Genomic DNA, 55,525 nt, shown 5'->3' on the forward strand with positions numbered 1-55,525 from the left:
AGGCGGTGGGGGGCTGGCCCCCCATACCTTCATCGCGCCTACAGTCTCCATCGCACGCACTGCGCTGGACCAACGCCCGAAACACACCTAATCGAGTCCCCATGGATCAACCCGCCCACACCTACCCGCAACACATCCGCGCCGCGCTGAAACTTGCGCTGCCGCTGACGCTGTCGAACGTGGCGCAATTTGCGATCCACATGACTGATACGCTGATGCTGGGGTGGTACAACGTGACTGCTCTGGCTGCGGCGACGCTGGCAAGTAGCCTTTATTTCGTGATCTTCATCGTGGGCGCGGGCTTTGCGCAGGCGGTGACGCCTGTGGTCGCCTCTGCGGCAGAGGCGGGGGATATCACAACCGCCCGGCGCGCCACCCGCATGGCGGTGTGGCTGTCCATCATCTACGGCGTGATCGTCATGATCCCGTTTTTTGTGGCAGAGCCGATCTTGCTGGCCATGGGGCAAACACCTGCTGTTGCGGCAGAGGGGGCGGATTACCTCTGGATCATCGCGCTGGGCATGATCCCGGCGCTGATCGTCATGGTGCTCAAATCCTTCCTTGTCGCGCTGGAAATGACCGCGATGATCCTGTGGTCGACGGTAGTTGCTGCCGTGCTGAATATCGGGCTGAACTATGTGCTGATCTTCGGCAACTTTGGTGCGCCAGAGCTGGGGATTCAAGGCGCGGCCATTGCCTCTGTCACCATGCAAGTCGCCACCGTTCTGGTGCTGGGGGCTTACGTCCTGCGCCGCTTGCCCGACTATCAATTGATGCGCAATCCGCTGCGGCCTGACCCGCAGATCATGGGCCGCGTGTTCCGCCTTGGGGTGCCGATTGGCCTGACGTCATTGGCCGAGGGCGGGCTGTTCACCGCCTCTGCCATCATGATGGGCTGGATCGGAGAGATCCCGCTGGCGTCCCATGGCATTGCTCTGCAAATCACCAGCCTGACCTTCATGGTGCACATCGGTCTAAGCCAAGCTGCCACGGTGCGGGCCGGGCGCGCTGTTGGCCGCTCGGACGAAACAGCGCTGCGGCGCGGCGGGATTGCCGTGACCACGCTGTCGGGCATTTTCGTGGCCCTGACGATTGCCGTCTTTCTGACTGTGCCAGAGCCGCTGATCGCGATCTTTGTGGATGCGGATTCGCCTGTGCGGGCCGAAGTCATTACCCTCGGCGTCAGCCTTCTGGCCTTTGCGGCGTTGTTTCAGCTGGTCGATGCGGCGCAGGTTATGGCGCTGGGCCTGCTGCGCGGTATCCAAGATACTGCAATCCCGATGATCATTGCGGCTGTTAGCTATTGGGTCATCGGTATTCCGACGGGATACTTGCTGGCCTTTACGCTGGGCTGGGGCCCGCAGGGGCTGTGGCTGGGGCTTGTTGTCGGTCTGGCGTTTGCAGCCGTGGCGCTGACGTCGCGGTTCTGGCGCAGGCGGTTCAAGCATCCGATGACTAGTGGAACCGCTACCCCTTAGGGTGTGTTGAGTTGCATGTTTGATTTCATCACCAACCTGATCGACACGATGGGCGCTTTTGGCGTCGGTATCGTGATGTTTTTGGAAAACGTGTTTCCGCCGATCCCGTCGGAACTGGTCATGCCGCTGGCAGGCTTTAACGCGGCGCAGGGAGGCGTATCGCTGCTGGCGGTGTTTGTCTGGGGCACCATCGGCACCGTGCTGGGCGCGTGGCTGTGGTACGAGGTGGGCCGCCGCCTTGGCCGTCCGCGGTTGCAGCGTTTCATCGGCAAATACGGCATCTGGCTGACGTTGAGCCAGGACGACGTGCAAAACGCAATCGAGTGGTTCGACCGTCACGACAAGGGGGCCACCTTTTTCGGGCGGATGATCCCGGGCGTGCGCACGATGATTTCTGTGCCTGCGGGGCTGGCGGAAATGTCGTTGCCCCGTTTCATGCTCTACACAACCGCAGGCAGTGCGTTGTGGAATCTGGCGCTGATTGCTGCGGGATATTTGTTGCAGTCACAATATGACCGTGTGGTGGATTACCTGAACCCCGTCACGAACCTAATCCTTGCCGCTATCGCCGTCACCTATCTGTACCGCGTCGCGCGGCAGCTGATGCAGCGCCGCAAGGCTTAATCGTCGCCTGATTTTTTTTCATCTTCCGCCAACATGCGGTCCGCTTTTTTGCGTATCAGAACGGTGCGCAGGTCGTGCATCGCCAGCAGCAGGGCGTCGGTGACATCCTCTAGCTGGTCGTCAGAGGCCTTGGCCTGCACCCATTGCGTCGTGATGTTCAGATAATCGACAGCCCGGTGGATATCGTCGATATCGCGCTGGGCCAGTAGGGCGACACGGTTGTTGAGCCACTCTTGAATGGCTTCGATATCCGCATCGGTCAGACTGCGGTCGCCTTGCGGCTTCACCTCTCCGTTGCGGACGTTTACGACGGCGATCTGGTCCATCTCGATCCGGCGCTGACGGTTTTCCGTGTCCACGCGGAACACGGCGGCCCCGTTTTCACGAATCCGAAAGTAATAGTCTGGAAGATCAGCGCCCATGCACGGTTGCCCCTTTTTGCGTCACGATAGCGGACCGCCCGGGGCGATCAAGCCCGCAGGCGGCGGCCACCATCAGGTCAGGCCCGCGCAGAACGTCTTGATCCGCCCGCAGGCATCCGCCAGCGCGCTATCGGCGGTGGCATAGCTGACGCGGAAATGCGGGGACAGGCCAAAGGCCGCGCCAAAGACGACAGCCACGCCGGTTTCATCCAGCAGGGCGGTGGCAAAGGCCTCGTCCGTGTCGATCAAGGTGCCACCAGCGCTGGTCTTGCCGATGCAGTCCTTGATGGACGGATAGACATAAAACGCACCCTCTGGCCGGGGGCAGGTGATGCCCTCGCACGCGTTCAGCGCATCAACCACCAGATCGCGGCGGCGAATGAACATGTCGTTGTTGGGCTTCAGGAACTCTTGGGTGCCGTTCAGCGCCTCGACCGCGGCCCATTGGCTGATGGTGCAGGGGTTGGACGTGGACTGCGACTGCACCTTGCGCATCGCTTTGATCAAGGCTTCTGGCCCGGCGGCATAGCCGATGCGCCAGCCGGTCATGGCATAGGCTTTGCTGACGCCGTTGACCGTCAGGGTGCGGTCATACAAGCCCGGCTCGACCTCTGCCGGGGTGCAAAAGGTGAAAGCGCCGTAAGCCAGATGTTCATACATATCATCCGTCATCACCCAGACATGGGGATGCTTGAGCAGCACGTCGGTCAGCGCCTTTAGCTCGTCCCAGCTATAGCCTGCGCCAGTCGGGTTGGACGGTGAGTTGAACAGGAACCACTTGGTGCGCGGGGTGATCGCGGCCTCTAGCTGGTCTGCGGTAATTTTGTAGCCGCGCGACATTTCGCCTTCGATAAACACAGGCGTGCCACCGCCCAGCAAAACCATATCGGGATAGCTGACCCAATAGGGGGCGGGAATGATGACTTCGTCGCCGGGGTTCAGCGTCGCCATAAAGGCGTTATACAGCACCTGCTTGCCCCCCGTTCCGACGCTGACCTGCGCGGGGGCATAGGACAGGTTGTTGTCGCGCTTGAACTTGGCGCAGATCGCCTGCTTTAGCTCTGGGATGCCATCGACAGCGGTGTATTTCGTCTTGCCGTCTTTGATCGCCTGCGTCGCGGCGGCCTTGATGTTGGCGGGCGTATCGAAATCCGGCTCTCCTGCGCCAAGGCCGATGATATCGCGGCCCTGCGCCTTTAGTTCTGCAGCGCGGGTGGTGACGGCGATAGTGGGGGATGGTTTGACGCGGTCTAGGGTCGCAGACAGAAAGGTCATCAGGGGCATCCTGTGGTCAAGTGGCGTTGTCTGTGTCATAGGATGATGACCTAAGTTCACGCAAGCGATCAGAAGGTTTATATGCCCGATTCAGATTGGTACAGCGACGAAGCAGCAACCTTTGGCGACCGCCTGACAGCGGCGCGCGAAGCTGCAGATTTAACCGTTGACGGTTTGGCCACGCGGCTGGGCGTCAAGGTGTCCACCCTTGCAGGGTGGGAACAGGACGTCAAAGAACCCCGCGCCAACAGGCTGCAAATGCTGGCAGGTATGCTGGGCGTCAGCCTGACATGGCTGCTGACAGGGCAGGGCGACGGTCTACTGCCGCCGAGCGATGACACGCCGGCAGATACGGATGCCCGCGCCTTGCTGGCTGAACTGCGCGATCTGCGCCTGTCGATGGCTGCTAGCGCGGACCGGCTGGCGCGGCTAGAAAAGCGGCTGCGAGAAAAGCTAAAGGACGACAAATGACCGAGACTGTTGAAATTGCGCGCAAGCGCCTGATCATGCGGTCCATGCGCCGCGGCATCAAGGAAATGGACCTGATCCTGTCTGATTTCGCGAGCCGCGCGCTACGCGGTTATGACGCGGATCAGCTGGCCTTGTACGAGGCGTTGCTGGATGAAAGCGATCTAGACATCTATCACTGGGTCAGCGGCCAAAGCGGCGCGCCTGCCAGATTTGCACCGCTGGTTAGCGAAATTTCAGCTGGTGCAACTGGGTTGACACGACCGCACGCAACTTAACGAAATTTTTGATAATTTGGTGCAGGCTCCGTTTCAGACAGCTGGAACGGAGACTGCAATGACCTTGCACGCCAAACTGAACACGAAAACCGATGACAGCACGATGTCACCGGCCAACGCGGCCTTTATGGCGACCTATCTGGATTCGCTTTTGTTGGTTGAACGCCTGCACCGCTTACTGCTGGACGTGATCAAGGACGAATTTGAACGGATGGGGGTGCTGGAAATCAACCCTGTGCAGGCGCTGCTGCTGTTCAACGTCGGCGAAAACGAGGTGACGGCCGGGGAATTGAAATCCCGCGGTTATTACCAAGGCAGCAATGTCAGCTATAACCTCAAGAAGCTCGTCGATAACGGCTATTTGCATCACGAACGGTCCGAAATTGACCGACGATCTGTGCGTGTGCGCCTGACCCAAAAAGGGCGGGAAATCCGGCAGATTGTATCGACCCTATTTGCGACCCATGCCGAAGGGCTGTTGTCGCGCGGGGTCGTGGATCAGCAAGGGATCGAAGATATCACCGGATCGCTGCGCCGGGTGGAACGGTATTGGACCGAACAGATCCGCTATATCTATTGACGGGCATCCGACAGCGCGAGGCTTTGCAGCTCTCGTAGCAGTTTGCGTTCCATCGCGGCGGCGTAGTTGTCAAAGCCAAGCGCCGTTTCGACAAAAGCGCCCGGTCCGCGAATGACGTAGGCGCGGAAATACGCGGATAGTTCTGTGATATCCGCAATACTGTCGTCTTGGCCGGGCTGTTGGTTTGGTGCGATGGTCAATCCATTCACCGTCACACCCTGCGGCGTGCGGCTGGCGGGGATGTCTTGTGGACGCGGCCCGGTATTTGCAATGCCGTCGCCGGACAGATCCAGCGTACGGGTCCAGCAATCTGCCTGCGTGTCCAGCATGGCAAATCCCGTCAGCAGGGCAGAGCCAAGTGCGGTGGTCTGGTCCTGAATACTGCGCGGGGCGGCCCGGATGCGCTGCCGGGCTGCGGTCAGGTCATCGGCATTCGCAATTGTCGTCCACGGCAGAATGACAGTCTGGGCGGTTGGACCGCTCCATTCAAACACGGTCAGCCGGATGGGTGCGCTGGACTGTTGCAGGATGGCGCGGGCGACGTCATCGGTGCCCAAGGCCTGCGCCAGACCCTGCCGTTGTAGATCATATTCGCGCGTATCGACCGAGCCTGAGATATCAAGCCCTAGCGCCAAGGCCTGACGGCAAGCAGCATTCGCTGCCGGCGCAGTCAGCAAAAGGGCAGCGACTACACCCGCAAGGCTGATCACTGCGCGGTGAATACGGCTGCCCCTGTGATAAAAAATATCAGCTTGGGCTGGCAGGCCTGTGACAACGACGCCGCACGCGCCATCGTCTTCAGACCTGCCAGCCCGCGCCATGACTTACCAGTGACCGGTGTTTTGCATGCTCGCCCAAGGTTCAGCCGGGGCCAATGCATCGCCTTTTTGCAGCAGCTCGACCGAGATATTATCGGGAGAGCGCACAAACGCCATGTTGCCGTCGCGCGGCGGGCGGTTGATCGTGATGCCGTTGTCCATCAGGTGCTGGCAAAGCGCGTAAATGTCGTCGGTTTCATAGGCGAGGTGGCCAAAGTGGCGGCTGTCAGACGGCAGCGCATCGTCGCCGTCCCAGTTATACGTCAGCTCGACCGGGCAATCCTCGTCACCCTCGGCCGCCATGAAAATCAGCGAAAAGCGACCGCCTTCGTCGTCGCGGCGCTTGGTTTCTTTCAGACCCAGCAGGTTAAAGAACGCCATCGTCTTTTCCAGGTCTTTCACGCGGACCATGGTGTGCAGATATTTCAAGGACATTGCTGTCATTCCTTTTTCGAGGTGTATCTGCGCCCAGACCTAGCATGCAGGGCGCCGCCGCCAAGTCGCAATCAGAACGCAGAGCGCAGATCCATTCCGACGGTGGCATATTCCGTGTCAAACCGCTCTGCCGCAGAGAAGGTGCGGCCAACGCCCAAGGTTACGACCGGGCTGAAACCATAGTATTCGACGTTGTCAAACTGTGCCGCCACCTGTGCATTCACACTGCGATCGCGCCGGGTCCCGTCGACATAAATGGATTCGCCGTAGTTGCGTTCTTCTAGCTGTAGGCCAAAGCCGAATTTCACGTCCATGATCGGCTTAGCCAGATCAAGTCCTGCGCTGACCCGCCACGCCGTAAAATCATTTTCGGCGCTGTCGGAACTGCTGATACGGCGCGCAACGCCAAGGCTGACAAGATTGCCAGAGGGCTGCAGGGTCGAATAATTGATTCCCGCGCCGTAATTCAAGATGTCTGGATCAACAATTGGGCTGCCGAAAGCGTCTGTCCGGTCCCCGCGCGCTGACTGATTTTTACGTCCAAATCCATCCAGACGCACCTGATCCGTCTGGCTTAGACTAAAGGTATGCGAAATGGACGGGGCAATGAACCGCTGATATGGATCGCCGCCATACCACGATTTTCCGACCTGCAACGTGACTGTCGTCGGACGCGCGCCGGCCTTCAAAATCCGTTTTTGAATGAGGCTGAACGACGCCTCTGTATAGGAAAAATCGCTACCGCTGCGGGGCAGGTCGCTGGGGTCGGTAAAGCTTGCGTCGATATCGCGCTGCAAGGCGTCCTTGGCCGACTGACCAAGGGCATAGGTCGTGGTGCGCAAATCAAATCCAAGGGACAATTGCGCACGCTCTGTTTCAAGCGTGCGATAACGCGCGGACACGGCAGCATCGAACTGGACGCCGGACAGCGGCTTGGCCGACTCGCTCAGCACGGTCACGAAGGGGCCGATCGTCGCGGTGTCAGAGCGAGAGCCGTTATTGATGTTATTCGACGGGGACGCGCTGAATTCTAGGTTGAACGACAGCGGATTGCGATTGCGCAAAAATGCGTAGTCTTGCGCAACCGACTGTGCGCCGGACGCAGATGGCGCGGCCTGCCGGGCGCGGCGCAGCCAGAACTGCGCGCGCGTGTCGTGCCCTTGGCTCGCATGGGCCCGCGCCGCAAGCCGCGCTGCAACATAGCGCGATGTGTCGTCACCAGCAGCGCGGTATCCGCGCTGCGCCAAACCTGTCGCCTGTGCCGGCTGCCCTTGATCCAAGGCAGCCTGCGCGCCAAGAATCAGGGCGGCGGGGTCGCTGGGATCTCGATCAAGTAAGGCGTTTAAGACCTGCGCCGCATCCGACGCTCGCCCAGCGTTTAGAAGCTGCTGCGCCAAAACGCGCATATCCTCGGCCGATAGTGCGGTTGCGCCCTGCACCAGCGCTGCGGGCGCTGGTCCGGATTGCGACGCAGCAGGGGACGCCCCAAAGCTGAACGCTGCAAGGGCCGCCGTAGCTAGGTGCAAACGGATCATCGGTACAGGATCACGCCGCCAGTTTCCTGAACATCCACATCAGTATACCGGGGATCTGTCGATTCCAGAACAATGACGCCAACGATCTCTCCACCTGGAAGGGTCGTTGTGTCGCCTGAGACGAGACCATTAAACGTGCCGGTCTCATAAACCTCAATCCCGCCGTCTCCATTGGAAATATATGACCCCATTTCGGTCGTAATCTCGCCGTTAGAATCGATGGATGGGCTGCCTTCTTGAATTGAAATGGTAACATCGGGCAATTGCAGGTCTGTATCGCCGGTCCCAAGTGTGATTTCGTTGCCAAATTGGTCAATTGCAATACGGTTCGTCAGGCGACCTTTTACTGCGTCGTTAGCGTTGAAATCCTCAAAGTCGATTTGCATCGACATGTCGCCAGTTGTGTATTCAAGCCCACCACGGTTGTCAAAAACCCGAATACCGGAATAGTCGCCGCTAAAGTTCGCCTGACCGCTAGTTGGTAGCGTCACGCCGCCTTCGCGCTGATACACAAAACCGCCATAGCCATAAGGAACGTAGCCGCCTGTCCGAACGATAGCATAGCTTGTGTTCGGCTCTCCGTCCGTTTGGTTTTTGCTGACGGCGTAAAGGGCGCGATAAGGGGTGACCTGATCAACGGGAGTCCCTGTCAGCGGATCATTGACCGAAGAGCTTGCACCGAAGACCCGAGCTGTGCCTACAGTGCCGAGCGTGCCGGGGAGGCGCGTATAGACGTTTGCTCCGTCAAAACCGATACCGTCTACCATGAAGGTGTCGGTTGCGCTGTCGTATGCAACTTCCTCGACAAGGCCGCCGCCATCGACGGCTTCTTCAAAACGGAAGATACCGGTTTCAGCGCTGGCCGTCGTGGTGCCAGGCAAAACAGTGACTGCACCGTCATTTGTGATTCCACCATCTTCATCAGTTGTGTCGGTCGTATCCGTTGTATCTGTATCTGTATCAGCGTCATCAAATAAGGGCTGTCCATCGCCGCAGGCTGTAAGCAAAGCAAGCAGAGAGCTCGCGAGAGTTAAACGGATCATGGAATCGTCCTTTGGAATGGCTTTAATTTGAACTTTACTGTCCGGGGCTGACAGCGCTGAGTCAATGCGCGCCGCCATATCGCCGCCGGTTTGTTCACCACTTATGGAGGTTTTGCCACGCCCCGCCTAAAGTGCAGCGATTCGCGATAAAAGGACGATCCCCATGCCCGTGACCCCGGACCAACAGGCCGAAATCGATGCCCTGCGCGCCAGCCCCCGCCAGACGTTGCGGGCCGTGTCCGACGGCGCGGAAAAGCATTTGTACACAGCGCACCCCGTGCTGGATCACGGTTTTGTCCGGCTGATCGACTATATGGGCGACGATGCCGCGATCTGTCAGGCCGCCCGTGTGTCATACGGCAAAGGCACCAAATCCGTGCAGAACGACGAAGGGCTGATCCGCTATTTGATGCGGCACTGGCACAGCACACCGTTCGAGATGTGCGAGATTAAGCTGCACGTCAAACTGCCCGTCTTTGTCGCGCGCCAGTGGATCCGTCACCGGACGGCGAATGTGAACGAATATTCTGCGCGGTATTCGATTCTTGATCGTGAATTCTACATGCCTGATCCGTCCCAATTGGCGGCGCAAAGCACCATCAACAATCAGGGTAGGGGCGCCAGCCTAACACCCGATGAATCCGCGCGGGTGCTGGACATCCTCAAGGGGGACGCCGCGCAAACCTATGATCACTATGCGGAAATGATCGCCGAAGAAGGTCCCGACGGCACCCCAAAGCAGGGCCTTGCCCGCGAGCTTGCACGCATGAACCTGCCCGCGAACATCTATACTCAGTGGTACTGGAAGGTGGACTTGCACAACCTGTTCCACTTTTTGCGCCTGCGCGCCGACGCCCACGCTCAATATGAAATCCGCGTTTATGCCGACGTGATTTGCAACATCGTCGCCGACTGGGTCCCCGCCGCTTACGGTGCCTTTGCAGACTACCGTCTGGGCGGGGCCGTGCTGTCTGCCAAGGGACTAGCCTGTCTGCAGCGCATGCTGAAGGGCGAGGAGGTCACGCAAGAGACCTCTGGCATGAGCAAGGGCGAATGGCGGGAGTTTCAGGGCGTCTTGGCGTAATCTCAGCGCTTCGATCCTCTTGATCGCCTGACCTTCGGTCGGTGCTATCGTCGACGACACTCGTTTGAACTGCGCTTTGCTGATGCCGCATGCCGGGAATTTCCGGCATGCGACCTGTGGCGCAGAGGACTAACCCCTTTAAGTTGTCCGGAATCGGTCGAATCGAGACGATTCTGGCAGGGGAATTTGGCTGCGCACGCGTGCTGGACTTTGATCGTTTGAGGCAAAAAATAGCCTTAATTGTGCAACGATATCTGGTTAATGACGCTACGTCCGAACGGTGTCTTGGCGTGTTTGAGCGCTGATATAAAACGATTTTTCAGGAAATTAACATTTTTCGGGGAAATCTTGCCCCGTGTTCCCATAGTGCGCTTTGCCCGTATCCGATAATTTTGCCTTAGAAATGACAAACGCCTTGGGGGTCAAAATGCACGCTACAAAATGTTCGACCGCAACTTCTAGTTTTCCGGAAATCCAGATGGCTATTCTGGACCGTCTGTCTCAGCAAGCCGACCGGTTGGCGGCACCGCCACAGAAGACGAAAGCAAATATTTTGCACCGCTGGACGCGTTTGCTGTCTTGGTAATGTGATGATGCGCACCCAACTCCGGTTTTGAACCGTCGAGTTTGGGATGGTCTGCCAACCTAGCGCAAATCACCACCCGTTGTTTACGATTAGCCAGTTTTCAGAGTGCTTTAAAGCCCGCACGGCATCCGCCGGAGCGGGCTTTATCGTGCGAATTGAGCCCTTGGCGCTCGCGGCAGGCCGCGCGGCAAGTGGCTCTTGATTATTCTCGTGCTATGTCAAATGTCACGCGCGTCAGTCTTGTTTTGTCAAAGCCATAAGGTGTTACCCACTATGAAGGTTTTCAGCCTCAAATCCTGCGATACCTGCAAAAAAGCGATCAAAGCGCTGCGGGATGCGGGCCATGATCCGCAGATCATCGACGTGCGCGCCGACGGGCTGACGGATGCTGACCGCGCGGCGATCATCGGTCAGTTCGGTGATGCGGCGATTAACAAATCGTCAACCACGTGGCGGAACCTAGAGGAGGGGGAGAAGGCGCAGCCTGTGGCCAGTCTGCTGACCCTGTATCCGACGCTAATGAAGCGTCCGGTGATCCAGAACGGCGATGTTTGGACAATTGGCTGGAAGGCAGACGCGCAAGCCGCGCATCTGTAAGGCGGCCCACCTTTCGGCAGGCCGCCCAAGTGTTTAGCGCAGGTCCGGCGCGGTCGCGGACAACGCCAGCTCTGCCACGATCTCGTCCAGCGCCATGACTTTCGTCTGCTGTTCGCCCAAGCGGCGGACAGAGGCGGTGCGCTCTTCAACCTCGCGGCCGCCCAGCGCCAGAATGATCGGCACCTTACCGACAGAGTGTTCGCGGACCTTGTAGTTGATCTTTTCGTTGCGGGTGTCCGCCTCGGCGCGGATGCCTTTGGCGCGCAGGGCCGCGACGACTTCCATGGCATAGTCGTCGGCATCGGACACGATGGTGGCCACGACAACCTGACGTGGGGCCAGCCAGAATGGCAGCTTGCCGGCGTGTTCCTCGATCAAGATGCCGATGAAACGTTCAAAGCTGCCCAGCACGGCGCGGTGCAGCATCACAGGGCGATGCTTGTCGCCGTCGGCGGCGACATAGTTGGCGTCCAGACGTTCGGGCAAGTTGGGGTCGACCTGCAAAGTGCCGCACTGCCATTCACGGCCAATCGCGTCGGTCAGCGTGAATTCCAGCTTGGGGCCATAGAATGCACCTTCGCCGGGCAGCAGTTCAAACCCGTAGCCAGCGGCCTTGCAGGCGTCGCCCAGCGCAGCCTCGACCCGGTCCCAGCTTTCGTCGCTGCCGATCCGCTTTTCAGGGCGGGTGGACAGTTTGATCGTCCAGTTCGTAAACCCAAGGTCGGCGTAGACCGAGGCGAGCAGTTTGATGAACTTTTCGGTTTCCGCCACGATCTGGTCGTCGGTGCAAAAGATGTGGGCGTCGTCCTGCGTAAAGCCGCGCACGCGCATGATGCCGTGCAGCGCGCCCGACGGCTCGTAACGGTTGCACGATCCGAATTCGGCCATGCGCAGCGGTAGGTCGCGGTAGGATTTCAGGCCTTGGTTAAAGATCTGCACGTGGCAAGGGCAGTTCATCGGCTTAAGCGCGTTGACTGTCTTTTCGCGGGCGTGATCCTCGTCGACTTCGACGATGAACATGTGGTCCTGATAGTTGTCCCAGTGGCCGGATTTTTCCCACAGCACGCGGTTCACGACCTGCGGGGTGTTGACCTCGACGTAGCCGTCAGCGCGCTGCTTGCGGCGCATGTAGTCCTGCAGTTCGGTGTAGATCGTCCAGCCGTTCGGGTGCCAGAACACCTGACCGGGGGCCTCTTCCTGCATGTGATACAGGTCCATCTCGCGGCCAAGCTTGCGGTGGTCGCGCTTTGCGGCTTCCTCCAGCATATGCAGGTGGGCCTTCAGGTCCTCTTTGTTGGTGAAGGCGGTGCCGTAGATGCGTTGCAGCATGGCGCGGTCACTGTCGCCGCGCCAATAGGCACCGGCGATGGACATCAGCTTAAAGCAGTCGCCGGGGACTTGGCCGGTGTTCTGCAGGTGCGGGCCGCGGCACAGGTCCTGCCAGTCGCCGTGCCAATACATGCGCAGCGGCTCGTCGCCGGGAATGCTCTCGATCAGCTCGACCTTATAAGGTTCGCCGCGGTCTTGGTAATACTGGATCGCCTTGGGGCGGTCCCAGATTTCCGTGCGCACATCATCACGCTTGTTGATGATTTCCTTCATCTTTTTCTCGATGGTCGCAAGGTCTTCTGGTGTGAAGGGCTCCTTGCGGTCAAAGTCGTAATACCAGCCATCCTTGATCACCGGGCCGATGGTGACCTGCGTGTCAGGCCAGATTTCCTGCACGGCGCGGGCCATGATGTGGGCCAGGTCATGGCGTACCAGTTCCAGCGCGGGAACGGCGTCTTTCATTGTGTTGATGGCGATAGAGCTGTCGGCGTCAATGGGCCACTGCAGGTCATAGTGCTGACCGTTCACAGTCGCGGAAATTGCCTTTTTGCGCAGGGACGACGAAATGTCCGCCGCGACATCGCCAGCGGTGACGCCAGCATCATAGCTGCGCGCATTGCCATCGGGAAAAGTAAGGGTGATCTGGGCCATTATACTGGCTCCTCATCGGTTTGGCGCCCACGGAACGCCCGGTTGCGGGATATGTGTGGCGCTTAGATGCCGTTTGGTGCGCGCGGGGTCAAGAGGCTGGCGTATGCGCGGTTTGCGGTTAAGTTTGCGGCGCCAAAGCAGGGAAGCGTCATGCCGCAAGATTTTGCCAAAACTGTCTTTAACCGCGTAACGCGGGATGCAGGTGCCAGCGGTGGTTTGGACAAGGACGCGCAGCAGGCCGAGCCGGGCAATTTTCTGCGTCATATCGCGGCGCTGTCGGGCAGCAAGCTGGCAGACGGGTTGATCGACCCCAAGCTGGTGCTGTCATGGCTGCTGACACATCTGGGGGCGGGATCGTTCTGGGTTGGCCTGCTGGTACCTGTGCGCGAAAGCGGCGCGTTGCTGCCGCAGCTTTTTACGACGCCCTATATTGCAGCCTCGCCCTATCGCAAATGGTTCTGGGCGGGCGGATCGGCGGTGCAGGGCGTTTGCGCGGGCGGGATCGCGGTAGCGGGGCTCACGCTGCAAGGCGCAGTCGCCGGGGCGGTGATCGTCACGCTGCTGGGCGTGCTCGCGCTGGCGCGGTCGGTCTGTTCGGCCAGCTACAAGGACGTGCTGGGCAAGACGGTCGGCAAGTCCCGGCGGGGCACGGCCACGGGTTTTGCCAGCTCTGCCGCCGCCGTTGGCGTTATCGCCTTTGCAATGGTGTTGCTGCTGGACCTTGGCGATCGCGCGGTCATCGTGATCGCCGCGCTGCTACTGGCGGCGGCGTTCTGGCTGATTGCCGCGGCGGTGATGGCGGGGCTCAAAGAGCCGCATTCCCAGCCAGAGGATGCAAGTGGCATCGGGTTGCGCCAGTTCCGTCTGCTGCGCACCGATCCACAGCTGTTGCGTTTTATCGCAGTGCGCAGCCTGTTGGTCGGCACCGCGCTTGCGCCGCCGTATTTCCTGCTGCTGCGCCCTGATAGCGCGCTGAACCAACTTGGGGCGCTGGTCCTGGCCTCGGCCACCGCGGCGCTGGTGTCGAGCTATGTTTGGGGGCGCTTGTCTGACCAGTCGTCGCGCAAGGTGTTGATGTATGCGGGGATTGCGGGCGGGGCGGTGCTGTCGGCGGTTGTCGCACTGACGCAGGTAGGGTGGATCGCCGCGCCGGGCGTGATCCCCGTGGCGCTGTTCGGCCTGATGATCGCCTACCAAGGCGTCAGGATCGGCCGGTCCACGCATCTGGTCGACATGGCGGATGAAGGCGACCGCGCGCCCTATACTGCGCTGTCGAATACCATCGTCGGGCTGGTTCTGCTGGTCGCGGGCGGTCTGTTCGCGGCTGTGGGGGCGGCGTCGGTGCCCCTTGTCATTGCCCTGTTCGCCGTGATGTGTTGGGGCGCGGCGGGACTGGCCGCAGGATTGAAAGAGGTGCAGGCCGATGCCTAACATGTTGAAAACACCGCAGGGGCGGCAGATCGCTTATCACCACACGACCGGGCAGGGACCGACGATTGTGTTTCTTGGCGGGTTCAAATCCGACATGGGCGGCACCAAGGCTGTGCATCTAGAGGCATGGGCGCAGGCACAAGGCCGCGCGTTCTTGCGGTTCGACTATTCCGGCCACGGCGAAAGCAGCGAAGCCTTTACCGACGGGGCCATCGGCGATTGGTTCGCAGATGCCCGCGCCGCGCTGGACATGGTCAAGGGGCCGCTGGTGCTGGTCGGCTCCAGCATGGGCGGCTGGATTTCCCTGCTTTGCGCAAGGGCGATGCCGGAACGGATCGCGGGGCTGGTCACCATCGCCGCAGCCCCTGATTTCACCGAGGACAGCATGTGGGCCAGCTTTGACGCCAGCCAGCGGGATGCCCTTTTGCGCGACGGCCAGATCGCGCTGCCGTCAGAGTATGGCGATCCTTATATCATCACCCGCCGCCTGATCGAGGATGGCCGCGATCAACTGGTCTTGCGCAGCCCGCTGGACCTGCCGTTCCCGGTGCGGTTTCTGCAGGGGACAGCCGATCTGGACGTGGATGTCAGCGTCGCGCTGCGGCTGATGGATCATGTCACGGGGGACGATGTGCGGCTGACTCTGGTCAAAGGCGCAGACCACCGTTTTTCCGACCTAGACTGTCTGGACATGATAACAGCTGCGGTGACGCAGGTGCTGGACCGCGCCGCTGACTGATCTGCCGCAACGTCTTGCTTTGGATCGGGCTGCGCCGCCACTAGCGTCCGCTGGAACAAGGGGTGGCATATGGCACTAACACGCGGGCAAATGGCGGGCTGGGGCTTGGCAGACATGGGCGTGAACGTCTTTGTCGTGGTCAAGCAGCTGCTGGTTTTCACGTTTCTGACGACGCATCTGGGCGTGCCACCAGCGGCCGCGGGCCTTGTTACCTTTGCGGTGCTGGCCTTCGATGTCGTGACTGATCCGATCGTCGGCTATCTGTCTGATCGCAGCCAAAGCCGCTGGGGCCGCCGCGCCCCGTGGATCGCCGTCGGTGCGGTCATCTTGGCGACCTCCATCGTGTTGATGTTCGCGGTGCCTGCGGGGCTGCCTTGGCAAAGCAATGCCTTATGGGTCACGCTGTTTTTCGGCTTGGCCTCTGTCGGGTTCACCTTCGTTGCGATCCCCTATGGCGCAATGGCGGGGGAAATGACGCAAGACCCGGCCGAACGCTCTGCGATGATGGCCTACCGGATGAGCTTTGCATCGCTTGGGCTGCTGACCGCCGGGGCGCTGGTGCCGGCCTTGGCGGGCAATACGCAGGCCGGATACGCGCGGGCGGTTCTGATCGTGGCTCCGGTTGTGGTGCTGACGATCTGGGGGATGTTGCTGGCGACGCGGCGCGCGCCGCAAATCACGGCACCCGCCAGCGCGGGGTTCACAGCCGTGCTGCGGCTGGTGCTTGGCAATCGTCCCTTTGCGATACTCGTCGCGCTTTACGGCGTGCTGACCTTGGGTGTCGCCTTGATCGCGGCAGGGCTGCAATTGGCAGCGCTATATTTGATGACCGATGCGCCGGGGCCGCTATCAGGGTTGACGGGCGCGCTGGGCATCTTTTCGACGTTGTTTGCGATGTTCATCCTTGGGTCAATCCTGTCGCAATTTCCGTGGGTTTGGGCCAGTGCGCGGTGGGGCAAAATCACGGCGCTGATGCTGGGCCTGATGCTGTATGTCGTTGTTCTGATCGGCGTTTGGCTGTGCTTGCCAGCCAGCGGCGTGACCGCGATGGCGCTGCTTTTCTTTGCGGCGGGGGCAGCAAATGGAGCCTATCAGCAGATCCCTTGGGCGATGTATCCCGATCTGATGGACGTCACCCGCGCCCAGCAAGGGGCCGCGATTGAAGGCGCGTTCAGCGCCGTATGGCTGTTCGGGCAAAAGGTCGCCAACGCACTGGCACCGCTGGCGCTGGGCCTGATGTTGCAGGCGGCGGGCTGGCAGGCGACAACGGCGGGTGTCACGGCGCAAAGCGATCAGGCGCTGAACGCGCTGCGTGTGGCGCTGACCTTGGTGCCAGCGGCGATCTTTGTGGCTGGCGGGCTGGGTCTGTGGCTGATTTATCGCCCGCTGGCAAAGCATGTGGCAAGCCACCGCTAGCCCCCACCGCTAAGGGTTGCACCGCCTTGCCCCCGGTGCGATGACGGAAAAAACACGCAAGGGCAGGGCAAAGATATGACGCGCGAACCGCTGGTGATGATTCCGCCAATGCTGTGTGACGCCCGCGTTTTTGCCCCGCTGACGGCCGCCATGTCGGTCGACCATGCGACCTGCATCATGCCGACCACCGGGGGCGACCGGATCGAAGATATCGCAAGCCGCATTCTGGACTGGGCTCCCGCACGCTTTGCGCTGCTCGGGGCGGGCATGGGCGGCGCTGTCGCGCTAGAGGTCATCCGCCGTGCGCCTACGCGGGTGTTGCGCATTGCGCTGATGAATTGCACGTCGCAGCCCGAAACGCCGCAAACCTCTGCCGCGAGAGAGCCGCTGATCGTCGCCGCCCGCGCTGGGCGGTTCAAGGACGTCGTCGCGCAGGAAATGCCCGCCGCCTGTTTTGCCGAAGGCCCGCACCGCCGCATGGCGATGGAATGCGTGACCGATATGGCTTGGGCGATGGGGCCAGAGCACTACGTCACGCAGGCCCGCGCCATGCAGCGCCGCCGCGATCAATCCGCGACCCTGCGCCAGATTCGCCAGCCCGCGATGGTGATCTGCGGGGCCGAAGACACGATTTACCCTGTGCGCCGCCACGAATTTATGGCGGAAATGATCCCCTATTCGCGGCTGGAAGTCATCGAAGGCGCAGGCCATCTGCCGATGCTGGAACAGCCAGAGGCAACATTGGCCGTCATGCGCGATTGGATGCGGCAACCGCTTGTGTTGCGATAGGGCAGCAAAAAGCCCCGCCGACTTTCATCGGGCGGGGCTGATTGATAGCTTCAGTTCGTTTACTTCGCAGCGGTCTTGGCTGGCATTGCCGTGACATTGCTCGCCTTGGCCTTGGCGGATTTCGCAGGTTGCGGCGCATCAGCGTTGTCGTCGATGAACTGCAGCACCAGTGGGCGAATGTTTTTGCGCCACTTGCCGCCAGCAAAAATGCCGAAGTGACCTGCGCCCGGCTCTAGGTGAGCGGCTTTTTTGCTGTCGGGCAGGCCCGTCATTAGGGCCAGCGCGGCAAGGCATTGGCCAGGCGCCGAGATATCGTCTTTTTCACCCTCGACCACCTTCACAGCGACCGTGGTGATTGCGCCGATATCGACCTTTTTGCCAGCAACCGTGAAATCATTGCGGGCGATGTCGCGGTTTTTGAACACGCGTTCGACCGTGGACAGATAAAATTCGGCAGGCATATCCATCACAGCAAGGTATTCGTCGTAGAATTCATTGTGCTTGTCATGCTCTGACGCTTCACCCTTTGCCGTCGCGATGATCTGGTCGCGGAAGGCGTTTGTATGCGCTTCGCGGTTCATCGAGATGAAGGAGGACAGCTGCAACAGGCCGGGATAAACCTTGCGGCCCACCCCTTTGAATTTAAATCCAACCTGCTGGATCATCAGCTGTTCCAACTGGCCCATGCTGACGGAATGGCCAAATTCTGTGACCGAGGTCGGGTTGGCATCAGGGTCGATTGGACCGCCGATCAAGGTCATCGACCGTGGCTGTGCGCTGGGGTCTTCGGCGGCCAGATAGGCGACGGCAGCCATGGTCAGCGGCGCAGGCTGGCAGACGGCGATGACGTGTAGGTCGCTGCCAAGCTCTTTCATGAAGTCAACAAGGTAGAGCGTGTAATCTTCGATATCGAATTTGCCGGAGCTGACAGGGATGTCGCGCGCATTGTGCCAATCGGTGGTATATACGTCGCAATCAGGCAGCAGGGAAATCACGGTCTTTTTCACCAGCGTCGCATAGTGACCCGACATGGGGGCAACCAGCAGCACGCGGCGTTTCTTAGGCTCGCGACCGCCAACCTTGAAGTGAATCAAGTTGCCAAAGGACTTTTCCAACACCGTTTCAATATGAACGATATGGTCCGTGCCGTCAGCGGCGGTTTGCGATGGAATGTTCCAGTCAGGTTTCACGACCATACGGCTGAAGGCACGTTCGGTGACTTCGCCCCAAGCGCCAAGCCAATCCATAAACGGATTGGCCGTCATCGCCATGGCGGGGTAGCTGGCAAAAGCCCGCGCAGTCGACCCAAGCCATTGGTTCGTGTTACGCATGCTTTCCATCATGTCGTAGGTCATCATATACTTCATGTTGGAACGTTCCTGATGTGGTCGCGCAATGAATGCTGCAGCTGCGAAGGTAGGCCGGGGGGAGTGATATGACAACTATTGATATTCATGAAGGTGAAACGAGCCGTAAAGAACTTGACAATTTAGAAAAGAATTTGGCGCGTGTTGATGCTTTGTCACAGCGTCTGGTTGCAGCGTTGTCCAAAGGGCGGCAGGTGCCGACCGCGCTGCAAGGGCCAAGCAAAGAGCTTTATGCCAAAGCCGCAGGTGCCTATTGGACCGAGATGGTCAACAACCCGGCGAAGCTGATCGAACATCAGCTGTCGTTCTGGTCAAAATCCGTGACCCATTTCGTTGAGGCGCAGGCGCTGCTGGCGCAGGGCCATATCGCCGCGCCAGAGGATAAGACCCCGCCAGATCGCCGCTTTTCCCACGAGCTGTGGCGCACCAACCCCTTTTTCAACTTCGTCAAACAGCAGTACATGATCAACGCCGAGGCGATTACGCAGGCGATTGACGATGTCGAAACGCTGGACCCTGCCGAAAAGAGGCGCCTGCGCTATTTCGGCCAGCAGATCGTCGATCTGTTCAGTCCCACCAACTTTTTGGCCACAAATCCCGAGGCGCTGAGCCTGGCGGTCGAGACGGAGGGCGAATCCCTTGTCAAAGGGCTGGAAAACCTTGTCCGCGACCTAGAGGCGAACAACGGTGATCTGGTGGTCACGCTGGCGGACAAGGACGCCTTTACCGTTGGCGAAAACCTGGCGACTACGCCGGGAGAGGTCGTATTTCGCAACCATCTGTTCGAGCTAATCCAGTACACGCCGACCACCAAGACCGTGTTTGAAACACCGCTGGTGATCTTTCCGCCTTGGATCAACAAATACTATATCCTTGATTTGAAGCCCGAAAACTCTTTGATCAAATGGATTGTTGATCAGGGCCATACCCTTTTCGTGGTGTCTTGGGTGAACCCGGACCCCAGCTATGCTGACACATCGATGACCGATTATATCCAGGACGGGTTCTTGCAGGCGATCAGCACGGTCAAGGCGATCTGCGATGTGCCGCAGATCAATGCCATCGGTTACTGCATCGCGGGTACGACCTTGTCGCTGACGCTGGCCTTGCTGGCGCAGCGCGGTGATGCTTCGGTCAAATCGGCCACCTTGTTCACCGCGCTGACCGACTTCTCCGATCGCGGAGAGGTTGGAGTCTTCTTGGACGAAGACTTTATGAATGGGATTGAGCTTGAGGTCGCCAAGACGGGGATCTTGGACAAATACTACATGTCGCGGACCTTTAGCTTTTTGCGGTCCAACGACCTGATTTATGGGCCTGCGATCAAAAGCTACATGCTGGGCAAGGCTCCGCCTGCCTTTGATCTGCTGTATTGGAACGGCGATGCGACGAACCTGCCGGGCAAGATGGCGCAGCAATATCTACGCGGTCTATGTCAGGACGATAAGTTCGCGAGCGACGGGTTCGACGTTGCCGGCGCAACGGTGCAGATCGGGCAGATCACCCAGCCAATCTGCGCGATTGCTTGCGAAACGGATCACATCGCCGCGTGGAAAAGCTGCTTTCGCGGGGTGCAAAAGATGGGATCGGACGACAAGACCTTTATCCTGTCCGGCTCTGGCCACATCGCAGGCATCGTCAATCCGCCCGCGAAAAAGAAGTACGGTCATTGGCTGAACCCTGATCTGTCGCTTGATCCGGATGCTTGGAAGGATACGGCAAGCCAGCAAGAGGGCAGCTGGTGGCCGCATTGGCAGGCGTGGCTTGCGGAAAAATCAGGCGAGATGATTCCACCCCGCGCACCGGGTTCGCCCAAATTTCCGCCGATTTGCTCGGCACCCGGAACCTATGTGACTTAGGGGCAGTTTGTTTCGCGTATGAATTGTATCGGCATATCAGAGCATTACGCACCTGCAGAAAATCAAAATGCTGCAGTGCGGAAAAAACTTGCAATGCTGCACTGCAGCATATAGATTGTTTGTACAGATACAGGCGATGGGAATGACCTTCGCCAACATAGCAAAGGATGCATACCATGGCTAAGACACAAGACTTCACCGCCGTTTTCAAAGACATGATGGGTTCTTTCCCAGTCGACACAAAGTCGATGGAAGATGCCTACAAGTCGCAGGCAACTCTGGCCGAAAAGATGTCGACCGTTTCCCTGTCCGCCGCTCAGGAATCCGCACAGCTGTCCGCTAAGTGGGCACAGGACACCCTGACCAAGATGCAGGACATGACCAAGGTCAAGGCAGAGCCAGCAGACTACGCTAAGTCGATGACCGACTTCGCATCGGCCACCGCCGAGTCCGCAGCCGAGCACATGGCCGCTTTCGCTGAGATCGCGAAAAAGGTTCAGACCCAGACGCTGGAACTGATGATGGCCGCTGGCAAGGACATGTCCGAGGACATGACCAACGCTGCGAAAAAAGCGTCCGACGAGATGACAGCCGCTGCTAAAAAAGCAACGACTTCTAAGTAATCCGTCACTGTTGACGAGTATCAGGCGCGCCCTTCGGGGTGCGCCTTTTTGTATCTAGAGTTTTTCTTGTTTGTCTTGCAGTCGCGGCATAGCATTGCTGCACTGCATCATGCTTGGGAGGGCAGACCGTGGCCGCCACCGATAAACCACTGCTGATCAAGCGCTACGCCAGCCGGCGCCTGTATAATACCGAGACCAGCGATTACGTCACGCTGGAAGATATCGCGACTTTTATCCGCGCAGGCCGCGAAGTGCAGATCGTTGATCTGAAATCTGGTGATGACTTGACGCGGCAGTACCTGCTGCAAATCATCGCCGAACACGAAAACCGCGGCGAAAGCGTGCTGGGCGTCGACCTTTTGACCGACCTTGTGCGCGGCTACACCAGCCAGGCCGTATCCGTCGTGCCGCAATTCCTGACCGCCAGCTTCGAGATGCTGCGCGATGGGCAAAGCAAGGCGATGGACAATATGACCAAAACGAACCCGCTGCTGAATATGCCGGGGTTCGAAGCGATGCGCAGCCAGCAATCCGCGTTCTTTAAGGCGATGACCGGTGGGTTGATTCCCGGCGTGTCACGCGAGCCGCAAAAGACCAAGCCTGCGGATGATCTGGAAACGATCAAGGCGCAGCTTGCTGAAATGCAGGACAAGCTGTCCAAGTTGGGCAAGTAAAGGCCCAAACCAATGATCCTGAATGTCGTCGTGGTGGCGGTCGTCACTGCGATGGCCGCGCTTCTGGCCTCGCGCCGGGTTGCATCCGCCCCGCTGTGGCGCGCGACGACAACGCCGCTCGCGTCAATTATCGGCAGCGGATTTCTGGTGCTGGGGCCGCTGCTGGGCGGGGCATACGGCATATGGGCGATCTTGGTCATGGCGGTGTTGAACGCTGTGGCTTGGGCCTTTGGTGCGGCGATCCGGCAAAGCATCGCAGACCCGCGCCCATCCCCGCGCCTTGATACGGCGGCGTCGGTGGTGCTGGCCTTTGCCTATGTCATTTCGGTCGCATATTATCTGAACCTGTTCGGTGCCTTCGCCGTCAGCCTGACACCGTTTGATACGGATATGGCGGCGCGCACGGTGTCGACTGCGGTGTTCCTGTGCGTCCTGATCGTAGGCTGGACCAAAGGCTTTGCCGCGCTGGAACGGATGGAGCAGGTGTCGGTCGGGATTAAACTCGCGATTATCGCGGGGCTGCTAACCGGGCTGGCCATCACCTTTGCGCAGCGCGCCGGGGCGGGGACGCTGATTATCGAAACCCAGCATCTGGCGTTTTGGCCTGCAATCACCTTGGGCTTTGGCCTGATCGTGACAGTGCAAGGGTTCGAGACGTCGCGCTTCCTTGGCGAAAGCTATGATGCCCCCATGCGCGTGCGATCAATGAAGCTGGCGCAGCTGACAGCCGCCGCGATCTACATGGTCTATATCATCTTGCTGGTGCCTCTGTTTGCGGCTTCCGAGTACCAGCTGTCGGAAACCGCGATCATCGACATGATGGCCGGGGTCGCACCGGTGTTGCCGCTGCTGTTGGTCGCCGCCGCGCTTGCCGCGCAGTTCAGCGCGGCGGTAGCGGATACCAGCGGATCAGGCGGGCTGATTGCAGAGGTGACGCGCGGACGCGTTGACCCGCGCACAGGTTATGCGGTGCTGGTGGGGCTTGGTGTCGTGATGACTTGGACGCTGGATGTGTTCCAGATCATCGCTTTCGCCAGCCGCGCCTTTGCGTTGTACTATACGCTTCAAGCCGTTGTTGCGGCGCAAACGTCGCTGGGCCGGGGTGCCAAGACACGCGCCTTTGGCTGGGCCGCCCTTGCGATATTTGGCGCGTTGATCGTCGTGCTGGGCCGCGCGGCAGAGGGCGGTTAGACCCCCAACCTGTCCCGCAGCGCATACCATGTCATCGCCAGCGTCAGCAGCGGGGTGCTGAAACGGGCACCGCCCGGAAAGTTCGGTACTGGCAGCGCTGACATCACGTCAAAGCGCCCGGTCTGGCCAAGGATCGCTTCGGCCATGACGCGACCTGTGAAACCGGACAGGGCGACACCGTGCCCGGAAAAACCAGCCCCCGACATCATGTTCGGCGCGACGCGTTGCAGCGCGGGCAGGCGGGTCATCGTGATGCCCAGCGTGCCGCCCCAGACGTAGTCCAGCTTGACCTGCGCCAGTTGCGGAAACAGCGATACCATCCGCGCATGCAGGGCCGGGGCGATGTCTGTGGGAAAGCCGACAGAGTAGCTTTCGCGCCCACCAAACAGCAGGCGGCGGTCTTCGGACAGGCGGTAATAATTCACTACGAACTTGGAATCCGCGACGGCGATATCGCGGGTCAGAACCTCGTCTGCCAGATCGCCCAGCGGCTCTGTCGCGCCGATGAACGAATTGATCGCCATCACGCGGGCGGCGACCTTGCGGTTGATGCCCGGCAAATAGCCGTTGCCAGCCAGAATAACGTGATCCGCTGTCACCACACCGCGCCCGGTCTGCACGCGGGCGGGCGTGCCTTGCTGGATGCAGTGAACTTCCGACCCTTCAAGGATCACAGCGCCCGCAGCCTCTGCCGCGGCGGCAAGGCCAACGGCATAGCGCAGGGGGTGGATATGGGCGGCACCGTTGTCCAGCCAACCGCCGGCATAGGCATCGGTGCGCACAATGTCATGCAGCCCGGCGCGGTCTAGCGGCGTGATCTTGTCGTAGCCGTAGTTGCGCGCCAGAAACTCCGCCTCGGCGTGCAAGTCCTTGCGGCCCTTGTCCGAATAGGTGCCAAAGGCCACGCCCGGCGTCCACTTCGCATCTGGCGCATGGGTGTCGATTAAATCGTGCAGATCGGCCTTGGCCTGTTCGGCGCAGTCCCACAGCGCCCGCGCCGGGCCATCGCCCAGCTTTTTCGCCAGATCAATCTGGTGCCAATTATAGCCCGACCCGACCTGACCGCCATTGCGCCCCGACGCGCCAAAGCCCGCGCGATGCGCCTCTAGCACGATGACCTTGCGCCCAGCTTGCGCCAATCGCAGCGCCGCTGTCAGCCCGGTATAGCCGGCACCGATGATGCAAACGTCAGCTTGTTGGTTGCCGCGCAGTGATGGGCGTTGCGGCGGCAAATCGGCCGTCGATGCATACCAGCTGGCGGGAAATTCACCGGCGGTGTCGTTGCGATACAGTGGGTTCATTCGGCCTCGATGTGCTGTGGCTGGACCTTGTCCCATGTCGTTGCGACGGCCAATGACAGCGCGCCAAGGCAGAACACGAACCCAAGGGCCGCAAGCAGGTTGCGTTTCATCCGATCAGACATTGAGCAACAGATGTTCGCGTTCCCAAGGGCTGATGACCTGTAGAAACTCGTTATATTCTGCATGCTTAACGATGGAATAGACGCGGGCGAATTCCTCGCCTAGCACGGCTTGCATCTCTTTCGCTCCGTCGAACAGCTCTAGCGCGGCATATAGGCCCTGTGGAATTGCATCCTCGGCCTCGTAGGCGTCGCCTTGGAAACGTTTGTCGGGCCAAATCTCGTTTTTCATGCCCAAATAACCGCAGGCCAGCGATGCCGCGATGCACAGGTAGGGATTGCAATCCATACCAGCCAGACGGTTTTCCACGCGCCGCGCCTCTGGCGGGGAAATCGGAATCCGGATGCCTGTCGTGCGGTTGTCGCGGCCCCATTCAAGGTTAATCGGCGCGGCGTGGTCACGCACATAGCGGCGATAGCTGTTCACATAGGGCGCGATCACGGCGATCACGCTTGGCATATGTTCTTGCAAGCCGCCGATGAAGTGAAAGAAGTCATCGGTCTCTCCGCCTTGCGGGCCGGTAAAGATGTTGCGGCCTTTGCGGTCCAGTACCGAGTGGTGGACGTGCATTGCGCTGCCCGGCTCGCCCTCGATCGGTTTGGCCATAAAGGTCGCGGTGCAGTTATGCTTCAACGCCGCCTCGCGCAGCAGGCGTTTGAAAAAGAACACCTCGTCCGCCAGCTTGACCGGATCGCCGTGGCGCAGGTTGATTTCAAGCTGACCAGCGCCGCCTTCTTGGGTGATGCCGTCGATCTCGATCCCTTGGATTTCGGCGTATTCATAGATGTCGTCGATCACCGGGCCATAATCGTCCACGGCGGACATGGAATAGGCCTGCCGCGCCGCAGCGGGGCGGCCTGTACGGCCCATCATCGGTTCAATCGGCTTGGCGGGGTCGATGTTGCGGCCGACCAGATAGAATTCCATCTCCGGCGCGACGACGGGCGTCCAGCCTTCGGCTTTGTACAGGTCGACGACGCGTTTCAGCACGTTGCGCGGGCTGCATCCAACTGGGCGGCCCTTTTGATCAAAGGCATCGTGGATCACCTGCAATGTGCCGTCTTTTGTCCACGGCGCGGCAGTCGCGGTGGACATGTCAGGGCGGAGGATCATGTCAGGCTCTAAGAAGCCTTCGGGGCCAGCAGCCTCGCCCCATTCACCGGTGATGGTCTGAAAAAAGATCGAGTTTGGCAGGTGGAAATGCGCCTGCTTTTCCCATTTCGAGGCGGGCACAGCCTTGCCGCGGGCGATCCCGGGCAGGTCGGCGATGACGCATTCGACCTCGTCCAAGCGGTTGTTTTCCAGATAGACGCGCGCGGCCTCTGGGATCGCATCCATCCAAGTCATGTCAGGCTCCGGGTTTTGAAAAAGCGGGTCATCTGATCCGCGATCCGGTGGTTGTCGATGGGCATCGTCGCGGTCGCGCGGGCTGCTGTCAGCAGCGGATCTGGCACAACCCCTTCGCCGCGTTCATCGCCAAGGCGCTTGGTAAAGGCATTTTCGAATTCTGGATGCGCCTGAACTGTGAAAATCCGGTCGCCGTAAACCAGCGCTGCGTTTTCGCAAAAGTCATTGGTGGCAACAATCTGTGCGCCGTCGGGGCGCTGTGTCACCTGATCCTGATGCCAGGCATTCAGCGCGACCGTGTCGCCCTGCCAGTCATAGGTCTGCCGCCCGACAGCCCAGCCGCCGGGAAACTTTTCGACGCGGCCACCCAAGGCCTGCGCGATGATCTGGTGGCCAAAGCAAATCCCGACCATCGGCGCGCCAGCGGCATAGGCGTCGCGGATAAAGATTTCCAGCGGCGCGAGAAACGGGTGATCCTCGTAGGCACCGTGCTTTGATCCGGTCAGCAGCCAACCGTCGGCGGCGTGAACGTCTGCCGGGAACTGCATATCGACGACGTCATAGGTTTCGAATTCGAACCCCTGATCGCCCAGCAGCTGCTTGAACAGATCCGCGTAGTCGCCCGTGTCCGGCCGCATCGCATCTGGTGCGTGCCCGGTCTGCAAAATTCCGATTTTCATGGATCACCTGCTATTAATGATGGCAATCTAGGACGCCGTGTCCGCCCGTGCAAGCAGGCCATTTGTCTAGCGAATAATCTGGGGCCGGATCCGCAGCCGCTTGCGTTTTTCCTGCGGCAAGTGGCGGTTCAGACGGGCGTTGATCAGGCCAAAGGACGTGATGACGATCAGCGTCAGGATGATGAAATAGCCCGCAAGGATCGGGTAGGGGACGAAGGGGTTGAAGGTCTTATCGGCGAAGTAATTGGCGTAATACAGCGCGTCGCCCCGCTGTTGCAGCGCCGGAAAGCCAGAGAAGTAGACCAACGTCGTGGCGTGAAACAAAAAGATCGCCTCGTTCGTGTAGGCGGGCCATGCCAGCCGCAGCATCGTCGGCCAGATCACGCGGCGGAACCGCGACCAGCCGGACAGGCCATAGGCGTCTGCCGCCTCTGTATCGCCCTTGGGGATCGATAGCAGCGCGCCATAGAAAATCTCGGCGGAATAGGCGGCGGTGTTAAAGAACAGCACGACCAGCGCGCCCGCCCAAGCGGATGTAAACATGCCGAACACCGGTGCCACGCTTTTGAGCGAGAGGAACAGGAAATAGGCAAAGAAGAACTGGATGAACAGCGGCGAGCCGCGAAAGATAAAGATGAACCATTCCGACACTTTACGCAGCACAGTGTGGCGCGAGGCTTTGCCAAGCGCGAGGGCAGTCGCCAGCACAAAGCCTGCCGCCAGCGCGAAGATGCCGAAATAGATGTTCCAGATCATGCCAGAGCCGATCAGCGTGAACTGCTGGCACAGGGTGAAATCGGATCGCGGCAAAAGCCGCTCGCCTATGCCAAGGCTGCGCAGACCGTAGTCGGCGATGGTTTGAATACAGCTCATCCGGCGGCCTTTCGCTGCGCTTCACCGCCAGCGGTGGCTTGGCCGCGGGTCAGGCGGGCCATGACGCGGCTTAGCACAACTTCGGAAACTTTGGTCAGCGCGAGGTAGAACACCAAAAGCGCGCCAAAATACCACATGCGCCAGTCGCTGTGGGGGTAGTCGGTGAAATTGGGGGTCTTGGTGCTGCCAAGCTCGCGCGCCCAATAGACGATATCTTCGACGCCCAGCAGGAACAGCAGCGGGGTTGCCTTGATCAGGACCATCCACAGGTTCGACAGGCCGGGCAGGGCATAGACCCACATCTGCGGCACCAGCACGCGGCGGGTGACTTGGCGGCGGGTCATGCCATAAGCCTCTGCCGTTTCCAGCTGGCCGCGCGGCACGGCGCGCATGGCCCCGAACATCACGTTGGCCGCGAAAGCGCCGAAGACGATGGAAAAGGTCAGGACCGCAAGGCCGAAGCCGTAAGTTTCATGCACCCACTGCGCCGCATTGCCAAGCGGCATCTTAGCCTGCTGGCAGACGACAAAGTCGTTGCCTTGCCGCACAGGTTCGGTCCAATCGGGGCACAGCACCTTTTGGCGCAGGTATTCGATGCCCTGATCCAGTGCGATGACGAAGAATAAGAAAAACGCGATATCTGGCACGCCGCGCACGACGGCCATGTAGGTTTTGCCAAACCAGCGGAATGGTGCGATCTGGCTGCGCGCGGCAGAGGCCCCGCCATAGCCGAACAGCAGCGCCACAGGTGCGGTGATCGCCAGCAACAAAAGCACCGTACCGACGGACCAATAGATGCCCATATGCTTGCCTGTGGTCAGGTAGCAAGAGAGCCACGTCAGGCCAGATAAGCTGGCGGGATCTGTGCAATAGCTAAAGATGGCGCCGATCCTTGACGTTGGTGTGTGAGTATTTTTGGCAAGATGATGGGGATGCGCCGCGCCCAAGTACGGGGGCGCGGCGCCTGATTTTTAGAACGTGGCAGAGCCCGGCAGCATGTCGGTGATCAGCGTGTTCAAGGTGCCATCAGCCTTCATGGACTGAATCGCGGCGTCGAACTTTGTCTTCAGCTCTGCGTCGCTTTCGCGCAGGCCAAGGCCAATGCCGCCACCGATCAGGACGTCTTCGCCCATCATGTTCAGATCGCCGTCAGCTTCTGCGATTGGCAGCAAGAAGGCTTTGTCGGCCAGAACAGCGTCAGCTTCGCCGTTACGCACGGCGGCGACGGCCTCTTCTGGGGTTGCGAATTCCAGCAAGGTCGCGCCGGGCAGTTCGGACGCGACATAGCCGGCCTGAATTGTGCCGGACTGGGCGGACACAACAGCGGAAGCCAGATCAACACCGTCGGTCATCGACACGAATGCGCTGGGATCGGGCTGGGTATAAGGGTCAGAGAAATCGATGACTTCGTCACGCTCTGGCGTGATCGACATGCCGGCCATGATGACATCGTAGTTGCCGGACACCAGGTTCGGAATGATGCTGTCCCAGTCGTTGGTGACCCACGTGCAGTTCAGCTCAGCGCGTTTGCACAGCTCGTCGCCCAGAACACGCTCGAAGCCGTCGACTTCGCCAGCGTCGTTGATGAAGTTATACGGAGGGTAGGCGCCTTCGGTGCCCATGCGCACGACGTCCTGCGCCATGGCGGATCCGGCTAGCAGTGCGAAGGCTGCTGTGGTGAGTGTTAGTTTATTCATTGTCGTCTCCCGTTGGATGGGGCGGCGTTGCGCCCCGTTGATCGGACGGAGGGTTATGCGAAACCCGCAAAATGGCAAGCGTGAATAGGCTGACGCTAGGTCAGGTGGCCTAGGCGGGCAAGGTGGCAGATAGAAAGCCGCGCAGGCGGTCGGTTTGCGGGTTGGTAAACAGATCACCGGGCGCGCCTTGTTCTTCGATCACGCCTTGGTGCAGGAACACGACGTGGTCGGATACATCGGCGGCCATGCGCATATCGTGGGTCACGATCAGCATGGTGCGGCCTTCTTCGGCCAGCGCTTGGATGACGCGCACGACTTCTTGTTCCAGTTCCGGGTCCAGCGCAGAAGTCGGCTCATCGAACAGAAGCGCCTTTGGCTCCATGCACAGGGCGCGGGCGATGGCGGCGCGCTGTTGCTGGCCGCCGGACAGCATGGCGGGGTAAGCGTCTGCTTTGTCGCCGATGCCCACCTTGTCCAAATAGCGGCGGGCGGCGTCTTCGACCTCTGCCCGGTCGCGTTTCAGCACGGTCAGCGGCGCTTCCATCACGTTTTGCAGAATCGTCATATGCGCCCAGAGGTTGAACTGCTGAAAAACCATCGACAGATTCGTGCGGATACGGATCATTTGGGCATGATCGGCAGGGCGGCGGTTTAGGCCCGTGCCCTTCCATTTCACTGGCTCTCCGTCAAAGATGATATCGCCTTGCTGGCTGTCTTCCAAAAGGTTGGCGCAGCGCAGCAGGGTGGATTTCCCCGACCCGGACGAGCCGATCAGGGACACGACATGACCTGCAGGCGCGGTGATATCCACGCCTTTCAACACTTCTAGGTTGCCGTAAGCCTTGTGCAGGTTGCGGATCGCGATGACGGGTGTTTGTGCGGTATTCATGGGGGACGATATGGCCGCAAAACCCATATGAATGCAACGGGCCTTAGCCCGCGTTTTCGATTCTACGGCGCGCGGCGTTGCTGTCTTGGTCCGTGACGCCCAGCATTGGGGCAACCATGCGCATGATGCTGTCTTCTTGCGCGTCGCGTTCGCCGTCGGCCAGCACGATCTGCCACATGGCATCAATCACCGCGAGGCGGTCGTCGTAATCCACCGCATCCTTAATCGCGCGGGTAAAGCGGACGGTGTCGGGGGCCTCGGCCTCTAGCGCCTCGCATTGCGTGCGCAGGTCGCTGGCGTCGGACAGGCCGTAGCGGCGGCGCAGGATCGCCTCGATCCGGGATTTTTCGATCGGGTCGTAATGACCATCCGCCCGCGCCAAACGGACAAGCAAAGCACCCAGCGCAAGGCGGGCGTCGGCGTCGGGGATACGGTCGGGGGCGGGGGCGGTCATGCGCCGGATCAGATCTGCAAACATGAGATGGTTATAGAGCCGGCGCAGAGGTTCGGAAAGGGTCGGGCGTCAGGTCTGTGGCTGCACCCGCGCAAAAAGCCGTGACAAGGCGTTGGCTTCATCAACGAAACCGTAGGGCGGATTGATGACAAACATGCCCGATCCCACCATGCCATGCCCCGGCCGCGCAGGCGGAAAGTTCACGGTGTGGGATATCGCGTCAGGAAACTGGCGATGCAGCGCGCGCAGCATCGGCTTGTGCCGCGCATCGGTCAGCACGGGATACCACAGCGCCAGAATACCCACGGGCCAGCGGCGGTGCAGCTTGCGCAGGAATTCGGGGATATCCTCGTATTCGGACTTCACCTCCCAACTGGGATCACACAGCAGCAGGCCGCGGCGCGGATCTGGGGGGCAGCGCGACAGGGCCATGGCAAGTCCGTCGGACTGGGTCACGGTGATGCCGGGCAGGGCGGCGCGCAGGGCCTCTGCCTCTGCTGGGTGAAGTTCGGCAAGGGTCACGTTGTCCTCGAACCGCAGCGTATCAAGCGCGATCTGCGGGCTGCCGGGATAGATGTGCGGGCCATGGCGTTCGCGGCTTTTCGCCAGCGCGCGCGCATAGGGATGATCCTTGGCAAACCAGCCTTGCGCCAATGCGATGCCCTGCGCGGCCTCGCCGGTTTTCACCGCCTCGGGGCTGCGCAAATCATAGACCGCACGCCCTGCGTGGGTTTCCAGATAGGACAAGGGTTTGGGTTTTTGGATCATGTAATCCAGCATCCAAGCAAGCAGCGCGTGCTTGTGGACATCGGCCATGTTTCCGGCGTGGTAGGCGTGTTGATATGAAAGCATCACATTGCCCTAACCTGTTCGGGTGGGGCCGTGAAGCCTTGTTGCACAAAGCATTGGTGCTAGAGTGCGAACAATTACACCTCTTTCCCAGAAAGTCTTCGCATGTTGTCCTCTCGCTTGCTGTCCGCCGCGCTGGTTACGGCGCTTTTGCCCGTCGCTGCTGCGGCCCAGAACACCCTGTCGATCGGCCTTGGGCCACAATCGGCCCCCAGCTACTTCGGCTCCTCCGAGAACGAGACAAGCCTGACGGGTGCGTTCAGCATCCAAGAGCTGAACTTTGGCCCGCTGAGCCTCGGCGGATCTGAGGGCGGCACAGCGCAGGGCTTTGGCTTTGCAGCCTCCGTCCGTTTCATCGGAGAGCGCAGCGGCGCTGAGTATTCCGAGCTGGCCGGCACCGAGACGATCGACGCCGCACTCGAGCTGGGTGGCGGTCTGACCTACACCGCAGACAACTTTTACGTCTTCGCGCTGGCACGCAAAGGCGTGACCGGCCACGATGCGCTGGTTGGCGAACTTGGCGCTGATGCGATCTATCGCCCGTCCGCCCCGGTCGAGCTGCGTGTCGGACCGCGGTTCTTTTTCGGCGATGATGAATACGCCCAGCAGTATTTCGGCGTGACCGCCGCAGAGGCCGCAGAGGCCGGTAACGGCAACACCCTGACCGCATACAACGCCAAAGGCGGCCTGCTGTCCCAAGGCATCGAGGCGAGCGCGTCCTATGCGTTTTCCGAGGATTGGGGTCTGACCGGCACCGTGCGCTATGAAGAGTTCGCAAACGACGCGGCTGACAGCCCCATCGTTCAGCAGGGCAGCGACAATGCGACGACCGCCAGTGTGTTGGTGACACGCCGCTTTAGCTTCTGAAGCGACGGCTATTGAATTGAAAAAGGCGCGTCCTGCGGGGCGCGCCTTTTTTTGTGCTTTGTGTCGGGCATATCGTGGGCGAGTGAGGATCGACCCTGCTCCGCCAGGCCGATCCGTGGGGGCTTTGCCCCCATACCCCCAAGGTATTTTTGACCAGAAGAAAGGACCGCGATCACGTCGCGACGGAGGGCTTAGACCAAGCGCGAATTTTCAACCGCGGCGCGGATGAAGTCGGCAAAGAGGGGGTGGGGCGCGAAGGGCTTGGATTTCAGTTCCGGGTGGAACTGCACGCCGATGAACCAAGGGTGGTCTTTCCATTCGACGATTTCCGGCAGCTTGCCGTCGGGCGACATGCCGGTAAAGCACAGGCCAGTTGCCTCAAGCTGTTCGCGGTATTTGGTGTCGACCTCGTAGCGGTGGCGATGGCGTTCTTCGATCGCGGTGGTGCCGTAGATTTCGGCAACTTTAGAGCCTTCGCGCAGGGTCGCGTTATAGGCGCCAAGGCGCATGGTGCCGCCTTTGGCGTCGCTTGATTTGCGGGCGACGGTCTTGTTGCCCTGCACCCATTCTTTCAGGTGATAGACGACAGGCTCAAAGCGTTTAACGCCAGCCTCGTGGTCGAACTCTTCGGATCCGGCAGTGGTCAGGCCAGCAACGTTGCGCGCGGCCTCAATCACGGCCATTTGCATGCCAAGGCAGATGCCAAGGTAAGGCACACCTTTTTCGCGGGCGAATTGCGCCGCCTTGATCTTGCCTTCGGTGCCGCGTTCGCCAAAGCCGCCGGGGACGAGGATCGCGTGGAAACCTTCAAGGTAGGGCGCGGCGTCTTCGCGGTCGAAAAGTTCGGCGTCGACCCAGTCGATGCGGACTTTCACCCGGTTTGCCATGCCGCCATGAGTCAGCGCCTCGGCGATGGATTTATAAGCGTCTTCAAGCTGGGTGTACTTGCCAACGATGGCAACGCGCACTTCGCCTTCGGGGTTGTGAATACGGTCGGCGACGTCATGCCAGACCGTCAGGTTCGGCGCGGGCGCGGGGGCAATGCCAAAGGCGTCCAGCACAGCTTGGTCAAGGCCCTGCGCGTGATAGGCGAGGGGGGCTTCGTAGATCGATTTCAGGTCATAGGCCGCAATGACGGCGTCCTTGCGGACGTTGCAGAACAGACCGATTTTTTCGCGTTCCCGCTCTGGGATCGGATGTTCTGACCGGCAGACCAGAACGTCGGGGGCGATGCCAATGCTACGCAATTCTTTGACAGAGTGCTGCGTCGGTTTGGTTTTCAACTCTCCGCTCGCGGCCAGATAGGGCAGCAGGGTCAGGTGCATAAAGATGCACTGCCCGCGCGGCTTGTCTTGGGAAAACTGGCGGATCGCTTCAAAGAACGGCAGTCCTTCGATGTCGCCGACAGTGCCGCCGATCTCGCAAAGCATAAAGTCGACTTCGTCTTCGCCAATAGAGATGAAGTCTTTGATTTCATTCGTGACGTGGGGGATGACCTGAATGGTCTTGCCCAGATAATCGCCGCGGCGTTCCTTTTCCAGAACCGTGGAATAAACCCGGCCAGAGCTGATAGAATCGGTCATGCGGGCTGCAACGCCCGTAAAGCGTTCGTAGTGGCCAAGATCGAGGTCGGTTTCCGCGCCATCGTCGGTCACAAAGACTTCGCCATGTTCAAACGGCGACATCGTGCCCGGATCGACGTTCAGATACGGGTCTAGCTTGCGCAGACGGACCGTATAGCCGCGCGCCTGTAGCAGCGATCCCAGTGCGGCAGAGGCCAGGCCCTTGCCTAGCGACGACACAACCCCGCCCGTGATAAAGATGAAACGTGCCATGGAAGGGCCCCCGTGTGTGTCAATAATTCAGACCTGCGATCCAACTTTGGATCGCATCATCACGGGATTGACGGATAGCCGAAACAGGCCCCCACGTGCAACCCGTGACGCAATATTTTGATTAACCGGCCCGAAGGCCGGCCAAGTGTTGTGGTATCAGTGGCTTAGTTGCCTGACGGCACCAGCGGCGCATCACTTGCAGACGGCGGCAACAGATTGTCGCCCAGACCGGATGATGCGGGCGCATCCGCAACCGGCGCATCCTGCAGGCGGTCAACGACCGATGCACCTGCCGCGTTTTCGGCGGCAATGATTGTCAGCGCGATTGATGTGGCAATAAACCCAAGCGCCAAAATCCATGTGACTTTGCCCATGGCAGTCGGGGCCGGGCGCCCAGTGGACGCGCCGCCACCACCGCCAATGCCCAATCCGCCGCCTTCAGAGCGTTGCAAAAGGACTGTGCCGATCAGCGACAGTGCAAGGATCAAGTGAATGACGAGGACGACGTTTTCCATGTAGGACGGGCCTGCGGGTTGTCTGCGGTTCGGCGCTATCTATGCCGTTGGCCCCCATGCCGCAACCCCAAAGGCCGCCGCGCGAAAGGTACATCCGCACGCAGCTTTGCTTTTTCGGTTTCATGCCTGCCCCAAGGCGCATATAGCGGACAGCGGAATTTCCGTAATAGGACAAGTATCATGGCAAACGTTGTCGTCGTTGGCGCCCAGTGGGGCGACGAAGGTAAAGGCAAGATCGTCGATTGGCTGAGCGAGCGCGCCGATGTCGTCGCCCGCTTCCAAGGGGGGCACAACGCGGGCCATACCCTTGTGATCGATGGCAAGGTCTACAAACTGCACGCGCTGCCCAGCGGCGTTGTCCGCGGTGGCAAGCTGAGCGTCATCGGCAACGGTGTCGTGCTTGACCCTTGGCACCTGTTGAAAGAGATCGAGACGATCCGCGCGCAGGGCGTTGATATCAATCCAGAAAATCTGATGATCGCGGAAAATACACCGCTGATTCTGCCGTTCCACGGCGAACTTGATCGCGCCCGCGAAAATCAGGCCAGCGTCGCCAAGATCGGCACCACCGGCCGCGGCATCGGGCCGTGCTATGAAGATAAAGTCGGCCGCCGCGTTGTTCGGGTTGCCGATCTGGCCGATCCGGCCACACTTGAACTGCGCATTGACCGCGCGCTGGTGCACCACGATGCGCTGCGCCGGGGTCTGGGCCTAGAGCCGATCGACCGGGACGAGGTGCTGGCGCAGCTGCGAGAGATCGCGCCTGCGATTCTTGCTTACGCGGCTCCCGTCTGGAAAGTGCTGAACGACAAGCGCAAAGAGGGGAAGCGGATCCTGTTTGAAGGCGCGCAAGGCGCGCTGCTGGACATCGACTTTGGCACCTATCCCTTTGTGACCTCGTCCAACGTGATCGCGGGCCAAGCTGCGACTGGCACGGGCGTCGGACCGGGCGCGATTGATTTCGTGCTGGGCATCGTCAAAGCCTATACCACGCGCGTCGGTGAAGGCCCGTTCCCCACCGAACTGCTGGACGCTGACGGCGAAAAGCTGGGCCAGCGCGGCCATGAATTCGGCACCACCACGGGCCGCAAGCGGCGCTGCGGCTGGTTTGACGCGGCCCTCGTGCGTCAGACCTGCGCGACCTCTGGCGTGTCAGGCATTTCCCTGACCAAGCTGGATGTGCTGGACGGGTTTGAGACGCTGAAAATCTGCACTGGTTATGATCTGGACGGCACCGTGCTGGACTATCTGCCGACCGCCGCAGACCAACAGGCACGTTGCAAGCCGATCTACGAAGAAATGCCCGGCTGGTCCGAATCGACCGAAGGGGCCCGGTCGTGGAACGATCTGCCTGCGCAGGCGATCAAATACGTCCGCCGCATCGAAGAGCTGATCGATTGCCCCGTCGCGCTTGTGTCGACCTCGCCAGAGCGTGAGGACACGATCCTTGTCACCGACCCGTTCGCCGCACGATGAACGGCTGGTTCGCCAATCTAAGCTACAAGGCGCGCAAACGTTGGGCGCTGCTGATTTTGGTGCTGGGTTTGCCGACTTACATGATCGTTGCCGTGACCATCACGTCGACGCTGGACAGGCCATCGTTCCTGCTTGAACTGGCGATCTACGTCGGTCTTGGCATTCTGTGGGCCTATCCGTTCCGCAGCATATTCAAAGGGATAGGTCAGGCCGATCCGGACGAAAAAGACTGATTTCAATCGGTCACTGACATGAAAAAAGGCGGGGGTTTTCACCCCCGCCTTTTTGTTTGTGCATCTGCCGGACAGGTTAGCTGCCGACGGCCATTGCCTCTGGCTTGAACCGGATCCGTTCGGATACGGCAAAGCGGCCGTTGCGGACCCGCTCAATCCGGCCTTGGCGCAGCAAGGTGCCAAAGGACCGCAGACCGTCTTCGCGAGAGAAGTCCTCTGACACAGTCTGGCGCACCTTTTGCATGATATGCGGACGAGAGAAGTCCTCCGAGCCTTCCACAAATGCGGTGTAGGCGGCGGCAGCTTCCAGCAGGTCCTGCAGGCTTGTCGCGCCCATATTCTCTGCAAACTCGGCAAAGTTGCCGGCCTCTTGGGTGGGCGCAGGGGCGGCGGTTGCCACGCGGCGCGGTTGGACCGGGCCGTCGGCCTTGTCCTGCGCCAGTTCCTTTTCCAGATCGACACGCTGGCTTGGCACCAGCTTCAACGGAGCAGGACGGGCGCGTTCGCCGCGATCGGATGTGCCTTCGGCACGCGGGGCACGCCGGGGGCGGACAACCTGATCCAGATCTTCGCGGAACACATCCTCTGCTTCGGCCCGCTTGTCACCGGTTTCACCCAGTTGGCGTGCCGCCTCTGTCGCGGCGACAGCGGCCTTCAGCTGGGCAATCGCATTGCGGCGACGGCTTGCTTCTGGATCGGCCAGCTCCTCGTTCGCTTGCGACATAATCCGCGACATTTCTGCCTCTGACGTGTCGGGCAGCGGGTCGCGGCGCAGCTTGTGTGTCGTTTCTGCGGCTGGGGCGGCTTCCACTTCTGATGCGCGTGCCACTTCTGGCGCGGTATCGGTGTCGGCATCATCCTCATGGCGCAGGGCCGCAAGGGTGCGCTGCAGATCGGCCTCGTCATCGTCGGACAGGGTGCTATCCGCAGCCTGCGTATCGAAATCCGACATATCATCTGCGTCATCAAGCATCATCGTCGATGCCGCATCATCGCGGTCGTCGGACAGCTTAGCCGTGTCATCAACGGCTTCATCCAGATCAGCTACGTCGACCTGCGCTTGCGGCGCGTCTTGTGTCGCAGCCATCATCGCCGCAACCGAGGTTGACGCTGCAGACGCATCGTCGGCCTCTTTCGGCGTAGCCTGTTCTGCGGCTTCCGATTTTTCAGCTGCCAGCTGTGCAATATCCGCAGCGGTCAATGTCGCGACAGCCTCAGTTGCCTCAACCGGGCGCTGGCGACGTGTGACGCGCAGAATGCGGCCACGCGGCGCAGCAGGAGCGGTGGCCGCTTCTGCCTCTTCGGGGGATGCATCTGCTTGCGTCGCACGCAGGCCCGCGCGCTGTAGATTGCGCAGAACGGCACTGATCTGATCGTCAGTCTCGTCCGCCTCGGCGGTGGGTGCCGCGTCTGGCTCAGCTTCGTCTGGCTTAGCTTCTGGCTGGGCGTCTGCCACAGGTGCAGATGCTTCAACTTCCGCCGTATCCGTTTCCGCATCGTCCTGGTCCAAAGACGTCGCCTCGTCGCCGGACATATCAGCGTCGCTGGTGTCATCCGCAACGATATCGTCCGTCTCAGGCTCGGCCTCAGCGACGGCTTCTACCGCAGCTGTTTCGGCCTTTGGCGCAGGCTCTGCCGTTTCGACTGGTGTTTCCAGTTCATCGGGCGCGCCAGCCACCGGGGCCGTCTCTTCCAGATCCTCTACAAAGGCAGAGGGTGCCGTGGCGGGGTTCACGCCGCCGACGACCGCACGGATGCGCTGCAGCTTGGCGGCGACACTTTCCGAATCGGGATGGGCAGGGGGCTCGGTGCGGGGTGCTGCGGGCTGTGCCACAGCCTCGACCGGGGCTGCATCGCGGGCCGCTGCAATTGCTTTTTCACGCATGGTGTCCGTTTCAACCGGACGGCGCGGCGCGGGGGGCATGACGGGCGATTCGTCGCTGTCAGCCGCGTCTTGCGCGGGCACATCGGCTGTGGGCGCATCGACTGCTGCCGGTGCATCCGCAACGCTTGGCGCGGCGACCTCAGCCTGCACAGGTGCAGGTGCAGGTTCCGGCGCTGCCGGGGTTGGTGCAGGTGCAGGCGCGGCAGCTGCCATTGGCGCTGCAACCTGCATCGGCACTGCGGCCGGTTCAGAGGCGCGCAACACAATGCCCGTCTCGCTTGATCGCACATCAACACGGCGCGAAATCTCGCGCTCTGCGATCCGCGTCAGCATTTCTGCATCGGGGGTAGGGGGTTCAGCCCCAAAATAACGGTCCCCTGCGGCCAGATCGCGGAAATATTCTGCAATCGCCTTCATCGTAGAGAAGGAATCTTCAAATCCCTCCAACGTGCACGAAAAGGTGCCATAGGAAACGGTAAGAATCTTGCTCGACTCAACCATGATTTCGCTCGCTTTTTGCCAGTCCTAGTGACAGCCTGTTTACCAGCAATTGGTTCGCAAATCGGAACAGTCCGGCGGTGCTGGCGGGTTGATTTCGTGGCACTTTCAAGGCAGGTCCACAAAAAAGAGACAATACGCCATGTTTGACCCGATTGTTCACATCTCGTCCCCAATCACTTTGCTTGGTGGTGCTGATACAGACAACAGTCAGCTTAACATCTGCCTAAAGGTTGCGCCATCCGTGGTGGCCGCTGACGGCGGGGCCGACCATGCGCTGCGCCATGGGCTGACGCCGATCGCGGTAATTGGCGACATGGATTCGCTGAGCGTTGCGGCCGGCGCGGCCTTTGCCAGTGGGCTGCACCGTGTATCGGAACAGGATAGCACGGATTTCGAAAAATGTCTGACCCGAATCGTGGCGCCGCTGATAATGGCGACGGGATTTTTGGGCGGGCGGCTGGATCATACGCTTGCGGTGCTGGGCACGCTGGCGCGGCTGCGGGCACATCACGTGATTCTTGTGTCGCAGGATGATGTCTGTGTCTTGCTGCCGCAGGGGCGCAGCACGTGGCACCTGTCGCCCGGCCTGCGGGCGGCCGTTCTGCCGCTGGGCCAAGCGCAGGTCAGCAGCCACGGGTTAAGGTGGGATCTGGCGTCCCGCGCAATGGCACCGGACGGTTTGGTCAGCAGTTCTAACGCGGTGGCGCAGCCTGCGGTGACGTTTGATGTGACTGGCCCGGTCCTGCTGACCTTGCCGCTATCCGAATGCGACGCGGTGGTTGCAGGCGTCTTGGCGCAGGTCAGCAGTTCGGCACGTTGACGGCAAGGCCGCCAAGGGCGGTCTCTTTATACTTGTCGCTCATATCCGCACCGGTCTGGCGCATTGTTTCGATTGCGGCATCAAGCGGCACCAGATGAACACCGTCGCCGCGCAGCGCGAGGCTTGCGGCACTGACGGCCTTAATGCAGCCCAGACCGTTGCGTTCGATACAAGGCACCTGCACCAGCCCGCGCACCGGATCGCAGGTCATGCCAAGATGATGTTCCAGCGCGATCTCTGCCGCGTTTTCGATCTGCGCCGGGGTGCCGCCCAGCACAGCGCACAGGCCCGCAGCGGCCATGGCAGCGGCAGAGCCGACCTCTGCCTGACAGCCACATTCCGCGCCGGATATGCTGGCGTTGAACTTGATCAGCCCGCCAATCGCGGCCGCTGTCAGCAGAAAATCAGGCACGCCAGCGGCGCTTGCCCCTGGTACGTGGTCCAGCCAATAGCGGATTGTTGCGGGAATAACCCCCGCCGCGCCATTGGTGGGCGCAGTGACGACGCGGCCGCCAGCGGCGTTTTCCTCGTTCACGGCCATGGCATAGGCGGACATCCAATCGTTGATCGTATGAGGCGCAGGCTGGTTCATCCCGCGCTCTGCCAGCAGGGCCTGATGAATGCCGCGCGCGCGGCGGCGTACTTTCAACCCGCCGGGCAGGATACCATCCGTGGCAAGGCCGCGGTCGATACAATCCGACATGACTGCCCAGATATTCTGAAGGCCAGTGTCTAGGTCAGGGCTGGTGCGGCGGCTGCGTTCATTGTCGCGTTTCAGCTGGGCAATGGATTTGCCGCTGCTTTCGGCCATCTGGACCATCTGCGTGGCGGTGCTGAACGGATAGGGGATGGGCGGGCCACTGTCGGCGTCACGGCCTGCGGCGTGCTCTGCTTCCGTAAGGACGAAACCGCCGCCGATGGAATAGTAAGTCACCTGGGTAACCGTGTCACCTTGGCTATCAAGGCCTTTGAAAATCATGCCATTCGCATGACCGGGCAGGGCGGGGCCGTAGTCAAAGATCAAGTCATCCTTAGGATGGAACCGCAGCACTGGCAGGCCCATGGGTGCGACCTGTGCGGTCTGCTTGACCTGCTCTAACGCGGCCTCTGCGATGTCGGCATCATAGGCATCGGCGCGCATGCCGGTCAGGCCAAGGATCACGGCGCGGTCGGTGGCATGACCCACGCCGGTAAAGGCCAGCGATCCGTGCAGCGACACCCGGACGCCCGCCACGGCAAAGGGCTGCGCGCGCAAATGATCTAGGAACCGCGCGGCGGCGACCATGGGGCCGATGGTATGGGACGACGACGGGCCGACCCCGACCTTGAACATGTCGAAGACGGATACGAACATCAGGTGGGGCTGCCTTCTGGTGGGATAGGGTGGTGCGGCGCGGAAAACGGTGTGGCACCAAGGCCCTCGGCCGCAGCGGCGCGCTTCGTGGCGGGCATTTGCTCGAACACCTGCGCGAATAGATGCAGGCGGGGCCAGTTTCCCAAATCATACCAGCCCGCAGGGCCGCCATAAAGCGCGGGCCAGCGCAGCATCGGCGCAAGATAGCACATCTGCGCCACATGATCGGGGGACCATTCTGCCTCTAGCAAATCAAGATGGCTGGCGAGCCTATGCTTGGCCGCGTGACGCAGGCTGGACGGGGCGGCAGGCAGGTATTGTTCGGGATAGAACAGCGTCCGCAGCGTCGGGTGCAGCGTGTTCGACATCCAAAACAGCCAGCTGAGCGCCGCGCCGCGCCCGGGCGCATCCGGCGCAGGCATCAAAGTGCCGGGCGCGCTGTCAGCGAGCCACAGCAGGATCGCGCCGGTTTCAAAGATCGGACCACTGGGTGTTTCCAGCGCAGGGATCAATCCCGCCGGGTTCAACTGCAGATAAGACGCGCTACGTTGACCCGCAGCGGCGCGGTTGACCAGAGCAGTACGATACGGGCGGTTCGCAAATTCCAAAGCAAGCCGCACACAAAGCGAGGCATTGTCGGGGGCATAATGAAGGCACACAGATTCCATGCGCCAACCCTATCCAAAGCCGCAGCCCGCGTCAGTCCGAAAGCGACGCTTTAACGGCGAGCAGGGCCAGCCGCATGGCGACCGGTGCCGCGCAGCGCGCCGTCTTCGACACCGATGCGGTGGTACAGCATCGCGGCGTTCAGCACGGTAAAGACCAAGGCCACCCATGTCAGACCCAGCACCATTGGGGCTGCGATGATTTCCAGCACGACAAGGGTATAATTGGGATGCGGGATAAACCGGAACGGGCCGCGCACGACAAGCGGCTCGTCCAGCACGATAATCCGCGTGGTCCACCGCGCGCCCAGCGTGCCTAGGATCCAGACGCGAAACACCTGCAACACGGCATAAAACGCCAGCCAGCCCATATGCAGCGGCTGGTTCCAGCCAAAGACCAGCAGCGCCAGTACCCAAGCAGAGTGCAGGGCGACCATGACAGGATAGTGACCTGCACCGACCTCATAGGCCCCGCGGGCCATCAAGCGGGCCGTGTTGCGCCGGGCGATGACAAGCTCGCCCAGCCGCTGCACGACGATGAAGGCGAGGAAGAGGAATGTGCCGGTTGTCATGGCGCGACCGTAAGCGGCATCATGGCTGCGGTAAAGCCCGGCCCCAGCGCGCAAAGCGCCAGCTTGCCTGTCTGCCCAGCGGCCAGCACACGTTTCAGCACGAACAGTGCAGTCGGGGCGGACATATTGCCATAGTCACGCAAGGTCGCGCGTTCCGCGTCCAGCGCGCCTGCGGGCAGGTCCATCGTCGCCTCGATCGCCTCGACCACTTTGGTGCCGCCGGGATGACAAACGAAACGGTCGATCTGGCTTAGGTCCAGCTGCGCCTCTTGCAGCATGGATGCGATGGCGGGGCGGAATTCGTCGGTGACAAATCCGGGGATGGAGCGGTCAAAGATCACGCCAAGCCCGGTTTCATCCACGTCCCAGCCCATGATCGGCAGGGTGTCCGGGAACAGATGCTCGTGCCCCTCATGCAAGGTGACTTCGCCCGCCGCGCCAGAGCCTGCGCCGATCACAGCCGCAGCCGCACCGTCGCCGAACAGCACGGTGGCGATCACGTCGGCCTTTTGCAGACGGTCGGACCGGAAGGACAGGGAACATGCCTCGACCGCGACCATCAGGACGGTGCTGCCCGTGTCTGCAGCGGCCAAGCGCCGGGCGATGGACAAGCCCGACACGCCGCCCGCGCAGCCCAGACCGAACACGGGCACCCGGCGCACATCGCGGCGAAAGCCCATTTCTGCATGGGCCTGCGCCTCTAGCGTGGGGGTCGCGATGCCGGTGGATGAGACTGTGACGATGGTATCGACTTGGTCGGCGCTGATGCCAGCCGCCTGCAGCGCATCGGTAGCGGCGGCGATGAACATCGCCTTGGCTCCGGTCATATAGGCCGCGCCGCGGTCAGCCCAGCCGTGATCCGCGGCGAACCAGTCCAGCGGCATCACACTGTACCGCTTATCAACGCCAGCGTTTTCAAACGCAGGCACCAGCTTTTCAAAAAAGGGATACTTGGGCGCCAGCAGCGCGCGCGCTTGGTCCAGCACGTCGGACTGCGCCAGTTCATGCGCCGGCAGGGCGGTGCCGATCCCTTTGAGGACGGTGGTGTTGCCCACCCCAGTCATTGCGCGGCGGCGGGTCGCGGGCTGTTGCAACATATTCAAAACCTTTCAGACGTTATTTCAGTAACGAAGGCCAAAGCGAAAGAGTTCCGCGCGGGCCGGTTTCTTAATTCGCCATGTGTTTGCGGTAACGGCGCAATTGCCCCTGTCATGCAGGCCCTGCGCCGCCTATAACGCGCCCGTGTTTTAAAGGAGCCACGCCATGCCCGTTGACCTGTCCCCCATCGACAAGGCGAAATACGTCGCCGCAAAACGCGCCTGCGACTATGTCGAATCAGGGATGAAGCTGGGCCTTGGTACCGGGTCCACCGCCGCATGGCTGGTGCGCTGCCTGGGCGAGCTGGTGCGTGACGAGGGCCTGAAGATCAAAGGCGTGCCAACATCCACACGCACCGCGCAACTGGCCCGCGACGTCGGCATCGAGGTGATTTCTCTGGATGAAGCCCGCTGGCTGGATCTGACCATCGACGGCGCGGATGAATATGACGGCGCGCTGAACCTGATCAAAGGTGGCGGCGGGGCGCTGTTGCAGGAAAAGATCGTGGCGACCGCCAGCGATCAGATGATTGTCATCGCTGACGCATCCAAAAAGGTCGAAACGCTGGGGGCTTTCCCGCTGCCAATCGAAGTGATCCCCTTTGGCTGGCAAACATCAAAAGCCTTGGTCGAAGAAGCGCTGGTGGGCATGGACGTCATGGGGGCAACGACGAGCCTGCGCATGAACGGTCAGGCCCCTTTTATCACGGACGAGGGCAACCACATCCTTGATTTGCACCTGAACCGCATCGGCAACGCGCGTCAGTTGAGCCTTGTCCTGAACCAGATCCCGGGCATCGTTGAAAACGGGCTTTTCATCGACATCTGTGACATCGTGATTACCGGGTACGGCGATGGCCGGGTCGAAGTGCATGACATCAACAAAGGCGAAGTTGATGAGACGCGCTACGACTTTCTGGATGACGGCAATATTTTCGCTGATCTGGGCGACTGATCCGGTTTCGCCTGAGCTGCGCTCAGGCGACCGCTTGGGGGCTTTGCCCCCAAACCCCCAAGGTATTTTTAACCGCAAGAAGGGGGAGGGCAGGTCGTGTTTGCCAATTTAGATGTGACGAAGGGGGCGTGATCGCCCCCTTCGCCTTTTAGGCGTTCCAGGGACGGTCGCCGTTTTCGTCCTTTACCCGGGTCGGCAGACCAAGGCGGTCCAGCTGGGTCAGGAACGGGGCGGGCGGCAATTCTTCCATGTTTTTCATCGCGTTCGCATCCCAAGTGCCGTCTGCGACCAGCAAGGCAGCTGCGACGGGCGGCACGCCTGCGGTGTAGGAAATGCCTTGCGATCCGACCTCTGCGTAGGCCTCGGCGTGGTCGGCGACGTTGTATACGAAGACTTCAACCGGCTGGCCGTTTTTGATGCCTTTGACGAAATCACCGATGCAGGTTTTGCCGGTGTAGTTCGGCGCAAGCGACGCGGGGTCGGGCAGGCAGGCTTTGACGACCTTCAGTGGCACGACCTCTAGCCCTTCGGCCGTGGTGACGGGCTGTTCGGACAGCAGTCCAAGGTTTTTCAGCACAGTGAAGACGTTGATGTAATGCGCGCCAAAGCCCATCCAGAACCGCACGTCGGCGTCCGGGTAGTTGGCGGACAGCGAATGCACCTCGTCATGGCCGGACAGATAGGCGCGCTGGGTGCCGACGACGGGCAGGTCCCAGTCGTGACCAACCTCGAACATCTCATTCTCTTGCCACGCGCCGGACTGCCACGAATAAACCGTGCCCGTGAATTCGCGGAAGTTGATTTCCGGATCGAAGTTCGTGGCGAAGTATTTGCCGTGGCTGCCCGCGTTGATGTCGACGATGTCGATGGCTGTCACAGTGTCCATAAACGTGTCGATGGCATAGCGCGCATAGGCGTTCACAACGCCCGGATCAAAGCCCGCGCCAAGGATCGCGGTGATGCCTTTTTCGGCGCAGATTTCGCGTTTTTTCCATTCGTAGTTGCCATACCACGGCGGCGTTTCGCAAATCTTGCCCGGCTCTTCGTGGATCGCGGTGTCGATATAGGCGGCACCCGTGGCGATGCAGGCGTCCAGCACCGACATGTTCACGAAAGGAGAGCCGACGTTGATCACAATCTGGCTGCCGGTGTCCCGGATCAGGGCGGATGTCGCATCAACGTCCAGCGCGTCTAGGGCGTGGCCCTGCAAAACGCCGTCCACCTTCATCGCGGATTTTTCATGGACAGAGGCGATGATCGCATCGCATTTTGACACCGTGCGGCTGGCGATGTGAATGTCGCCCAGCAGATCATTATTCTGCGCGCATTTATGCGCCACAACCTGAGCCACGCCGCCGGCGCCAATAATTAGAACGTTCTTCTTCATCGGTAACATCCCCTGTCGTCTGGGTGGGTGAAGGGCGCTTAGGACAGCGCCGCGGCGAAATCATCGTAAGAAAAGGCGCGGACAAGGCGTTCCGTGCCGTCCAGTTCCTTGATCGCAATGGACGGCATCTGCACGCCGTTGAACCAGTTCTTCTTAACCATCGTATAGCCAGCCGCGTCCTGAATGCTAATGCGGTCGCCGGCAGCCAGCGGGGCGGGGAATTTGAATTCGCCAAAGATATCGCCCGCAAGGCAGGACTTGCCGCAGATCATCCAGTCCTCTGGTCCGGCGTTCGGTGCGATTTTGGCACTTTCGCGATAGATCAGCAGATCAAGCATATGCGCCTCTGTGCTGCTGTCGACGATGGCAAGGTTTTTGCCGTTGTGCAGCGTGTCCAGCACGGAGACTTCGAGCGTGGTGGAGTTGGTGATCACCGCCTCGCCGGGTTCAAGGTAGACCTGCACGCCGTAGGTATCGGCAAAGGCTTTGAGCCGCGCGGCCAGCTTATCCAGCGGGTAACCTTCGCCGGTGAAGTGGATGCCGCCGCCAAGGCTGATCCAGTCCATCTGCGCGATCAGATGGCCAAAGCGATCCTCGATCCCTTGTAGCATCGCGTCAAAGCGGTCGAAGTCGCCGTTTTCGCAGTTGTTATGAAACATAAAGCCGCTGATCTGGTCGATCACCGCTTCAATCGCAGCCGGGTCATGTTCGCCCAAGCGGCTGAACGGGCGCGCCGGGTCGGCCAGGTCAAAGGTCGATGTCGACACGCCGGGATTGACCCGCAGGCCGCGGGTATGGCCGCGCGATACCTCTTCAAAGCGGGACAACTGCCCGATGCTGTTAAAGATCACCTTGTCGGAATTGCGCAGGACATCATCAATCTCGTGATTGGCCCAAGCCACGGAATAGGCGTGGGTTTCGCCGGGGAAATGTTGGCGGCCCAGCTTTACCTCGAACAGGGACGACGACGTGGTACCGTCAAGGTATTCAGAGATCAGATCGAACACCGACCAGGTCGCAAAGCATTTAAGCGCCAGCAGAGCCTTGGCACCGGAATGCTCTGTCAGCCAAGCAATCTTCTGCAGATTCGGCAGCAGGCGGCTTTTGTCGATCAAGTAATAAGGCGTCTGCATTGCGGGGGCCTTTCGCCGGGAACTATGAAACGTTGTCCTATAATCAGATGACAGATCAGAGACAAGCAGGCGGCGCTGGCAGTTTGCAACGGGCGGGTGCATAGATTGCTGCGAATCGTTCGCAAAAGGCAGGCTGCCCATATGTCCACGCCCAGCACATCCCTGACCGATCGCACGTCGCAGCGCATGAATGATGTGTTGGCCGGCCGCATTCGCGGGCCGCGGTCATGGCTGGTCTTTGCCGGGCCTGCTGTCATCGCGTCCGTCGCCTATATGGACCCGGGCAATTACGCGACGAACATTCAGGCGGGGGCGGGCTATGGCTATGCCCTGCTGTGGGTCGTGGTGATGGCGAACCTTGTGGCGATGCTGTTTCAGGCGCTGTCAGCGCGGCTGGGGATTGTGACGGGCAAGAACTTGGCCGAACATTGCCGCGATGGGTTTTCGCGTCCAGTGGTGATTGCGATGTGGATCGTGTCGGAAATCGCCGCCATGGCGACCGATCTGGCGGAGTTTCTGGGCGGCGCCATTGGTCTTGCGCTGCTGTTCAACATGCCGCTGATGGCAGGGATGGGGATCACCGCCATCGTGACCTATGCCTTGCTTCTGGTGGAAAATCGCGGCTTTCGCCCGATGGAGCTGCTGATCGGCACGCTGGTGGGCGTCATCGGGCTTTGCTATCTGGCAGAGCTGTTCATCGCCCCGATTGCATGGGGCGAGGCCGCGCGCGGCGCGATTATTCCGCAGATGCCGGACCTTGCGGCATTGACGATTTCCGTGGGGATCATCGGTGCGACGGTGATGCCCCATGCGATCTATTTGCATTCTGGCCTGACGCAGAACCGTGTGCAGATTAAGAACGACACTGAACGCGCCCGTGTGCTGAAGTTTTCCAACGTCGAAGTCGTCGTGGCGCTTGCCATCGCGGGCATGATCAACATCGCCATGGTGATGATGGCGGCGAGCGCTTTTCACGCTGGCAACCCAGAGGTCGCCGAGATCGAGACCGCCTATCACACCCTGACACCCTTGCTGGGCGGGATGGCGGCGGCGGCATTCCTGATATCGCTGATCGCCAGCGGCGTGTCGTCATCCGTGGTGGGCACCATGGCGGGGCAGATGATCATGCAAGGCTTTATCCGCCTGCGGATCCCGCTGCTGATCCGCCGCGTCGTGACCATGCTGCCCGCGTTTATCGTCGTGGCGATGGGTGTGAACGTGACGACGGCGCTGGTGGCCAGCCAAGTCGTACTGTCCATCGCCCTGCCAATCCCGATGATCGCGCTGGTGATCTTCTCGTCCAAGCGATCGGTGATGGGGGCCTTCACTATCGGTCCAGTATTGAAATCCCTTGCGATCCTTGCCGCTACCGTGGTGCTGACGCTTAATTTTGTGCTGCTGGCCAATGTGGCAGGTCTGCCGATTCCGTTCTTGTCAAACTGATCTGCATTGCGCTCACTTTTCCGGTAGGGGGCGTTGGCCTTTCGGACCGGTTGCGGCTAGGTTGCGACTGAAATTTGCAACGCGGAGCCTGCACATGTCTTTCGATTACGATCTTTTTGTTATTGGTGGTGGCTCTGGCGGTGTGCGTGCGGCCCGTGTGGCAGCGCAGACAGGCGCAAAAGTCGCCCTGGCCGAAGAGTCCCGTATGGGCGGCACCTGCGTTATTCGCGGCTGCGTGCCGAAAAAGCTGATGGTCTACGCATCCACCTATGCTGAAAAAGTCGAAGAGGCGCAGGGTTATGGCTGGGACGCCACCATTGGCGATTTCAACTGGGACAAGTTTCGCGGCAAGCTGCACGCCGAACTGGACCGTCTTGAAGGCGTTTATCGCAAGCTGCTGAACGGTTCTAACGTGGAAATCCACGACTGCCGCGCGACGGTCACGGACGCGCATACGGTCAAACTGGGTGACGGCAACTCTGTCACTGCCAAGCACATCCTGATCGCCACCGGCGGCCACCCTGTGCGCCCCGACATGGAAAACGGCGATCTGGGCCTCGTGTCCAACGACATGTTCCTGCTGGAAAAGCTGCCCGAAACGCTGCTGATCATCGGCGGCGGTTACATCGCCTGTGAATTCGCCTGCATCATGGCGGGCCTTGGCGTGAAGGTGACGATGTATCACCGCGGCGCGCAAATCCTGAAAGGCTTCGACGACGAAGCCCGCGGCCTTTTGGCTGAATCGATGCGCCACCGGGGCATTGATCTGCATACTGGCACCACCATCACAGAGCTTTGCGCTGCCGATCAGGCCCCCAAGGGCCGCGTCCCAGCAGGGTCTGACGCGGCGGCTGGTGGCACGAACCCGCTGGGCGGTAACCCCAAAAGCTTTACCGATGCCCGCGCCGCTGGCCCAATCTGGACCCGTGCGACAAACGGCGACGAAAAGGTATTCGACCACGTGCTGTTCGCCACGGGCCGCGCCCCGAACACCAAGGGGCTGGGGCTGGACGAGGCTGGCGTCGATGTTGGCCGCCAAGGCGAGATCGTCGTGGATGAGTTCAGCCAAACCAATGTGCCGTCGATCTATGCCATCGGCGACGTGACCAACCGCGTGCAGCTGACGCCCGTTGCGATCCGCGAAGGCATGGCCTTTGTCGAAACCGTCTTTAAGGGCAACCCGACGCCCGTCGATCATGAACTGATCGCCAGCGCCGTGTTCACCCAGCCCGAACTGGGCACGATTGGTGAAACCGAAGACGACGCCATCGCCCGCGGCGAAAGCGTCGAGGTTTATTCCACTGCGTTCCGCCCGATGCAGACTGCATTTTTGGATACACCCCAGCGTGTGTTGATGAAGTTGATTGTCAGCACCGAAACCCGCAAGATCTTGGGGTGTCACATCGTCGCGGACCATGCCGGCGAAATGATCCAGATGGTGGCCATCGCAATCAAGATGGGCGCTACAAAAGAAGATTTCGACCGCACCTGCGCCGTCCACCCAACCATGGGCGAAGAGCTGGTCACGATGAAGACACCGGTGCGGACAACTTGAATTATCGGGCCATTGGCCCGATCTAAAGACTGACGGGTCCGAACAGGATCGTAACATCAAGGAAGACTGACACACGATGGCAGGCAATAACGGGGGCCCCTGGGGGGGCGGCGGCGACGATAATCAGGGTAAGAACGACGGCAATGGGTCCAACCCTCCGCCGCGTCCACCACGTCGCACTGGCGAGGGGCCACAAATTCCTGAGATCGACGAGCTGATGAACAAAGGCCGCGAACAGCTGCGGGTCCTGATGGGCGGACGCGGCGGCGGCAACGGCACGGGCGGCGGCGGCACAGGCGGCGGCAATGGTCCGGCACTGACGCGCGGCACCATTGGCCTTGGCGTGCTGGCGGCGGCTGTGCTTTGGGGCATGGCATCCATCTATACCGTCAAGCCAGAAGAACAGTCGGTAGAGCTGCTGCTGGGCGATTACATGTCCACCAACGGCCCCGGCCTGAACTTTGCGCCTTGGCCTATCGTCACGCGTGAAGTCCTGGCGGTCACGTCAGAGCGGTCCATCGACATCGGCACCAGCCGGTCCGGTTTGGACGCGGGCTTGATGCTGACGGGCGACGAAAACATCGTCGACATCGACTTTCAGGTCGTGTGGAACATCCTTGATCCACAGCTTTTCCTGTTCAACCTTGCCGATCCCGAACAGACGATCGAGGCTGTGTCTGAATCCGTGATGCGTGAAATCATCGCGCAAAGCCAGCTGGCGCCGATCCTAAACCGGGATCGCGGTTCGATTGCTGAACGCCTGAAAAGCGAGATTCAAAGCACGCTTGATAGCTATCAGTCCGGCGTGAACATCATCCGTGTCAACTTTGACAAGGCCGATCCGCCAGAGCCCGTCATTGCATCCTTCCGCAAGGTGCAGGACGCTGAGCAGGAACGCGACCGGTTGCAGAACGTCGCTGACGCCTATGCCAACCGGGTCGAGGCCGAGGCACGCGGCCAAGCGGCTCAGACCATCGAGCAAGCTGAAGGGTATCGCGCGCAGACTGTGAACGAAGCCTCTGGTGAGGCGAGCCGTTTCTCGGCCGTTTTGACGGAATACCAAAAAGCCCCAGAGGTGACGCGCAAGCGGCTGTATCTGGAAACCATGGAAAAGGTTCTAGGAGAGTTGGACATCATCCTGCTTGACGAATCCCAAGGCGGGCAGGGCGTCGTGCCATATCTGCCGCTGAACCAACTGGGCGGCGGCTCTAGCCGTCCTCAGACGCAAACGACCGAAGGGACAAACTAATGCGGAAATCTATTTTCCTACTCCCCGTCCTCGTTGTCGTGCTGATTGTGGCCATCTCCTCGGTGTTTATCGTGGACGAGCGTGAAAAAGCGCTGGTGCTCCAATTTGGTCAGATCGTGAAAGTGAAAGAAGAGCCGGGTCTTGCCTTTAAGATCCCGTTTATCCAAAACGTCGTGCGCTATGACGACCGCATCTTGTCCCGTGATCTGGACCCGCTGGAAGTCACGCCATCCGATGACCGCCGCTTGGTCGTCGATGCCTTTGCACGCTACCGCATCGCCGATGTGCGCCAGTTCCGTCAGGCTGTTGGCGCGGGCGGCGAAGAGGTCGCAGCGCGTCGCTTGGACGGCATTCTGCGCGATACCACCCGGAACGTGCTGGGTACGGTTGCGTCGAACGACATCCTGTCCACTGACCGCGCCGCGCTGATGCTGCGCATCCGCAACAACGCGATCACCGAGGCGCGTAGCTTGGGTCTAGAGGTCATCGACGTGCGTCTGAAGCGTACGGACCTGCCGCCAGAAAACCTGAACGCGACCTACGAGCGGATGATTGCGGAACGTGACCGCGAAGCCGCAGACGAAGTCGCACGCGGTAACGAGGCCGCACAGCGGACCCGCGCTGCCGCAGACCGCACCGTGGTCGAGGTCACATCAGAGGCGAACCGTCTGGCCGAGGTCACACGCGGTGAAGCCGACGCCGAGCGTAACGGCATCTTTGCCGAAGCCTTTGGCGCAGACCCAGAGTTCTTTGAATTCTACCGTTCCATGACCGCCTACGAGCGCTTTGCCGCGTCTGGCCGGTCGTCCATGGTGCTGTCCCCGAATTCAGAGTTCTTTAACTATCTGCAATCGGATCAGGGTCAGGCCGCAAACGATAATGCAGCGCGGACCCCAGCGGCACCGGCACCTGCCGCGTCGAACTGACGCGCGCATGATCGCACTGGCATTAACAGGCCTTGGCCTTGTTCTGCTGATCGAGGGGCTGGTGTACGCACTGGCCCCTTCGCTTATCGAAGACATGCTGGCAGCCCTGCGCAGCTTGGGTTTGCCGGAACGCCGCCTTGTCGGGCTGGCGGTGCTGGCGACAGGTGCCGCCTTGTTATGGCTTGCGGCATTGATTGGGACATAAAGTCACGATCCGTTCACCCTTTACATTGAGACTTTGCGCTCTCAGGTTTGCGCCCTAGGTTCAGTGTCAACGCTGCCCTGCGCAACACAACAAGGAGTCCGCCCCGTGAGGTCACAGGCCAAAGTCTTAACACTCGCCGATCCCCGTTACATGTTGTCCGGCCTTGCCCTGACCACCGCCTTGATCCTGTCGCAGTCGCTGCCCGGATTTGCGCAGGTGAACCCCGAAACCACGACTGCTGAAACGACACAGGCCCTGCCGGGCGCCGTTGCTGGCCGGCCGCTGACCTTTGCCGATCTGGCCGCTCAGGTCAGCCCGTCGGTCGTAAATATCACCACCTCCACCACCGTTGCCGAACGCACAATGCCGCAAGGTATCGTGCCCGAAGGGTCCCCGTTCGAGGATTTCTTTAACGATCTGGAAAACGGCCCCGGCGGCCAGCCCCGCAGATCAAGCGCGCTTGGCTCTGGCTTTGTGATTTCGGCGGACGGCTATATCGTCACCAACAACCACGTGATTGAAGGCGCGGACGAGATCGAGATCGAGTTCTTTCCCGGCGATGGCCAGCCTGCTGCGCAACTACCCGCCACGCTGGTCGGCACGGATCCGAACACCGACATCGCCGTGCTAAAGGTTGAATACGACAGTCCGCTGCAGTTCGTGGAATTTGGCGACAGCAATGGCGTCGGGGCCCGCGTTGGCGACTGGGTCATGGCGATGGGCAACCCGCTGGGGCAGGGCTTTTCTGTCTCTGCCGGTATCGTGTCCGCCCGCAACCGCGCGCTGTCCGGCACCTATGACGACTACATCCAGACTGACGCGGCGATCAACCGTGGCAACTCGGGCGGGCCGCTGTTCAACATGGACGGCGAAGTCGTCGGCGTGAACACCGCGATCCTGTCGCCCAATGGCGGGTCCATCGGTATCGGTTTTGCGATGTCGTCGCAGGTCGTGAAAAACGTTGTCGATCAGCTGCAGGAATTCGGCGAAACCCGTCGTGGTTGGCTGGGCGTGCGCATTCAGGACGTCACGCCTGACATGGTCAGTGCCATTGACGGGCTGGACACCGCACGCGGCGCGCTGATCACCGACGTGCCAGCGGGTCCAGCCGAAGACGCCGGTCTGCTGGCCGGTGACGTGATCCTGTCCTATGACGGCACCGACGTCGCTGATACCCGCGAATTGGTGCGCATGGTCGGCAACTCTACCGTGGGCGCGACGATCCCGCTGCAAGTGCTGCGGGGCGGCGAAGAAACCGCAATGGAAGTGACCCTTGGCCGCCGCGAGACGGACGAAGCGACCGCTTTCCCAGCGTCCGAAGAGGCACCTGAACCCGCTGACGCAGGCGCGGAAATGCTGGGCCTGACCTTGTCGCCCGTCACGCCGGAACTTGTCGAAGAGTTCAGCTTGGACGACCGTCCGGGTCTGGTGATCACCGATGTTGATCCCGCGTCGGACGCCGCAGGCAAAGGTCTGACACCGGGCGATCTGATCACGGACGCGGGCCAACAGGCCGTGACGACCGTGGAAGAGCTGCAAGCGCGCATCGATAACGCGGTTGAGGCGGGTCAGACATCCCTGCTTTTGCTGGTCCGCCGCGACGGCAACCCGCGCTTCCTTGCGCTGGCGCTAGAGGATAAAACCGACAGCGAATAAATCTAGCTAAGCCTCAAACGCGCGCCGTCCCCGAAAGGGGGCGGCGTTTTGCGTTTGTTTAGCTGCGGGGGACCGCCAAAATCCCAAGATCGCGGGCGATGTCAGTTGCCAGTAGCGGACTGTCCGTGCCGCTGCGGCGCTGATAGCTTTGCACAGCAAGGCTGGTGGCCGCGTCATATTGCCCCGAAATCGGCCCGTCATAGGCGCGGCGGATCAGCAAGGCGCGCTGCAACGTCGACACAAAAGCCGCCGTGTAAACTGGCGGGCAAACGGTTTCGAACCGGCTGCCTTCGCCGACCTGAACGGTCTGCGGCCGGGTGATCGTGCGAAAGACGGCCGGGTTGATGACAGTGCCCGCAGCGTCGCGCGTCTCGGGCGCGACTTCGATCAATTCGCTAATGATATTGGTCTGCGTCGGCCCTTCGGTGCGGGCAAAGCAGCGACCCTTTGCATCGGTTTCGATATCGCCAAGGGACACGATGATCGGTGCCGTGCCAGTGCCGTTTTGCGGTGGCAGCGGAGTGCAGGCGGACAGCAACAGGGCGAATGGTAAAAAACGGTGCATCGGGACTCCTTCGCAGTCCGTCTTAAAGCGTCGGCGGTGCAGGTCAAACGCCATTGTGGGGCAGGGCGAGGCTGTGTGCATTTGTGACTGGCAGGGCCAGCCCCATTCCCTTAGTTATCGGGGCAAAGCTGATAGGCGCGAAAGGATAAGACGATGGCGAAAATCACCTATGTAGAGCACGGCGGCAAAGAGCACGTCGTCGATGTGGCGAATGGCATGACTGTCATGGAAGGTGCCCGCGACAACGGCATTCCGGGGATCGAGGCCGACTGCGGCGGCGCCTGCGCCTGTTCGACCTGCCACGTCTATGTCGACCCGGCGTGGGCTGACAAGCTAGAGCCCAAGGACGCGATGGAAGAAGACATGCTGGATTTCGCTTACAAGCCGAACCCAGAGCTGTCCCGCCTGACCTGCCAGCTGAAAGTCTCTGACGCTTTGGACGGCCTGCGCGTGCAGATGCCTGAAAAGCAGATCTGATGCGGATCGCGGTCGCCGCAAGTTTGCTTGTCATGCACGCGAGCCTTGCTGCGGCCTGCCAGAACCCACCACCGCCGCCTGCTGCGCTATCGGGCAGCGTGGCGGTGGTACCGGGCGGCGATATCACGCGCGCCTGGTACGACGACCCCACGACAATTTACGATCACGGCATCCTTGGCGACGCGATTGAAGCGGCAACGCTGCGCATTGCAACTGCCGAGGATTGCGACATCCGGATCGCAGCGGGCGCGGGCCATGTGTTCGAGGACACGGCCCCGCGTCTGGCTGATCTAGACGGGGATGGCCAAACCGAAGTCATCGCCGTGCGCACGAGCCTGACGCAGGGCGCGCAATTGGTGATCTATGGGATGCGCAGCGGCGCTTTGGCTTTGCTGGCGCAGACGCCCTATATCGGCCAGACGCACCGATGGCTTTCGCCGATTGGCGCGGGTGATATCGACGGCGATGGCCGGATCGAGGTTGCCTATATCGACCGCCCACATCTGGCGCGGGTGCTGCGGGTCTGGCGCTTTGATGGTGCGGATTTGGCTGAGGCCTACCGCGTGCCAAATCTGACCAACCACCGCATTGGCGAGCGAGAGATCAGCGGCGGGTTTCGCATTTGCGGCGGTGTGACCGAAGCTGTCGTCGC

Annotated in this window: 55 protein-coding genes (1 of these 55 cut by a window edge); 28 read left to right on the forward strand and 27 right to left on the reverse strand. The window is 60.6% G+C overall.

All coding sequences use genetic code 11. The annotated features are described in order from the left end of the window. Positions 1-101 precede the first annotated feature (101 nt). A complete protein-coding gene (locus tag BM131_RS08020; RefSeq protein WP_090188068.1) occupies positions 102-1,478 on the forward strand; it encodes an MATE family efflux transporter in 1,377 nt (458 codons plus the stop codon). A gap of 15 nt (positions 1,479-1,493) precedes the next feature. Further along, complete coding sequence (locus BM131_RS08025) at positions 1,494-2,102, forward strand: DedA family protein (RefSeq protein ID WP_090188071.1); 609 nt, start codon at positions 1,494-1,496, stop codon at positions 2,100-2,102. On the opposite strand, the gene BM131_RS08030 is transcribed toward BM131_RS08025, so the two are convergent. Beyond that, entirely contained in the window at positions 2,099-2,524 is a 426-nt protein-coding gene (locus BM131_RS08030; RefSeq protein WP_090188074.1) for a hypothetical protein, read from the reverse strand. The genes BM131_RS08025 and BM131_RS08030 overlap by 4 nt on opposite strands. A 72-nt stretch (positions 2,525-2,596) precedes the next feature. Further along, complete coding sequence (locus BM131_RS08035) at positions 2,597-3,799, reverse strand: pyridoxal phosphate-dependent aminotransferase (protein WP_090188077.1); 1,203 nt, start codon at positions 3,797-3,799, stop codon at positions 2,597-2,599. An 81-nt stretch (positions 3,800-3,880) separates the two neighbouring features. On the opposite strand from BM131_RS08035, the gene BM131_RS08040 reads away from it, so the two are divergent. The 3 genes from BM131_RS08040 to BM131_RS08050 all read left to right on the forward strand — a co-directional run bounded on the left by BM131_RS08040 (position 3,881) and on the right by BM131_RS08050 (position 5,125). Then, entirely contained in the window at positions 3,881-4,270 is a 390-nt protein-coding gene (locus BM131_RS08040; RefSeq protein ID WP_090188080.1) for a helix-turn-helix domain-containing protein, read from the forward strand. Further along, complete coding sequence (locus BM131_RS08045) at positions 4,267-4,545, forward strand: succinate dehydrogenase assembly factor 2 (protein ID WP_090188083.1); 279 nt, start codon at positions 4,267-4,269, stop codon at positions 4,543-4,545. Before BM131_RS08040 ends, BM131_RS08045 begins: the two co-directional genes overlap by 4 nt. A 103-nt stretch (positions 4,546-4,648) precedes the next feature. Beyond that, on the forward strand, positions 4,649-5,125 hold the full coding sequence (locus tag BM131_RS08050; protein ID WP_090188312.1) for a MarR family winged helix-turn-helix transcriptional regulator: 477 nt from the start codon (positions 4,649-4,651) through the stop codon (positions 5,123-5,125). On the opposite strand, the gene BM131_RS08055 is transcribed toward BM131_RS08050, so the two are convergent. The 4 genes from BM131_RS08055 to BM131_RS08070 all read right to left on the reverse strand — a co-directional run bounded on the left by BM131_RS08055 (position 5,119) and on the right by BM131_RS08070 (position 8,956). Beyond that, positions 5,119-5,802 carry a DUF1194 domain-containing protein gene (locus BM131_RS08055; protein WP_245754179.1) on the reverse strand — a complete coding sequence of 228 codons (684 nt, stop codon included), beginning with the start codon at positions 5,800-5,802 and terminating at the stop codon, positions 5,119-5,121. The two genes, BM131_RS08050 and BM131_RS08055, sit on opposite strands and share 7 nt — an antisense overlap. 147 nt (positions 5,803-5,949) lie before the next feature. Beyond that, on the reverse strand, positions 5,950-6,378 hold the full coding sequence (locus BM131_RS08060) for a VOC family protein (RefSeq protein ID WP_090188088.1): 429 nt from the start codon (positions 6,376-6,378) through the stop codon (positions 5,950-5,952). Positions 6,379-6,449: 71 nt separating this feature from the next. Further along, positions 6,450-7,913 carry a tetratricopeptide repeat protein gene (locus BM131_RS08065; protein ID WP_090188091.1) on the reverse strand — a complete coding sequence of 488 codons (1,464 nt, stop codon included), beginning with the start codon at positions 7,911-7,913 and terminating at the stop codon, positions 6,450-6,452. Next, entirely contained in the window at positions 7,910-8,956 is a 1,047-nt protein-coding gene (locus tag BM131_RS08070; protein ID WP_090188092.1) for a hypothetical protein, read from the reverse strand. Before BM131_RS08070 ends, BM131_RS08065 begins: the two co-directional genes overlap by 4 nt. Before the next feature lie 163 nt (positions 8,957-9,119). Here BM131_RS08070 and thyX point away from each other — a divergent pair, with 163 nt between their 5' ends. Further along, positions 9,120-10,040: an FAD-dependent thymidylate synthase gene (gene thyX, locus BM131_RS08075; RefSeq protein ID WP_090188095.1), complete on the forward strand. Its 921-nt coding sequence runs from the start codon at positions 9,120-9,122 to the stop codon at positions 10,038-10,040. 859 nt (positions 10,041-10,899) lie between these two features. Further along, entirely contained in the window at positions 10,900-11,223 is a 324-nt protein-coding gene (locus tag BM131_RS08080; RefSeq protein WP_090188098.1) for an arsenate reductase family protein, read from the forward strand. 33 nt (positions 11,224-11,256) lie between these two features. On the opposite strand, the gene thrS is transcribed toward BM131_RS08080, so the two are convergent. Further along, positions 11,257-13,203 (reverse strand): threonine--tRNA ligase, encoded by a 1,947-nt coding sequence (gene thrS / locus BM131_RS08085; RefSeq protein ID WP_090188100.1) that lies wholly within the window; start codon positions 13,201-13,203, stop codon positions 11,257-11,259. A 150-nt stretch (positions 13,204-13,353) separates the two neighbouring features. Here thrS and BM131_RS08090 point away from each other — a divergent pair, with 150 nt between their 5' ends. The 4 genes from BM131_RS08090 (at position 13,354) to BM131_RS08105 (ending at position 17,578) form a co-directional block, all read left to right on the forward strand. Further along, positions 13,354-14,634, forward strand: coding sequence for an MFS transporter (locus tag BM131_RS08090; protein WP_090188104.1), 1,281 nt, complete (start codon positions 13,354-13,356; stop codon positions 14,632-14,634). Further along, positions 14,627-15,373 (forward strand): alpha/beta hydrolase, encoded by a 747-nt coding sequence (locus BM131_RS08095; protein WP_090188107.1) that lies wholly within the window; start codon positions 14,627-14,629, stop codon positions 15,371-15,373. The genes BM131_RS08090 and BM131_RS08095 overlap by 8 nt, the downstream gene beginning before the upstream one ends. Before the next feature lie 69 nt (positions 15,374-15,442). After that, the gene (locus BM131_RS08100; RefSeq protein WP_090188109.1) at positions 15,443-16,789 is read left to right on the forward strand and encodes an MFS transporter; all 1,347 of its coding nucleotides are present in this window, start codon (positions 15,443-15,445) and stop codon (positions 16,787-16,789) included. A gap of 75 nt (positions 16,790-16,864) precedes the next feature. Continuing rightward, entirely contained in the window at positions 16,865-17,578 is a 714-nt protein-coding gene (locus tag BM131_RS08105) for an alpha/beta fold hydrolase (protein ID WP_090188112.1), read from the forward strand. 59 nt (positions 17,579-17,637) lie between these two features. Here BM131_RS08105 and phaZ read toward each other — a convergent pair whose 3' ends face one another. Beyond that, on the reverse strand, positions 17,638-18,945 hold the full coding sequence (gene phaZ, locus BM131_RS08110; RefSeq protein ID WP_090188115.1) for a polyhydroxyalkanoate depolymerase: 1,308 nt from the start codon (positions 18,943-18,945) through the stop codon (positions 17,638-17,640). 68 nt (positions 18,946-19,013) lie between these two features. On the opposite strand from phaZ, the gene BM131_RS08115 reads away from it, so the two are divergent. The 4 genes from BM131_RS08115 (at position 19,014) to BM131_RS08130 (ending at position 23,292) form a co-directional block, all read left to right on the forward strand. Beyond that, a complete protein-coding gene (locus BM131_RS08115; RefSeq protein WP_090188117.1) occupies positions 19,014-20,804 on the forward strand; it encodes a PHA/PHB synthase family protein in 1,791 nt (596 codons plus the stop codon). Between the two features lie 176 nt (positions 20,805-20,980). Next, positions 20,981-21,427 carry a Phasin gene (locus BM131_RS08120; RefSeq protein WP_090188120.1) on the forward strand — a complete coding sequence of 149 codons (447 nt, stop codon included), beginning with the start codon at positions 20,981-20,983 and terminating at the stop codon, positions 21,425-21,427. A gap of 128 nt (positions 21,428-21,555) precedes the next feature. Further along, a complete protein-coding gene (phaR, locus tag BM131_RS08125; RefSeq protein ID WP_090188123.1) occupies positions 21,556-22,101 on the forward strand; it encodes a polyhydroxyalkanoate synthesis repressor PhaR in 546 nt (181 codons plus the stop codon). A 12-nt stretch (positions 22,102-22,113) separates the two neighbouring features. Beyond that, on the forward strand, positions 22,114-23,292 hold the full coding sequence (locus BM131_RS08130; protein WP_175499223.1) for a hypothetical protein: 1,179 nt from the start codon (positions 22,114-22,116) through the stop codon (positions 23,290-23,292). On the opposite strand, the gene BM131_RS08135 is transcribed toward BM131_RS08130, so the two are convergent. The 9 genes from BM131_RS08135 to rlmJ form a co-directional block, all read right to left on the reverse strand. Continuing rightward, on the reverse strand, positions 23,289-24,593 hold the full coding sequence (locus BM131_RS08135) for an NAD(P)/FAD-dependent oxidoreductase (protein ID WP_090188126.1): 1,305 nt from the start codon (positions 24,591-24,593) through the stop codon (positions 23,289-23,291). The genes BM131_RS08130 and BM131_RS08135 overlap by 4 nt on opposite strands. Positions 24,594-24,707: 114 nt before the next feature. Further along, positions 24,708-26,060 carry a glutamine synthetase family protein gene (locus BM131_RS08140; protein ID WP_090188129.1) on the reverse strand — a complete coding sequence of 451 codons (1,353 nt, stop codon included), beginning with the start codon at positions 26,058-26,060 and terminating at the stop codon, positions 24,708-24,710. Beyond that, positions 26,057-26,740: a type 1 glutamine amidotransferase gene (locus BM131_RS08145; RefSeq protein ID WP_090188132.1), complete on the reverse strand. Its 684-nt coding sequence runs from the start codon at positions 26,738-26,740 to the stop codon at positions 26,057-26,059. Before BM131_RS08145 ends, BM131_RS08140 begins: the two co-directional genes overlap by 4 nt. Before the next feature lie 66 nt (positions 26,741-26,806). Beyond that, on the reverse strand, positions 26,807-27,613 hold the full coding sequence (locus BM131_RS08150) for an ABC transporter permease (RefSeq protein WP_090188134.1): 807 nt from the start codon (positions 27,611-27,613) through the stop codon (positions 26,807-26,809). Next, positions 27,610-28,494, reverse strand: coding sequence for an ABC transporter permease (locus BM131_RS08155; protein WP_090188318.1), 885 nt, complete (start codon positions 28,492-28,494; stop codon positions 27,610-27,612). The genes BM131_RS08150 and BM131_RS08155 overlap by 4 nt, the downstream gene beginning before the upstream one ends. Positions 28,495-28,584: 90 nt before the next feature. Continuing rightward, positions 28,585-29,310 (reverse strand): transporter substrate-binding domain-containing protein, encoded by a 726-nt coding sequence (locus BM131_RS08160; protein ID WP_090188138.1) that lies wholly within the window; start codon positions 29,308-29,310, stop codon positions 28,585-28,587. A 109-nt stretch (positions 29,311-29,419) separates the two neighbouring features. Next, positions 29,420-30,199: an ABC transporter ATP-binding protein gene (locus BM131_RS08165; protein WP_090188320.1), complete on the reverse strand. Its 780-nt coding sequence runs from the start codon at positions 30,197-30,199 to the stop codon at positions 29,420-29,422. Positions 30,200-30,242: 43 nt separating this feature from the next. After that, positions 30,243-30,677 carry a tellurite resistance TerB family protein gene (locus BM131_RS08170; RefSeq protein WP_090188139.1) on the reverse strand — a complete coding sequence of 145 codons (435 nt, stop codon included), beginning with the start codon at positions 30,675-30,677 and terminating at the stop codon, positions 30,243-30,245. A gap of 45 nt (positions 30,678-30,722) precedes the next feature. Then, on the reverse strand, positions 30,723-31,505 hold the full coding sequence (gene rlmJ, locus BM131_RS08175) for a 23S rRNA (adenine(2030)-N(6))-methyltransferase RlmJ (RefSeq protein ID WP_090188142.1): 783 nt from the start codon (positions 31,503-31,505) through the stop codon (positions 30,723-30,725). Between the two features lie 102 nt (positions 31,506-31,607). On the opposite strand from rlmJ, the gene BM131_RS08180 reads away from it, so the two are divergent. Next, positions 31,608-32,369, forward strand: a complete 762-nt coding sequence (locus tag BM131_RS08180; protein WP_090188143.1) for a MipA/OmpV family protein — start codon at positions 31,608-31,610, stop codon at positions 32,367-32,369. Positions 32,370-32,560: 191 nt separating this feature from the next. Here the strand turns inward: BM131_RS08180 and BM131_RS08185 are convergent, their stop codons facing one another. Both BM131_RS08185 and secG read right to left on the reverse strand, forming a co-directional pair. Further along, a complete protein-coding gene (locus tag BM131_RS08185; protein ID WP_090188146.1) occupies positions 32,561-34,204 on the reverse strand; it encodes a CTP synthase in 1,644 nt (547 codons plus the stop codon). 164 nt (positions 34,205-34,368) lie between these two features. Further along, positions 34,369-34,719: a preprotein translocase subunit SecG gene (secG, locus tag BM131_RS08190; protein WP_090188148.1), complete on the reverse strand. Its 351-nt coding sequence runs from the start codon at positions 34,717-34,719 to the stop codon at positions 34,369-34,371. A gap of 180 nt (positions 34,720-34,899) precedes the next feature. Between secG and BM131_RS08195 the strand changes: the two genes are divergently transcribed. Both BM131_RS08195 and BM131_RS08200 read left to right on the forward strand, forming a co-directional pair. After that, on the forward strand, positions 34,900-36,195 hold the full coding sequence (locus BM131_RS08195; RefSeq protein ID WP_090188151.1) for an adenylosuccinate synthase: 1,296 nt from the start codon (positions 34,900-34,902) through the stop codon (positions 36,193-36,195). Next, complete coding sequence (locus BM131_RS08200; RefSeq protein ID WP_090188153.1) at positions 36,192-36,428, forward strand: DUF2842 domain-containing protein; 237 nt, start codon at positions 36,192-36,194, stop codon at positions 36,426-36,428. The genes BM131_RS08195 and BM131_RS08200 overlap by 4 nt, the downstream gene beginning before the upstream one ends. Positions 36,429-36,504: 76 nt before the next feature. Here the strand turns inward: BM131_RS08200 and BM131_RS08205 are convergent, their stop codons facing one another. Continuing rightward, on the reverse strand, positions 36,505-38,730 hold the full coding sequence (locus tag BM131_RS08205) for a hypothetical protein (protein WP_175499225.1): 2,226 nt from the start codon (positions 38,728-38,730) through the stop codon (positions 36,505-36,507). Between the two features lie 223 nt (positions 38,731-38,953). Between BM131_RS08205 and BM131_RS08210 the strand changes: the two genes are divergently transcribed. Beyond that, positions 38,954-39,634, forward strand: a complete 681-nt coding sequence (locus BM131_RS08210; RefSeq protein ID WP_090188158.1) for a thiamine diphosphokinase — start codon at positions 38,954-38,956, stop codon at positions 39,632-39,634. Here the strand turns inward: BM131_RS08210 and BM131_RS08215 are convergent. Genes BM131_RS08215 through BM131_RS08230 form a run of 4 tightly spaced genes read right to left on the reverse strand, consistent with a single transcriptional unit; the run spans position 39,615 to position 43,322 of the window. Next, positions 39,615-40,988 carry an L-serine ammonia-lyase gene (locus tag BM131_RS08215; RefSeq protein WP_090188161.1) on the reverse strand — a complete coding sequence of 458 codons (1,374 nt, stop codon included), beginning with the start codon at positions 40,986-40,988 and terminating at the stop codon, positions 39,615-39,617. The two genes, BM131_RS08210 and BM131_RS08215, sit on opposite strands and share 20 nt — an antisense overlap. After that, positions 40,988-41,656, reverse strand: a complete 669-nt coding sequence (locus BM131_RS08220) for a glutathione S-transferase family protein (RefSeq protein ID WP_090188163.1) — start codon at positions 41,654-41,656, stop codon at positions 40,988-40,990. Before BM131_RS08220 ends, BM131_RS08215 begins: the two co-directional genes overlap by 1 nt. Positions 41,657-41,706: 50 nt before the next feature. Next, the gene (locus tag BM131_RS08225; RefSeq protein ID WP_090188166.1) at positions 41,707-42,225 is read right to left on the reverse strand and encodes an isoprenylcysteine carboxyl methyltransferase family protein; all 519 of its coding nucleotides are present in this window, start codon (positions 42,223-42,225) and stop codon (positions 41,707-41,709) included. Further along, on the reverse strand, positions 42,222-43,322 hold the full coding sequence (locus BM131_RS08230) for a type III polyketide synthase (protein WP_245754180.1): 1,101 nt from the start codon (positions 43,320-43,322) through the stop codon (positions 42,222-42,224). The genes BM131_RS08225 and BM131_RS08230 overlap by 4 nt, the downstream gene beginning before the upstream one ends. A gap of 166 nt (positions 43,323-43,488) precedes the next feature. Here BM131_RS08230 and rpiA point away from each other — a divergent pair, with 166 nt between their 5' ends. Next, positions 43,489-44,277 (forward strand): ribose-5-phosphate isomerase RpiA, encoded by a 789-nt coding sequence (gene rpiA, locus BM131_RS08235; protein ID WP_090188168.1) that lies wholly within the window; start codon positions 43,489-43,491, stop codon positions 44,275-44,277. 148 nt (positions 44,278-44,425) lie between these two features. Here rpiA and BM131_RS08240 read toward each other — a convergent pair whose 3' ends face one another. Together BM131_RS08240 and BM131_RS08245 are read right to left on the reverse strand one after the other, a co-directional pair. Further along, on the reverse strand, positions 44,426-45,664 hold the full coding sequence (locus tag BM131_RS08240; RefSeq protein WP_090188171.1) for a saccharopine dehydrogenase family protein: 1,239 nt from the start codon (positions 45,662-45,664) through the stop codon (positions 44,426-44,428). Between the two features lie 38 nt (positions 45,665-45,702). Next, positions 45,703-46,797, reverse strand: a complete 1,095-nt coding sequence (locus BM131_RS08245) for a carboxynorspermidine decarboxylase (protein ID WP_090188326.1) — start codon at positions 46,795-46,797, stop codon at positions 45,703-45,705. A gap of 141 nt (positions 46,798-46,938) precedes the next feature. Between BM131_RS08245 and BM131_RS08250 the strand changes: the two genes are divergently transcribed. The 6 genes from BM131_RS08250 to BM131_RS08275 all read left to right on the forward strand — a co-directional run bounded on the left by BM131_RS08250 (position 46,939) and on the right by BM131_RS08275 (position 53,831). Next, positions 46,939-48,240 carry an Nramp family divalent metal transporter gene (locus tag BM131_RS08250; RefSeq protein ID WP_090188173.1) on the forward strand — a complete coding sequence of 434 codons (1,302 nt, stop codon included), beginning with the start codon at positions 46,939-46,941 and terminating at the stop codon, positions 48,238-48,240. Positions 48,241-48,334: 94 nt separating this feature from the next. After that, a complete protein-coding gene (locus BM131_RS08255; protein ID WP_090188176.1) occupies positions 48,335-49,795 on the forward strand; it encodes an FAD-dependent oxidoreductase in 1,461 nt (486 codons plus the stop codon). A 76-nt stretch (positions 49,796-49,871) separates the two neighbouring features. Further along, on the forward strand, positions 49,872-51,044 hold the full coding sequence (gene hflK / locus BM131_RS08260; RefSeq protein ID WP_090188178.1) for an FtsH protease activity modulator HflK: 1,173 nt from the start codon (positions 49,872-49,874) through the stop codon (positions 51,042-51,044). Beyond that, positions 51,044-51,970 carry a protease modulator HflC gene (hflC, locus tag BM131_RS08265; protein ID WP_090188180.1) on the forward strand — a complete coding sequence of 309 codons (927 nt, stop codon included), beginning with the start codon at positions 51,044-51,046 and terminating at the stop codon, positions 51,968-51,970. Before hflK ends, hflC begins: the two co-directional genes overlap by 1 nt. 7 nt (positions 51,971-51,977) lie before the next feature. Further along, entirely contained in the window at positions 51,978-52,175 is a 198-nt protein-coding gene (locus BM131_RS08270; RefSeq protein WP_175499227.1) for a DUF2065 family protein, read from the forward strand. Between the two features lie 150 nt (positions 52,176-52,325). Then, positions 52,326-53,831: a Do family serine endopeptidase gene (locus BM131_RS08275; protein ID WP_090188184.1), complete on the forward strand. Its 1,506-nt coding sequence runs from the start codon at positions 52,326-52,328 to the stop codon at positions 53,829-53,831. A gap of 58 nt (positions 53,832-53,889) precedes the next feature. On the opposite strand, the gene BM131_RS08280 is transcribed toward BM131_RS08275, so the two are convergent. After that, entirely contained in the window at positions 53,890-54,396 is a 507-nt protein-coding gene (locus BM131_RS08280) for a peptidoglycan-binding domain-containing protein (RefSeq protein ID WP_090188187.1), read from the reverse strand. A 153-nt stretch (positions 54,397-54,549) separates the two neighbouring features. Between BM131_RS08280 and BM131_RS08285 the strand changes: the two genes are divergently transcribed. Beyond that, positions 54,550-54,873, forward strand: a complete 324-nt coding sequence (locus BM131_RS08285; protein ID WP_090188190.1) for a 2Fe-2S iron-sulfur cluster-binding protein — start codon at positions 54,550-54,552, stop codon at positions 54,871-54,873. Beyond that, on the forward strand, positions 54,873-55,525 hold the 5' portion of the coding sequence (locus tag BM131_RS08290) for an FG-GAP repeat domain-containing protein (RefSeq protein ID WP_090188193.1). 118 nt of this gene lie beyond the right edge of the window; the window shows 653 of its 771 coding nt (coding positions 1-653); it begins with the start codon at positions 54,873-54,875; its stop codon lies off the right edge, out of view. Before BM131_RS08285 ends, BM131_RS08290 begins: the two co-directional genes overlap by 1 nt.

This window comes from Loktanella salsilacus, from assembly GCF_900114485.1.
In the GTDB taxonomy this organism is placed as follows: Bacteria; Pseudomonadota; Alphaproteobacteria; order Rhodobacterales; family Rhodobacteraceae; genus Loktanella; species Loktanella salsilacus.

Bases quoted from the DNA above. Each gene is read 5' to 3' on its own strand.
- BM131_RS08020 (WP_090188068.1), top strand. From the start codon at position 102: ATGGATCAACCCGCCCACACCTACCCGCAACACATCCGCGCCGCGCTG.
- BM131_RS08025 (WP_090188071.1), top strand. From the start codon at position 1,494: ATGTTTGATTTCATCACCAACCTGATCGACACGATGGGCGCTTTTGGC.
- BM131_RS08030 (WP_090188074.1), bottom strand. From the start codon at position 2,524: ATGGGCGCTGATCTTCCAGACTATTACTTTCGGATTCGTGAAAACGGG.
- BM131_RS08035 (WP_090188077.1), bottom strand. From the start codon at position 3,799: ATGACCTTTCTGTCTGCGACCCTAGACCGCGTCAAACCATCCCCCACT.
- BM131_RS08040 (WP_090188080.1), top strand. From the start codon at position 3,881: ATGCCCGATTCAGATTGGTACAGCGACGAAGCAGCAACCTTTGGCGAC.
- BM131_RS08045 (WP_090188083.1), top strand. From the start codon at position 4,267: ATGACCGAGACTGTTGAAATTGCGCGCAAGCGCCTGATCATGCGGTCC.
- BM131_RS08050 (WP_090188312.1), top strand. From the start codon at position 4,649: ATGTCACCGGCCAACGCGGCCTTTATGGCGACCTATCTGGATTCGCTT.
- BM131_RS08060 (WP_090188088.1), bottom strand. From the start codon at position 6,378: ATGTCCTTGAAATATCTGCACACCATGGTCCGCGTGAAAGACCTGGAA.
- BM131_RS08065 (WP_090188091.1), bottom strand. From the start codon at position 7,913: ATGATCCGTTTGCACCTAGCTACGGCGGCCCTTGCAGCGTTCAGCTTT.
- BM131_RS08070 (WP_090188092.1), bottom strand. From the start codon at position 8,956: ATGATCCGTTTAACTCTCGCGAGCTCTCTGCTTGCTTTGCTTACAGCC.
- thyX (WP_090188095.1), top strand. From the start codon at position 9,120: ATGCCCGTGACCCCGGACCAACAGGCCGAAATCGATGCCCTGCGCGCC.
- BM131_RS08080 (WP_090188098.1), top strand. From the start codon at position 10,900: ATGAAGGTTTTCAGCCTCAAATCCTGCGATACCTGCAAAAAAGCGATC.
- thrS (WP_090188100.1), bottom strand. From the start codon at position 13,203: ATGGCCCAGATCACCCTTACTTTTCCCGATGGCAATGCGCGCAGCTAT.
- BM131_RS08090 (WP_090188104.1), top strand. From the start codon at position 13,354: ATGCCGCAAGATTTTGCCAAAACTGTCTTTAACCGCGTAACGCGGGAT.
- BM131_RS08095 (WP_090188107.1), top strand. From the start codon at position 14,627: ATGCCTAACATGTTGAAAACACCGCAGGGGCGGCAGATCGCTTATCAC.
- BM131_RS08100 (WP_090188109.1), top strand. From the start codon at position 15,443: ATGGCACTAACACGCGGGCAAATGGCGGGCTGGGGCTTGGCAGACATG.
- BM131_RS08105 (WP_090188112.1), top strand. From the start codon at position 16,865: ATGACGCGCGAACCGCTGGTGATGATTCCGCCAATGCTGTGTGACGCC.
- phaZ (WP_090188115.1), bottom strand. From the start codon at position 18,945: ATGAAGTATATGATGACCTACGACATGATGGAAAGCATGCGTAACACG.
- BM131_RS08115 (WP_090188117.1), top strand. From the start codon at position 19,014: ATGACAACTATTGATATTCATGAAGGTGAAACGAGCCGTAAAGAACTT.
- BM131_RS08120 (WP_090188120.1), top strand. From the start codon at position 20,981: ATGGCTAAGACACAAGACTTCACCGCCGTTTTCAAAGACATGATGGGT.
- BM131_RS08130 (WP_175499223.1), top strand. From the start codon at position 22,114: ATGATCCTGAATGTCGTCGTGGTGGCGGTCGTCACTGCGATGGCCGCG.
- BM131_RS08135 (WP_090188126.1), bottom strand. From the start codon at position 24,593: ATGAACCCACTGTATCGCAACGACACCGCCGGTGAATTTCCCGCCAGC.
- BM131_RS08140 (WP_090188129.1), bottom strand. From the start codon at position 26,060: ATGACTTGGATGGATGCGATCCCAGAGGCCGCGCGCGTCTATCTGGAA.
- BM131_RS08145 (WP_090188132.1), bottom strand. From the start codon at position 26,740: ATGAAAATCGGAATTTTGCAGACCGGGCACGCACCAGATGCGATGCGG.
- BM131_RS08150 (WP_090188134.1), bottom strand. From the start codon at position 27,613: ATGAGCTGTATTCAAACCATCGCCGACTACGGTCTGCGCAGCCTTGGC.
- BM131_RS08160 (WP_090188138.1), bottom strand. From the start codon at position 29,310: ATGAATAAACTAACACTCACCACAGCAGCCTTCGCACTGCTAGCCGGA.
- BM131_RS08165 (WP_090188320.1), bottom strand. From the start codon at position 30,199: ATGAATACCGCACAAACACCCGTCATCGCGATCCGCAACCTGCACAAG.
- BM131_RS08170 (WP_090188139.1), bottom strand. From the start codon at position 30,677: ATGTTTGCAGATCTGATCCGGCGCATGACCGCCCCCGCCCCCGACCGT.
- rlmJ (WP_090188142.1), bottom strand. From the start codon at position 31,505: ATGCTTTCATATCAACACGCCTACCACGCCGGAAACATGGCCGATGTC.
- BM131_RS08180 (WP_090188143.1), top strand. From the start codon at position 31,608: ATGTTGTCCTCTCGCTTGCTGTCCGCCGCGCTGGTTACGGCGCTTTTG.
- BM131_RS08185 (WP_090188146.1), bottom strand. From the start codon at position 34,204: ATGGCACGTTTCATCTTTATCACGGGCGGGGTTGTGTCGTCGCTAGGC.
- secG (WP_090188148.1), bottom strand. From the start codon at position 34,719: ATGGAAAACGTCGTCCTCGTCATTCACTTGATCCTTGCACTGTCGCTG.
- BM131_RS08195 (WP_090188151.1), top strand. From the start codon at position 34,900: ATGGCAAACGTTGTCGTCGTTGGCGCCCAGTGGGGCGACGAAGGTAAA.
- BM131_RS08200 (WP_090188153.1), top strand. From the start codon at position 36,192: ATGAACGGCTGGTTCGCCAATCTAAGCTACAAGGCGCGCAAACGTTGG.
- BM131_RS08205 (WP_175499225.1), bottom strand. From the start codon at position 38,730: ATGAAGGCGATTGCAGAATATTTCCGCGATCTGGCCGCAGGGGACCGT.
- BM131_RS08210 (WP_090188158.1), top strand. From the start codon at position 38,954: ATGTTTGACCCGATTGTTCACATCTCGTCCCCAATCACTTTGCTTGGT.
- BM131_RS08215 (WP_090188161.1), bottom strand. From the start codon at position 40,988: ATGTTCGTATCCGTCTTCGACATGTTCAAGGTCGGGGTCGGCCCGTCG.
- BM131_RS08220 (WP_090188163.1), bottom strand. From the start codon at position 41,656: ATGGAATCTGTGTGCCTTCATTATGCCCCCGACAATGCCTCGCTTTGT.
- BM131_RS08225 (WP_090188166.1), bottom strand. From the start codon at position 42,225: ATGACAACCGGCACATTCCTCTTCCTCGCCTTCATCGTCGTGCAGCGG.
- BM131_RS08230 (WP_245754180.1), bottom strand. From the start codon at position 43,322: ATGTTGCAACAGCCCGCGACCCGCCGCCGCGCAATGACTGGGGTGGGC.
- rpiA (WP_090188168.1), top strand. From the start codon at position 43,489: ATGCCCGTTGACCTGTCCCCCATCGACAAGGCGAAATACGTCGCCGCA.
- BM131_RS08240 (WP_090188171.1), bottom strand. From the start codon at position 45,664: ATGAAGAAGAACGTTCTAATTATTGGCGCCGGCGGCGTGGCTCAGGTT.
- BM131_RS08245 (WP_090188326.1), bottom strand. From the start codon at position 46,797: ATGCAGACGCCTTATTACTTGATCGACAAAAGCCGCCTGCTGCCGAAT.
- BM131_RS08250 (WP_090188173.1), top strand. From the start codon at position 46,939: ATGTCCACGCCCAGCACATCCCTGACCGATCGCACGTCGCAGCGCATG.
- BM131_RS08255 (WP_090188176.1), top strand. From the start codon at position 48,335: ATGTCTTTCGATTACGATCTTTTTGTTATTGGTGGTGGCTCTGGCGGT.
- hflK (WP_090188178.1), top strand. From the start codon at position 49,872: ATGGCAGGCAATAACGGGGGCCCCTGGGGGGGCGGCGGCGACGATAAT.
- hflC (WP_090188180.1), top strand. From the start codon at position 51,044: ATGCGGAAATCTATTTTCCTACTCCCCGTCCTCGTTGTCGTGCTGATT.
- BM131_RS08270 (WP_175499227.1), top strand. From the start codon at position 51,978: ATGATCGCACTGGCATTAACAGGCCTTGGCCTTGTTCTGCTGATCGAG.
- BM131_RS08275 (WP_090188184.1), top strand. From the start codon at position 52,326: ATGTTGTCCGGCCTTGCCCTGACCACCGCCTTGATCCTGTCGCAGTCG.
- BM131_RS08280 (WP_090188187.1), bottom strand. From the start codon at position 54,396: ATGCACCGTTTTTTACCATTCGCCCTGTTGCTGTCCGCCTGCACTCCG.
- BM131_RS08285 (WP_090188190.1), top strand. From the start codon at position 54,550: ATGGCGAAAATCACCTATGTAGAGCACGGCGGCAAAGAGCACGTCGTC.